Annotated in this window: 56 protein-coding genes (1 of these 56 cut by a window edge); 29 read left to right on the top strand and 27 right to left on the bottom strand. The window is 63.4% G+C overall.

The window, feature by feature from the left end:
• Both ACGYLA_RS16045 and arsC read left to right on the top strand, forming a co-directional pair.
• A protein-coding gene (locus ACGYLA_RS16045; protein ID WP_394433817.1) for a quinone-dependent dihydroorotate dehydrogenase crosses the window boundary here: on the top strand, positions 1-968 show its 3' portion. Its footprint begins 76 nt before the window's first position; only the last 968 of its 1,044 coding nucleotides appear in the window; its start codon lies beyond the left edge, outside the window; it ends in the stop codon at positions 966-968.
• A complete protein-coding gene (arsC, locus tag ACGYLA_RS16040; RefSeq protein ID WP_394433815.1) occupies positions 965-1,306 on the top strand; it encodes an arsenate reductase (glutaredoxin) in 342 nt (113 codons plus the stop codon). The genes ACGYLA_RS16045 and arsC overlap by 4 nt, the downstream gene beginning before the upstream one ends.
• Here arsC and ACGYLA_RS16035 read toward each other — a convergent pair.
• Genes ACGYLA_RS16035 through ACGYLA_RS16025 form a run of 3 tightly spaced genes read right to left on the bottom strand, consistent with a single transcriptional unit; the run spans position 1,303 to position 3,609 of the window.
• Positions 1,303-2,655, bottom strand: coding sequence for an MATE family efflux transporter (locus tag ACGYLA_RS16035; RefSeq protein ID WP_394433839.1), 1,353 nt, complete (start codon positions 2,653-2,655; stop codon positions 1,303-1,305). The two genes, arsC and ACGYLA_RS16035, sit on opposite strands and share 4 nt — an antisense overlap.
• A gap of 22 nt (positions 2,656-2,677) precedes the next feature.
• Complete coding sequence (locus ACGYLA_RS16030; protein ID WP_394433813.1) at positions 2,678-3,190, bottom strand: PaaI family thioesterase; 513 nt, start codon at positions 3,188-3,190, stop codon at positions 2,678-2,680.
• The gene (locus ACGYLA_RS16025; protein WP_394433811.1) at positions 3,187-3,609 is read right to left on the bottom strand and encodes a PaaI family thioesterase; all 423 of its coding nucleotides are present in this window, start codon (positions 3,607-3,609) and stop codon (positions 3,187-3,189) included. The genes ACGYLA_RS16030 and ACGYLA_RS16025 overlap by 4 nt, the downstream gene beginning before the upstream one ends.
• A gap of 118 nt (positions 3,610-3,727) precedes the next feature.
• On the opposite strand from ACGYLA_RS16025, the gene ACGYLA_RS16020 reads away from it, so the two are divergent.
• Positions 3,728-4,108 carry a MerR family DNA-binding transcriptional regulator gene (locus ACGYLA_RS16020; RefSeq protein WP_209218215.1) on the top strand — a complete coding sequence of 127 codons (381 nt, stop codon included), beginning with the start codon at positions 3,728-3,730 and terminating at the stop codon, positions 4,106-4,108.
• 21 nt (positions 4,109-4,129) lie between these two features.
• On the opposite strand, the gene ACGYLA_RS16015 is transcribed toward ACGYLA_RS16020, so the two are convergent.
• A complete protein-coding gene (locus ACGYLA_RS16015) occupies positions 4,130-4,354 on the bottom strand; it encodes a hypothetical protein (protein ID WP_394410299.1) in 225 nt (74 codons plus the stop codon).
• A gap of 99 nt (positions 4,355-4,453) precedes the next feature.
• Positions 4,454-5,215, bottom strand: a complete 762-nt coding sequence (locus ACGYLA_RS16010) for a LuxR C-terminal-related transcriptional regulator (RefSeq protein ID WP_394433809.1) — start codon at positions 5,213-5,215, stop codon at positions 4,454-4,456.
• Between the two features lie 185 nt (positions 5,216-5,400).
• Between ACGYLA_RS16010 and ACGYLA_RS16005 the strand changes: the two genes are divergently transcribed.
• The 7 genes from ACGYLA_RS16005 to ACGYLA_RS15975 all read left to right on the top strand — a co-directional run bounded on the left by ACGYLA_RS16005 (position 5,401) and on the right by ACGYLA_RS15975 (position 13,295).
• Positions 5,401-5,802, top strand: a complete 402-nt coding sequence (locus ACGYLA_RS16005) for a MerR family DNA-binding transcriptional regulator (protein ID WP_067261195.1) — start codon at positions 5,401-5,403, stop codon at positions 5,800-5,802.
• 52 nt (positions 5,803-5,854) lie between these two features.
• Positions 5,855-7,636: an acyl-CoA dehydrogenase C-terminal domain-containing protein gene (locus tag ACGYLA_RS16000; protein ID WP_394433807.1), complete on the top strand. Its 1,782-nt coding sequence runs from the start codon at positions 5,855-5,857 to the stop codon at positions 7,634-7,636.
• A 49-nt stretch (positions 7,637-7,685) separates the two neighbouring features.
• Entirely contained in the window at positions 7,686-7,898 is a 213-nt protein-coding gene (locus ACGYLA_RS15995; protein WP_067261198.1) for a hypothetical protein, read from the top strand.
• A gap of 23 nt (positions 7,899-7,921) precedes the next feature.
• Positions 7,922-9,070 (top strand): acyl-CoA dehydrogenase family protein, encoded by a 1,149-nt coding sequence (locus ACGYLA_RS15990; RefSeq protein WP_394433805.1) that lies wholly within the window; start codon positions 7,922-7,924, stop codon positions 9,068-9,070.
• Positions 9,071-9,204: 134 nt separating this feature from the next.
• Entirely contained in the window at positions 9,205-9,843 is a 639-nt protein-coding gene (locus ACGYLA_RS15985) for a glutathione S-transferase family protein (protein WP_394433803.1), read from the top strand.
• 15 nt (positions 9,844-9,858) lie between these two features.
• Positions 9,859-11,073 carry an acetyl-CoA C-acetyltransferase gene (locus tag ACGYLA_RS15980; RefSeq protein ID WP_209218222.1) on the top strand — a complete coding sequence of 405 codons (1,215 nt, stop codon included), beginning with the start codon at positions 9,859-9,861 and terminating at the stop codon, positions 11,071-11,073.
• Between the two features lie 20 nt (positions 11,074-11,093).
• Positions 11,094-13,295, top strand: a complete 2,202-nt coding sequence (locus ACGYLA_RS15975) for a 3-hydroxyacyl-CoA dehydrogenase NAD-binding domain-containing protein (protein ID WP_394433801.1) — start codon at positions 11,094-11,096, stop codon at positions 13,293-13,295.
• A gap of 249 nt (positions 13,296-13,544) precedes the next feature.
• Here ACGYLA_RS15975 and ACGYLA_RS15970 read toward each other — a convergent pair whose 3' ends face one another.
• From ACGYLA_RS15970 to ACGYLA_RS15960, 3 genes are read right to left on the bottom strand one after another with little or no spacing between them, the layout of a single operon-like run.
• On the bottom strand, positions 13,545-14,186 hold the full coding sequence (locus ACGYLA_RS15970; protein ID WP_394433799.1) for a sulfotransferase family 2 domain-containing protein: 642 nt from the start codon (positions 14,184-14,186) through the stop codon (positions 13,545-13,547).
• Positions 14,183-14,755, bottom strand: coding sequence for a DMT family transporter (locus ACGYLA_RS15965; RefSeq protein ID WP_394433797.1), 573 nt, complete (start codon positions 14,753-14,755; stop codon positions 14,183-14,185). The genes ACGYLA_RS15970 and ACGYLA_RS15965 overlap by 4 nt, the downstream gene beginning before the upstream one ends.
• Positions 14,688-15,110: a hypothetical protein gene (locus ACGYLA_RS15960; RefSeq protein WP_394433795.1), complete on the bottom strand. Its 423-nt coding sequence runs from the start codon at positions 15,108-15,110 to the stop codon at positions 14,688-14,690. The genes ACGYLA_RS15965 and ACGYLA_RS15960 overlap by 68 nt, the downstream gene beginning before the upstream one ends.
• Positions 15,111-15,204: 94 nt before the next feature.
• Between ACGYLA_RS15960 and ACGYLA_RS15955 the strand changes: the two genes are divergently transcribed.
• Complete coding sequence (locus ACGYLA_RS15955; RefSeq protein ID WP_394433793.1) at positions 15,205-16,830, top strand: AMP-binding protein; 1,626 nt, start codon at positions 15,205-15,207, stop codon at positions 16,828-16,830.
• A gap of 84 nt (positions 16,831-16,914) precedes the next feature.
• The gene (locus ACGYLA_RS15950) at positions 16,915-17,928 is read left to right on the top strand and encodes a hypothetical protein (protein WP_394433791.1); all 1,014 of its coding nucleotides are present in this window, start codon (positions 16,915-16,917) and stop codon (positions 17,926-17,928) included.
• 69 nt (positions 17,929-17,997) lie between these two features.
• On the opposite strand, the gene ACGYLA_RS15945 is transcribed toward ACGYLA_RS15950, so the two are convergent.
• The 5 genes from ACGYLA_RS15945 to ACGYLA_RS15925 all read right to left on the bottom strand — a co-directional run bounded on the left by ACGYLA_RS15945 (position 17,998) and on the right by ACGYLA_RS15925 (position 23,122).
• On the bottom strand, positions 17,998-19,431 hold the full coding sequence (locus tag ACGYLA_RS15945; RefSeq protein ID WP_394433789.1) for an SPOR domain-containing protein: 1,434 nt from the start codon (positions 19,429-19,431) through the stop codon (positions 17,998-18,000).
• Between the two features lie 87 nt (positions 19,432-19,518).
• Complete coding sequence (upp, locus tag ACGYLA_RS15940; RefSeq protein ID WP_067263778.1) at positions 19,519-20,160, bottom strand: uracil phosphoribosyltransferase; 642 nt, start codon at positions 20,158-20,160, stop codon at positions 19,519-19,521.
• Between the two features lie 70 nt (positions 20,161-20,230).
• Complete coding sequence (locus ACGYLA_RS15935; protein ID WP_394433787.1) at positions 20,231-21,421, bottom strand: phosphopentomutase; 1,191 nt, start codon at positions 21,419-21,421, stop codon at positions 20,231-20,233.
• A complete protein-coding gene (locus tag ACGYLA_RS15930) occupies positions 21,421-22,725 on the bottom strand; it encodes a thymidine phosphorylase (protein WP_394433785.1) in 1,305 nt (434 codons plus the stop codon). Before ACGYLA_RS15930 ends, ACGYLA_RS15935 begins: the two co-directional genes overlap by 1 nt.
• 4 nt (positions 22,726-22,729) lie before the next feature.
• Positions 22,730-23,122: a cytidine deaminase gene (locus ACGYLA_RS15925; protein WP_394411399.1), complete on the bottom strand. Its 393-nt coding sequence runs from the start codon at positions 23,120-23,122 to the stop codon at positions 22,730-22,732.
• 221 nt (positions 23,123-23,343) lie between these two features.
• On the opposite strand from ACGYLA_RS15925, the gene ACGYLA_RS15920 reads away from it, so the two are divergent.
• Positions 23,344-25,617 carry an NADP-dependent malic enzyme gene (locus tag ACGYLA_RS15920; RefSeq protein WP_394433782.1) on the top strand — a complete coding sequence of 758 codons (2,274 nt, stop codon included), beginning with the start codon at positions 23,344-23,346 and terminating at the stop codon, positions 25,615-25,617.
• Between the two features lie 43 nt (positions 25,618-25,660).
• On the opposite strand, the gene ACGYLA_RS15915 is transcribed toward ACGYLA_RS15920, so the two are convergent.
• On the bottom strand, positions 25,661-26,422 hold the full coding sequence (locus ACGYLA_RS15915; protein WP_209218232.1) for a MipA/OmpV family protein: 762 nt from the start codon (positions 26,420-26,422) through the stop codon (positions 25,661-25,663).
• Positions 26,423-26,612: 190 nt separating this feature from the next.
• Here ACGYLA_RS15915 and ACGYLA_RS15910 point away from each other — a divergent pair, with 190 nt between their 5' ends.
• From ACGYLA_RS15910 to ACGYLA_RS15900, 3 genes are all read left to right on the top strand, one after another.
• A complete protein-coding gene (locus tag ACGYLA_RS15910; RefSeq protein WP_394433780.1) occupies positions 26,613-28,505 on the top strand; it encodes a propionyl-CoA synthetase in 1,893 nt (630 codons plus the stop codon).
• Between the two features lie 225 nt (positions 28,506-28,730).
• On the top strand, positions 28,731-29,825 hold the full coding sequence (locus tag ACGYLA_RS15905; protein WP_394433778.1) for a carboxynorspermidine decarboxylase: 1,095 nt from the start codon (positions 28,731-28,733) through the stop codon (positions 29,823-29,825).
• 20 nt (positions 29,826-29,845) lie between these two features.
• Positions 29,846-31,087, top strand: a complete 1,242-nt coding sequence (locus tag ACGYLA_RS15900; RefSeq protein WP_394433776.1) for a saccharopine dehydrogenase family protein — start codon at positions 29,846-29,848, stop codon at positions 31,085-31,087.
• A gap of 64 nt (positions 31,088-31,151) precedes the next feature.
• Here the strand turns inward: ACGYLA_RS15900 and ACGYLA_RS15895 are convergent, their stop codons facing one another.
• Positions 31,152-31,349 (bottom strand): CsbD family protein, encoded by a 198-nt coding sequence (locus ACGYLA_RS15895; RefSeq protein ID WP_067267282.1) that lies wholly within the window; start codon positions 31,347-31,349, stop codon positions 31,152-31,154.
• 123 nt (positions 31,350-31,472) lie between these two features.
• Positions 31,473-32,234, bottom strand: coding sequence for an NAD kinase (locus tag ACGYLA_RS15890; protein ID WP_067267283.1), 762 nt, complete (start codon positions 32,232-32,234; stop codon positions 31,473-31,475).
• 181 nt (positions 32,235-32,415) lie between these two features.
• Here ACGYLA_RS15890 and glyA point away from each other — a divergent pair, with 181 nt between their 5' ends.
• Both glyA and ACGYLA_RS15880 read left to right on the top strand, forming a co-directional pair.
• Entirely contained in the window at positions 32,416-33,693 is a 1,278-nt protein-coding gene (gene glyA, locus ACGYLA_RS15885) for a serine hydroxymethyltransferase (protein WP_394433774.1), read from the top strand.
• A gap of 276 nt (positions 33,694-33,969) precedes the next feature.
• Entirely contained in the window at positions 33,970-34,368 is a 399-nt protein-coding gene (locus ACGYLA_RS15880) for a cupin domain-containing protein (RefSeq protein ID WP_322328270.1), read from the top strand.
• Between the two features lie 18 nt (positions 34,369-34,386).
• Here the strand turns inward: ACGYLA_RS15880 and ACGYLA_RS15875 are convergent, their stop codons facing one another.
• Positions 34,387-34,761, bottom strand: a complete 375-nt coding sequence (locus tag ACGYLA_RS15875; RefSeq protein ID WP_394433771.1) for a hypothetical protein — start codon at positions 34,759-34,761, stop codon at positions 34,387-34,389.
• Positions 34,762-34,814: 53 nt separating this feature from the next.
• Here ACGYLA_RS15875 and ACGYLA_RS15870 point away from each other — a divergent pair, with 53 nt between their 5' ends.
• Together ACGYLA_RS15870 and carB are read left to right on the top strand one after the other, a co-directional pair.
• On the top strand, positions 34,815-35,600 hold the full coding sequence (locus ACGYLA_RS15870) for an alpha/beta fold hydrolase (RefSeq protein WP_394433769.1): 786 nt from the start codon (positions 34,815-34,817) through the stop codon (positions 35,598-35,600).
• A gap of 156 nt (positions 35,601-35,756) precedes the next feature.
• Positions 35,757-39,116: a carbamoyl-phosphate synthase large subunit gene (carB, locus tag ACGYLA_RS15865; RefSeq protein WP_394433767.1), complete on the top strand. Its 3,360-nt coding sequence runs from the start codon at positions 35,757-35,759 to the stop codon at positions 39,114-39,116.
• Between the two features lie 55 nt (positions 39,117-39,171).
• On the opposite strand, the gene ACGYLA_RS15860 is transcribed toward carB, so the two are convergent.
• The 3 genes from ACGYLA_RS15860 to ACGYLA_RS15850 are packed head-to-tail and all read right to left on the bottom strand — an operon-like array spanning position 39,172 to position 41,962.
• Positions 39,172-39,735, bottom strand: coding sequence for a TadE/TadG family type IV pilus assembly protein (locus tag ACGYLA_RS15860; protein WP_394410372.1), 564 nt, complete (start codon positions 39,733-39,735; stop codon positions 39,172-39,174).
• Positions 39,732-40,262 (bottom strand): TadE/TadG family type IV pilus assembly protein, encoded by a 531-nt coding sequence (locus ACGYLA_RS15855; protein WP_067267295.1) that lies wholly within the window; start codon positions 40,260-40,262, stop codon positions 39,732-39,734. Before ACGYLA_RS15855 ends, ACGYLA_RS15860 begins: the two co-directional genes overlap by 4 nt.
• Positions 40,259-41,962 carry a pilus assembly protein TadG-related protein gene (locus ACGYLA_RS15850; RefSeq protein ID WP_394433765.1) on the bottom strand — a complete coding sequence of 568 codons (1,704 nt, stop codon included), beginning with the start codon at positions 41,960-41,962 and terminating at the stop codon, positions 40,259-40,261. Before ACGYLA_RS15850 ends, ACGYLA_RS15855 begins: the two co-directional genes overlap by 4 nt.
• Positions 41,963-42,378: 416 nt before the next feature.
• Here ACGYLA_RS15850 and ACGYLA_RS15845 point away from each other — a divergent pair, with 416 nt between their 5' ends.
• A complete protein-coding gene (locus tag ACGYLA_RS15845; RefSeq protein ID WP_394433763.1) occupies positions 42,379-43,503 on the top strand; it encodes a beta-ketoacyl-ACP synthase III in 1,125 nt (374 codons plus the stop codon).
• A gap of 77 nt (positions 43,504-43,580) precedes the next feature.
• On the top strand, positions 43,581-44,162 hold the full coding sequence (locus ACGYLA_RS15840) for a thymidine kinase (RefSeq protein WP_394433761.1): 582 nt from the start codon (positions 43,581-43,583) through the stop codon (positions 44,160-44,162).
• On the opposite strand, the gene ACGYLA_RS15835 is transcribed toward ACGYLA_RS15840, so the two are convergent.
• The 5 genes from ACGYLA_RS15835 to ACGYLA_RS15815 form a co-directional block, all read right to left on the bottom strand.
• Positions 44,159-45,109 carry a 2-hydroxyacid dehydrogenase gene (locus ACGYLA_RS15835; RefSeq protein WP_394433759.1) on the bottom strand — a complete coding sequence of 317 codons (951 nt, stop codon included), beginning with the start codon at positions 45,107-45,109 and terminating at the stop codon, positions 44,159-44,161. The two genes, ACGYLA_RS15840 and ACGYLA_RS15835, sit on opposite strands and share 4 nt — an antisense overlap.
• On the bottom strand, positions 45,106-45,444 hold the full coding sequence (locus ACGYLA_RS15830) for a tRNA-binding protein (protein WP_394433757.1): 339 nt from the start codon (positions 45,442-45,444) through the stop codon (positions 45,106-45,108). The genes ACGYLA_RS15835 and ACGYLA_RS15830 overlap by 4 nt, the downstream gene beginning before the upstream one ends.
• Positions 45,437-46,252, bottom strand: coding sequence for a pyrroline-5-carboxylate reductase (proC, locus tag ACGYLA_RS15825; RefSeq protein WP_394433754.1), 816 nt, complete (start codon positions 46,250-46,252; stop codon positions 45,437-45,439). The genes ACGYLA_RS15830 and proC overlap by 8 nt, the downstream gene beginning before the upstream one ends.
• 30 nt (positions 46,253-46,282) lie before the next feature.
• Positions 46,283-46,783: a YbjN domain-containing protein gene (locus ACGYLA_RS15820; RefSeq protein WP_271688136.1), complete on the bottom strand. Its 501-nt coding sequence runs from the start codon at positions 46,781-46,783 to the stop codon at positions 46,283-46,285.
• Positions 46,784-47,084: 301 nt separating this feature from the next.
• Positions 47,085-47,327, bottom strand: a complete 243-nt coding sequence (locus ACGYLA_RS15815) for an accessory factor UbiK family protein (protein WP_067267308.1) — start codon at positions 47,325-47,327, stop codon at positions 47,085-47,087.
• Between the two features lie 94 nt (positions 47,328-47,421).
• Between ACGYLA_RS15815 and lgt the strand changes: the two genes are divergently transcribed.
• The 5 genes from lgt (at position 47,422) to ACGYLA_RS15790 (ending at position 51,514) form a co-directional block, all read left to right on the top strand.
• On the top strand, positions 47,422-48,306 hold the full coding sequence (lgt, locus tag ACGYLA_RS15810; protein WP_322328280.1) for a prolipoprotein diacylglyceryl transferase: 885 nt from the start codon (positions 47,422-47,424) through the stop codon (positions 48,304-48,306).
• Complete coding sequence (locus ACGYLA_RS15805; RefSeq protein WP_394433752.1) at positions 48,303-49,361, top strand: class I SAM-dependent methyltransferase; 1,059 nt, start codon at positions 48,303-48,305, stop codon at positions 49,359-49,361. The genes lgt and ACGYLA_RS15805 overlap by 4 nt, the downstream gene beginning before the upstream one ends.
• Entirely contained in the window at positions 49,358-50,113 is a 756-nt protein-coding gene (gene pgeF, locus ACGYLA_RS15800) for a peptidoglycan editing factor PgeF (RefSeq protein WP_394433750.1), read from the top strand. The genes ACGYLA_RS15805 and pgeF overlap by 4 nt, the downstream gene beginning before the upstream one ends.
• 271 nt (positions 50,114-50,384) lie before the next feature.
• The gene (locus ACGYLA_RS15795; protein WP_394416879.1) at positions 50,385-50,528 is read left to right on the top strand and encodes a hypothetical protein; all 144 of its coding nucleotides are present in this window, start codon (positions 50,385-50,387) and stop codon (positions 50,526-50,528) included.
• 272 nt (positions 50,529-50,800) lie between these two features.
• Entirely contained in the window at positions 50,801-51,514 is a 714-nt protein-coding gene (locus ACGYLA_RS15790) for a Hint domain-containing protein (protein ID WP_394433748.1), read from the top strand.
• Between the two features lie 2 nt (positions 51,515-51,516).
• Here ACGYLA_RS15790 and ACGYLA_RS15785 read toward each other — a convergent pair whose 3' ends face one another.
• Positions 51,517-52,017: an Lrp/AsnC family transcriptional regulator gene (locus ACGYLA_RS15785; protein WP_067267317.1), complete on the bottom strand. Its 501-nt coding sequence runs from the start codon at positions 52,015-52,017 to the stop codon at positions 51,517-51,519.
• A 214-nt stretch (positions 52,018-52,231) separates the two neighbouring features.
• Between ACGYLA_RS15785 and trxB the strand changes: the two genes are divergently transcribed.
• On the top strand, positions 52,232-53,236 hold the full coding sequence (gene trxB, locus ACGYLA_RS15780; RefSeq protein ID WP_271688145.1) for a thioredoxin-disulfide reductase: 1,005 nt from the start codon (positions 52,232-52,234) through the stop codon (positions 53,234-53,236).
• Positions 53,237-53,429: 193 nt separating this feature from the next.
• Entirely contained in the window at positions 53,430-55,142 is a 1,713-nt protein-coding gene (locus tag ACGYLA_RS15775; protein ID WP_394433746.1) for a bifunctional sulfate adenylyltransferase/adenylylsulfate kinase, read from the top strand.
• Positions 55,143-55,201: 59 nt separating this feature from the next.
• On the opposite strand, the gene ACGYLA_RS15770 is transcribed toward ACGYLA_RS15775, so the two are convergent.
• A partial coding sequence (locus ACGYLA_RS15770; protein WP_394433743.1) for a PhzF family phenazine biosynthesis protein occupies positions 55,202-55,468 on the bottom strand: 267 nt, incomplete at its 5' end.

The raw sequence follows: 55,468 nt of genomic DNA, 5'->3' as shown, positions 1-55,468 counted from the left end.
TCCGCGCGCTGCGCGCAGGGCTTGCGCCCGCGCCGGGGCCGCAGACTTCGGCGCGGCTGCACACCACGCTTGCCGGGCTGGACCTGCCGAACCCTCTCGGGTTGGCGGCGGGGTTTGACAAGAATGCCACCGCGATCGCCCCCCTTTCCCGCGCCGGTTTCGGCTTTGTCGAAGTGGGGGCCGCCACGCCCCTGCCCCAGCCCGGCAATCCGCGCCCGCGCCTGTTTCGCCTGACCGAGGATCGCGCCGCGATCAACCGTTTCGGCTTTAACAACGAGGGGATGGAGGCGATCTGCGCCCGGCTTTCGCGCCGCGGCGCGGGGGTGCCGGTGGGGCTGAACCTTGGTGCGAACAAGACCAGCGCGGACCGGGCCGCCGACTTTGCCCGCGTGATGACCGCCGCGCGCAATCACGTCGATTTCGCGACGGTCAATGTCTCCTCCCCCAATACCGAGAAGCTGCGCGACCTTCAGGGTAAAGCGGCGCTCTCGGCCCTGCTCGAAGGGGTGATGGACGTGCGCGGCGCCACGCCGGTTTTCCTGAAAATCGCCCCCGATCTCAGCGAAGCCGAGATTGAGGATGTGGCCGAGGTTGCCCAAAATTCGGGCGTTGCTGCCATCATCGCGACCAATACCACGCTTGACCGGACCGGCCTTGCCAGCGCCCATGCAGGCGAGGCGGGTGGTCTGTCCGGTGCGCCGTTGTTCGACCGCTCGACCCGCGTCTTGGCGCGGCTGGCGGGGCTGACGGATATTCCGCTGATCGGCGTCGGCGGGGTGTCGGACGCGCAGACCGCCTATGCCAAGATCTGCGCCGGGGCCTCTGCCCTGCAACTTTACACCGCGCTGGTCTTCGGCGGTCTCGGACTGGTGCGAGAGATCACCACCGGGCTGGATGCACTCTTGGCCCGCGATGGTTTTGCCAGCGTGGCCGAGGCCGTGGGCAGCAAACGCGAGGATTGGCTATGATCACCCTATGGCATAACCCGCGCTGCTCGAAATCGCGGCAGACGCTGGCGCTGATCGAAGCGGCGGGGGTGGAGGTAACCCTCCGCCGCTACCTCGAAGATGCGCCGACACGGGATGAGGTCATCGCCGCCCGCGACACCCTTGGCTTGCCTGCGATCAAGATGATGCGGACGGGCGAGAAGCTGTTCAAAGAGTTGGGTCTGTCCAAGGACAGCCCCGAAGAGACCCTGATCGATGCCATGGCCGCCCATCCGATCCTGATCGAGCGCCCCATCGCCTTTAGCACTGGCCGCGCCGTGATCGGCCGCCCGCCCGAAGCGGTGCAGGCGCTGCTCTAGCCCGCCGCGCGCTCCAACGCCGGATAGCGCAGCGCCAAGGTGATGCCGCGCACCACGAAGGACACCAGAAGCGATATCCAAAGCCCGTGATTGCCCAGGCTTGGCACCAATGCCAGCGCCGTCACGGCATAGATCAGAAACGACACAAGCATCATATTGCGCATGTCGCGCGACCGCGTGGCGCCGATGAAGATACCGTCGAACATATAGGCCGCACAACCCAGCAGCGGCGCCGCGATCATATACGGCAGATAGACCCGGGCGAGCTCTTGCACCTGCGGGGCCTTGGCCATCATGTCGATGATCGCGCCGCCGCTGACGGCAAAGACCACCGCCAACAGCAGGCTAACCAACAGCGCCCAAGCGGAGGTCAGCACCGCCCCGCGCCGCAGGACATCGCGCTGCCCCGCGCCGTAGGCCCGGCCAATGATCGCCTCGGCGGCGAAGGCGAAACCGTCCAGCCCGTAGGAGGTGATCATCAGGAATTGCAGCAGCACCTGATTGGCCGCCAAGGTCACATCGCCCAAGCCCGACCCCATGAAGAGGAAGGAGACAAAGATCGCCTGCAACAAAAGCGAGCGGATCAGGATATCGGTGTTTACCTGCATCATGCGCGTCCAGCGCGGCCCGTCAAAGACCTGCGCCCAATCGCGCCACGCCACCCCTGCGAAAGCCGCGCGGCAGAACCACAGGCCCAAGGCCGCCCCGCTCCACTCTGCAAGGAAGGTGGCGATGGCGACGCCTTCGACACCCCAACCGAGGCCCAGCACAAACCACAGGTCCAGCAGAATGTTCAGCCCGTTCATCCAGACCTGCAACACAAGCACGGCGCGGCTGCGCTCCTGCGCGATGAGCCAGCCGGTGATCGCATAGATCGAGATCGCGGCGGGGGCAGACCAGATGCGGATCGCCATATACTGCCGCGCCAGCCCCTCGACCTCGGGCGATCCGGGGGAGATTTGGAAGGCGCCCCAGAAAAGTGGAAACTGCAGCGCCATCAGCGCCAGCCCGGCCCCCGCGCCGATCATCAGCCCGCGCGTCAACAGCGCTGCGACCTCGCTCTCTTCGTCATTGCCCGCCGCCTGCGCGGTAAGGCCCACGGTGCCCATCCGCAGAAAGCCGAAAATCCAGTAAAGCGCCGAGAGGATGATCGCCCCCAAGCCCACCGCGCCGATGGGGGCGGCGGCGCCCATCTGCCCCACCACGCCGGTATCGACCGCGCCGAGGATCGGCACGGTGGCGTTGGAGATGACAATGGGAACCGCGATCTTGAGCACGCGGCGGTGGGTCACCACATCGCGCGCCGCCAGCGTGCCACGCTCAACCGCGCGCACCTCTGCGTCGGTCAGCGGCTCGGTCTCTGATTGCGGCTCAGCCACGCCGTTGCGGCATCAGGAAATGGCCCGTGGCCTGCGCAAAAATACGGCTGCGGTTGTCCTGCCATGCCTCGACATGGACACTGGCGTAGCGCCGGCCCGAGCGGTTGATCCGCGCCCGCGCATAGGCATCGCGCGGCAGGCCCGACCGCAGGTAATCCACGGTGAAATCGATCGTCTTGGGCAGCCGGGGCAGATGGTCGGCATCCAGATTGTCCAGATCAAGCGCGCCGCTTTCCATATCTTCCCAGATCAGCCCCCAGCTGAGGGTGATGATCGCGGTCGCCTCAAGAAAGGCCGCCGTGGCCCCGCCATGCAGGGCAGGCAGGATCGGGTTGCCGATCAATTGTTCGGAAAAAGGCATGATGCCGGTCAACTCATCGCCACGACGCTCGAACTCGATGCCCAGAAAGCGGATATAGGGCACACCTTCGACCATGGCGCGCAGCACCCCGTCGCGGCGTTGCTTGATGACCTGAACCGGCTCCGGCTTGCGATGCTTGGTCATTTATGGCCCTCCACGGTGAAAGTGCCGGTCGCTGTGGCGACAAGGTTGTCGGCGTCCTCATCCGTCGTCGTGGCCCGCACGAAGGCGACCGAACGGGTGACGTGATAGCAGGTCGCGCGGGTGATGATCGTCTGCCCCGGTGTGGCGGCGCGCAGATATTCGATCCTGAGATCCATCGTAGCGGTGGCCGCGGGGTTGCTCGGGTGGCTCATCACCGCAGCCCCGCAGCAGGTGTCCATCAGGGCCGAGACCGCGCCACCGCTGATCACACCGGTCTTTGGGTCGCCGATCAGCTTGTCGTCATAGGGCATGGTAATCACAGCCGAACCATCGCCCAACTCCTGCAACTCCATCCCCAATGCCATGGAATGGGGCAGCGCCTGAATGAACTGTCGCGCCAGCTTTAATTTGTCGGACATGCAACCCAACCCTCTGCCTCTGGTTTTGTCCTTTATCAGGGCGAGATAGCCAAAGGGCAAGACCGCCTGTTGCGCATCCCCGCGCCTGACCATAGTTTGCCGGAAGGGAGAAGATGCTTTGGACGATGAACGCCTGACATTCAAAGAGATGTGCGCGGCATTTGACGTGACGCCACGCACGTTGCGCTATTACGAGTATATCGAATTGCTGCAACCGCACCGTGAGGGGCGCTCGCGTTTCTATGGCCCGCGCGAACGGGCGCGGATGAAGCTGATCCTGCGCGGCCGCAAGTTCGGCTTCGCGCTGGAGGACATCCGCCAGTGGCTGCTGATCTACGAGAAAGAGGGCACCGAGGCGCAGATGCGCACTTGGGTCACCATGGCCGATGGGCAGTTGGAAGAACTGGCCGAGCAGCGCCGCCAGTTGGACGAAGCCATGGCGGAATTGCAAAAGCTGCGCGACGACACCGCCGCGGCCATCGCCTCGGACAAGAGCTGAGCGGCTGGCTGAGCGGCGGGCTCAGCGGCTGTTGCGCTGCGCCAACTGCCCGATGAGCATCTGCAAATCCGCCGTGATGCGGATGAGATCGGACACCACATCCGCGCTCGCGTCTCCGGCCAAATCGAATGCGCCGTTTTCGATGGTCTCGGACGCGCCTTTCAGCTCTGCAACCACGCGCGCGCGCGTTTCTGCCACGGAACCGCTTTCAGCCCCGCTACCTGTCTGCTCTTGTTTTTCTGACATGCCTGGTGCCTCTTTAGGTCGAGCGCCCGCACCTACAGCCCCCACGACGTGGGGTCATGTCACGCAGTCACGCGACAGCGACGCGAGGTCAACCTTGCCCTAGGGCGCGCCCTCTTTCGGGCGGCGCAGCAGCCCCGCGCCGAGCCCGCGAATGGCCGCGGTGGTGCGGTCGTTCACGTCAAGCTTGGAGAAGATGCGCCGCACGATCGTATCGACCGTATGAGGCGAAATCCCAAGTATTTCGGCGATGACGCCATTGCTCTTGCCAGTAGCGATCCACTCCAGCACCTCGACCTCGCGCGGGGACAAGCCGAAATCCCGCGGCGATTGGCTTTCGGCCAAGACGCAATAGCGCAGATGCGCGATCTGGGCGGCGCTGAGAAGTTTGTACAACGCCTCCGGCGACAGACGCGCCTGTTTGGCGGCAAACCCCAGTCCTACCACGGCGGAATCCCTGCCCGGGCCATGCACCCTAAGCGAAATGCCATCATTCGGATAGCGCCGCATCAACCCTTTCATATAGTGATCTTCCGCAGTGGTGAGCCGCACGGTGCGGGCCACATCCGACCAGTAGATCGGCATCACCTGCTGCCGGGCTAGCGCCTCCACCGGGCTTTCGCGCAGCTTCTCTATGTCCAGAAACTGCGAATGCCACTGCGGCCCCTCTGCGCCATTGCTGTCGAACTGATAGAGGATCGCAGGCGCGCCGGGGCTGTCCCCGTGATAGCTGACCAGATCAATTCCAAGACCTTGATAATAGGCAAGGCCGCAAGCCAGAAGACGCGCCGCGGAGGTGGCGTTTTGCGCACAGTGAACCAATCCGTCCAACGTCTCCGGCCCGCTTTGATCGAGGTTTGCCATCTCCCACCCGTTCTAATGCCCTGCGCCATGGCGGCGGCGCACGCCCATCATCCTTTCAAACCTAAAGGAAATTACCCTGCGCATAAAGTGACGCAACGTATCACTTACGTCAACGTCAACTCCCATTGTATCAGAAATGCCAGCCCCCAACTGAAGTCATGAAACGACGATTGGAGAGTGATGAGATGACCGCCGACACGCTGACCATTCGCCAGATGTGCGACGCTTTCGAAGTAACCCCCCGCACCCTGCGGTTCTACGAAGCGAAAGAGCTGCTCTTCCCATTGCGCGAGGGCCAGAAACGCCTATTCACTAAAAGCGATCGCGCCCGGCTCAAGCTGATCCTGCGCGGCAAGCGCTTTGGCTTCAGCCTCGAAGAAATCCGCCAGTTGCTCGACCTTTATCATATGGGCGACCAGCAGCAGACGCAGATCGCTGCCGCCTATGAGATCGCCCGCGCCCGTCTGGCCGACCTCGAGTCGCGCCGCGAAGAGCTGAACGAGGCCATCGAAGACCTCAAGGACCAGTTGAAATGGGGGGAAAAGATGATCGCCTCCATGAACCAACCCCGCCGCGCCGCCGAATAACCCCGGCGACGCCGCCCCTCACATCCATAAAAAGACGACCCGGAGAGCAAAGATGCCCAGTTACACAGCCCCCACCAAAGACCTGCAATTCGTTCTGCACGACGTGCTGAAGGTGACCGAAAGCAAGACCCCCGGCTATGATGAGTTGGAGCCTGATTTCACCTCCGCCATCCTCGAAGAGGCGGGCAAGCTCACCTCCGAAGTACTCGCCCCGCTGAACGTCGTGGGCGACAAGGAAGGCTGCCGTTTGGAAAACGGCGTCGTCTACACGCCCAAAGGGTTTAAGGAAGCCTTTGAAAAGGTGAAAGAAGGCGGCTGGCCCGGCCTCGACATGCCCGAACAATACGGTGGGCAGAACATGCCCTATGTCCTCGGCACCGCCGTGGGCGAGATGTTCTCCGCCGCGAACCAAGCTTTCACCATGTATCAAGGTCTGACCCACGGCGCCGCCTCGGCGATCCTAGCCCATGGCACCGACGCGCAGAAAGACACCTACCTGCCCAAGATGGTCTCCTGCGAATGGACCGGCACCATGAACCTGACCGAGCCGCATTGCGGCACCGATCTGGGCCTAATGCGCACCAAGGCGGCCCCGCAGGACGATGGCAGCTACAAGATCTCTGGCCAGAAGATCTTCATCTCCTCGGGTGAGCATGACATGGCCGACAACATCATCCACCTCGTGCTGGCCAAAATCGAAGGCGGGCCTGAGGGCATCAAGGGCGTGTCGCTCTTCATCGTGCCGAAGTTCATGGTCAACGAAGATGGGTCTTTGGGGGAGCGTAACGGCGTCTCCGTCGGCTCCATCGAAGAAAAAATGGGCATCCACGGCAACTCGACCTGCGTGATGAACTACGACGGCGCCACCGGCTATCTGCTGGGGACCGAACACAAGGGCATGCGCGCCATGTTCACCATGATGAACGAAGCCCGCGTTGGCGTCGGCATGCAGGGTCTGGCTCAGGCCGAGGTGGCCTATCAAAACGCGCTGGAATACGCCAAGGACCGCCTGCAAGGCCGTGCCGTTACCGGTGCCGTCGCCCCCGAAAAGCCCGCCGACCCGCTGATCGTGCATCCCGACATCCGCCGTTCGCTGATGGACCAGAAAAGCTTTGTCGAAGCCGCCCGTGCCTTCATCCTCTGGGGGGCCACGATGATCGACGCGGCGCACCGCGCCGAGGACAAGGACGCCGACGGCCTCGTCTCGCTGCTCACCCCGGTCATCAAGGGCTTCCTGACCGACCAAGGATACGACATGACCGTGAAGGCGCAGCAGGTCTACGGCGGCCACGGCTATATCGAGGAATGGGGCATGTCCCAATTCACCCGCGACGCCCGCATCGCCCAGATCTACGAAGGCGCCAATGGCGTGCAGGCGCTTGACCTCGTGGGCCGCAAACTGGCGCAGGACGGCGGCAAGCACGTCATGGCCTTCTTCGACCTCGTGAAGGGCTTCATCAAGGACAACGCGGGCCAAGACGCCGAATTTGACGCGGCCTTCCTTGAACCCCTGAAGGCGGCCAGCAAGGACCTGCAATCGGCGGGCATGTACTTCATGCAGAACGGCATGAAGAACCCAAACAACGCGCTCGCCGGGTCCAATGACTTCATGCATATGTTCGGTCATGTCTGCCTCGGCCTGATGTGGGCCAAGATGGGTCTGGCGGCGAAAGAAGCATTGAAGAACGGCAGCGGCGACGCCACCTTCTACGAGACCAAGTTGGCCACCGGCCGCTACTATATGGCGCGCCAACTGCCCGCCACGGCCCTGCACCTGACCCGCATCCAATCGGGCGCGGATACGGTCATGGCGCTGGAGGCCGCAAACTTCTAAAACGGGGGGTGGGGGCAAGCCCCCACCCTGCCCAACACCCGGAGAGACCATGCCCAAACGCTTCCGCCTGACCCGCCGCTTCCCCGTCGCCATGACCGAAGAAGGCTACCGCAGGCTGAAGAAGTTCAGCACGGATGCAGGTCTTGATGAGGGGGAAGCGCTGTCGTTCCTGTTCGAGAATTTCAACTCGGTCATGAACGAAGAAAACCTGATCGCGCGGCTGCGCCTGTTCAACGCCGAACTGGACGCCCGCAAACGCTGAACCCTTGGGGAGGGGGCCAGAAGATGCAGACCAAAACATCCAGCTGGATGACCGACGAACACCAGATGATCGCCGATATGACGGCGCAGTTCATCAATACCGAATGGGCGCCCAAGTTCGAGAAATGGCGCAAACAAGGCCAGATGGACCGTGACACATGGGCCCAAGCCGGTGAACTGGGCCTGCTCTGCCCCTCGGTGCCCGAGGAATACGGCGGCGCTGGTGGCGACTTCGGCCATGAGGCCGCGATCCTCATCGAAGGCTCCCGCGCCAACCTCGCCTCCTGGGGCCACGGCATCCACTCCGGCATCGTGGCGCATTACATCCTCGCCTATGGCACCGAGGACCAGAAACAACGCTGGCTGCCTAAGATGGTCTCGGGCGAGCTGGTCGGCGCATTGGCGATGACTGAACCCTCGACCGGCTCGGACGTGCAGCGCATCAAGACCAAGGCGATCCGCGAGGGCAACGCTTACAAACTCTCGGGCCAGAAGACCTTCATCACCAACGGCCAGCACGCCAACCTGATCATCGTGGCCGCCAAGACCGACCCCAAGGAAGGCTCCAAGGGCGTCAGCCTCGTCGTCGTGGAAACCGACAAGGCCGAAGGTTTCCAGCGCGGCCGCAACCTCGACAAGATCGGCCTGCATGCCGCCGACACCTCCGAGCTCTTCTTCGACAATGTCGAGATCCCACCCGAAAACATCCTCGGCCAGGACGAGGGCCAGGGCTTCTACCAGATGATGCAGCAACTGCCGCAGGAACGCTTGATCATCGGCTGCGGCGCGGTGGGCGCGATGGAAGGCGCCGTGGCGCGCACCATCCAATACTGCAAGGAACGCGAAGCCTTCGGCGGCCCGCTGACCCAGTTCCAGAACACCCGCTTCCAACTCGCCGAGGTCAAAACCAAGACCGCGGTGGCCCGCGCCTTCCTCGACGAATGCATTAGCGAACACCTGCGCGGCGAACTCAGCGTCGACAAGGCAGCGATGCAGAAATACTGGCTCACCGACACCCAAGGCGAGGTGCTGGATGTCTGCTTGCAGATGCACGGCGGCTACGGCTTCATGCAGGAATATGCCGTGGGCGAAATGTGGGCCGATGCGCGGGTGCAGCGCATTTACGGCGGCACCAATGAGATCATGAAGGAACTGATCGCGCGCAACCTCTAGCCGTGCGCGGGTTTAAACACCGGCGCAGAGGTATTTGAAAAAGGATGAAGATAAGGCGCCCCCTGCCCCCTTCATCCTTTCACAAATACCTTCCGACATTTCAGCGGGCGTCGACAGAAGAGGAGGAATGACAGGTGACCATACAGCTTTATTGCTTTGGCGAATCGGGCAACGCCTACAAGGCGGCGCTTGCGCTCGAATTGTCCGGGCTCGACTGGGAGCCGGTGAAGGTGGACTTCTTCGGCGGCGAGATGCGCCAGCCCGACTACCGCGCGCAGATCAACAACATGGGTGAGGCGCCGGTGATGATCGACGGCGATCTGCGGCTCACCCAATCGGGCGTGATTCAAGATTACGTTGCGGAAAAGTCGGGCAAATTCGGCGGGCGCGACGCGACGGAACGGCGCGAAATCCTGCGGTGGGTGCTATGGGATAACCACAAGCTTAGCTCCGTTGCCGGGATGACCCGTTTTCTGATGAACTTCCTGCCCGAAGACAAGCGCCCCGCCGAGGTCATCGCCTTCAACCAGGGCCGGCTTAAGGCCGCCTACGGCGTGCTGAACGACCATCTCGACGGCCGCGATTGGATCGCGGGCGACGACATCACCAACGCGGACCTCAGCTGCTGCGGGTATCTTTATTACCCCGAGCCTTTCGGTTTCGACCGCAGCGACTGGCCCCATATCGACGCGTGGCTTACGCGTCTGAGCGAAACACCGGGCTGGAAAGCCCCCTATGATTTGATGCCCGGCAGCCCTGCTGACCGCGCCTGACCCGGAGGACATGACATGACCCAAGACGTATACATCTACGACGCCCTGCGCACCCCGCGCGGCAAGGGCCGCAAGGACGGCGCCCTGCACGAGGTGACCTCGCTGCGGCTCTCGGCCCAGACCTTGAACGCCGTCAAGGAGCGCAACAACCTCGAAGGCCATGCCGTCGAGGACGTGATCTGGGGCAACGTCACCCAGGTGATGGAACAGGGCGGCTGCCTGGCCCGCTCGGCGGTGCTGGCCTCGGACCTTGATGAGCGCATCCCGGGTCTGGCCATCAACCGCTTCTGCGCGTCGGGCATGGAGGCCGTGAACCTCGCTGCGAACCAAGTCAAAGGCGGCGCGGGCAACGGCTATATCGCCGGCGGTGTGGAGATGATGGGCCGCGTGGCCATGGGCAGCGACGGGGCGGCCATCGCCGTGGACCCGACGCTGGCGATGGAGAAATACTTCGTGCCGCAGGGCATCTCGGCGGACATCATCGCCACCGAGTTCGGCTTTTCGCGCGACGAGGCCGACCAACTGGCCATGCAGTCCCAGCAGCGCGCCGCGCGGGCCTGGGAAGAGGGCCGCTTCGACAAATCCGTCATCACCGTGCGTGACCAGAACGGCCTCGCGATCCTCGACCGCGACGAATACATGCGCCCGCAGACCGACATGCAGAGCCTTGGCGGCCTGAACCCCGCCTTCCAGCAGATGGGCGAGGTCATGCCCGGTTTCGACAAGGTCGCGCTGATGAAATACCCGCATCTTGAGCGGATCAACCACATCCACCACGCGGGCAACTCGTCGGGCATCGTCGACGGCGCCGCCGCGGTGTTGATCGGTAACAAGGAGTTCGGCGAGCAGCATGGGCTGAAGCCCCGCGCCCGCATCCGCGCCACCGCCAAGATCGGCACCGATCCCACCATCATGCTGACCGGCCCGGTGCCGGTGACCGAGAAGATCCTCAAGGACAACGGCATGACGATCGGCGACATCGATCTGTTCGAGGTCAATGAGGCCTTCGCCGCCGTGGTGCTGCGCTTCATGCAGGCCTTCGACGTGGACGACAGCAAAGTGAACGTGAACGGCGGCGGCATCGCCATGGGCCACCCCCTGGGCGCCACCGGCGCCATGATCATCGGCATCCTGCTTGATGAGATGGAGCGCGCCGACAAGGAAGTGGGGCTGGCCACGCTCTGCATCGCGTCGGGCATGGGCGCCGCCACCATCATCGAGCGCGTGTGAGCCGCGAAGGGAGCAAGAGAATGACCGATTTCACAATGAACAAGGATGCCGAAGGCATCGCCACCATCACCTGGGACGTGCCGGGCAAGAGCATGAACGTCATGTCCTTCGAGGGTCTGCGCGATCTGGAAAAGCACATCGACGACGCGCTGGCCGATGATGCCGTCAAGGGCATCGTCATCACCTCCGGCAAGGAAGGCTCCTTTGCCGGGGGCATGGACCTGAACCTGCTAGCCAAGATGAAGGAAGACGCGGGCGACGATCCGGCCAAGGGGCTTTTCGAGGGCACGATGCAGATGCACGCCTTGCTGCGCAAGATCGAGCGCGCGGGCATGGACCCCAAGACCAACAAGGGCGGCAAGCCCGTGGCCTGCGTGATCCCCGGCACCGCCGCGGGCATCGGTCTGGAACTGCCGCTGGCCACGCATCGCACCTTTGCCGCCGACAACCCCAAGGCGCGCATCGGCCTGCCGGAGATCCTCGTGGGCATCTTCCCGGGTGCGGGCGGCACCACGCGGATGGTGCGCAAGCTCGGCGCCATGGCGGCCTCGCCCTTCCTTCTGGAAGGCAAGATGGTCGCCCCCGCCGCCGCGCAGAAGGCCGGGATCATCGATGAGGTCAGCGAAGACCCGATGGCCGCGGCGCGCGACTGGGTACTGAACGCCAAGGACGCCGATCTGGTGAAACCCTGGGATGCCAAGGGCTACAAGATGCCCGGCGGCGCGCCCTACCACCCGGCAGGCTTCATGACCTTCGTCGGCGCCAACGCGATGGTTAACGGCAAGACCCAAGGTGTCTATCCGGCGGCCAAGGGGCTTTTGTCGGCGGTCTACGAAGGTGCGCTGGTGCCCTTCGACACAGCGCTCAAGGTCGAGGCGCGTTGGTTCACCAACGTGCTGATGAACCCGTCGTCGGGCAACATGATCCGCTCGCTCTTCCTTAACAAGGAGGCGCTGGAGAAAGGCGCCGTGCGTCCCGAAGGCGTGCCGGACCAGCGCGTGAAGAAACTGGGCGTGCTGGGGGCGGGCATGATGGGTGCCGGCATCACGCTGGTTTCGGCGCAGGCCGGGATCGAGGTGGTGCTGATCGACCAGACGCAGGAGGCCGCGGACCGCGGCAAGGCCTATACCGAGGGCTATTTCGACAAGGGCATCGCCCGTAAGAAAGCCACGCCCGAGAAGAAGGCCAAGGCGCTCGATCTGATCACCGCCACCACCGATCTCGAGGCGCTGAAGGGGTGTGATTTGATCATCGAGGCGGTCTTCGAAGACCCCAAGGTGAAGGCCGAGATGACCCAAAAGGTCGAAGCCGTGATCCCCGAGGATTGTATCTTTGCCTCCAACACCTCGACCCTGCCGATCACCGATCTGGCCAAAGCGTCGAGCCGCGCGGAGCAGTTCATCGGCATTCACTTCTTCTCGCCGGTCGAGAAGATGCTGCTGGTGGAGATCATCAAGGGGCAAGAGACCGGTGACCGGGCCGTGGCCAAGGCGCTCGATTACGTGCGCCAGATCCGCAAGACCCCGATCGTGGTCAACGACGCGCGTTTCTTTTACGCCAACCGTTGTATCATTCCTTACATCAACGAGGGTGTGCGCATGGTGCAGGAGGGTGTCGAGCCTGCGCTGATCGAGAATGCCGCGAAGCTGGTTGGGATGCCGCTCGGCCCGCTCCAGTTGATGGACGAGACCTCGATCGATCTGGGCGCCAAGATTGCCCGGGCGACCAAGGCGGCGATGGGTGATGAATACCCCAACGACGACATCGACCCGCTGGTGTTCTGGATGGAAGAGGAAGGCCGTCTGGGCCGCAAGGCCAACGCCGGTTTCTACAGCTATGATGCCAAGGGCAAACGCGAGGGTCTGTGGCAGGGCATGGGGGACAAGTACCCCGTCGCCGATGAGCAACCCGAAATGATCGAGGTGCAGCACCGCTTGCTGTTCTCGCAGACCTTGGAAGCCGTGCGTGCGCTGGAGGAAGGTGTCTTGATGGATATCCGGGAGGGCGACGTCGGCGCGATCCTCGGCTGGGGCTTTGCGCCGTGGTCGGGTGGCCCGCTGAGCTGGCTCGACATGATCGGCGCGCCCTACGCGGCGGAGCGTTGTGACGAGTTGACCGAGAAATACGGTGAGCGTTTTGCCTGTCCGGACCTGCTGCGCGATATGGCGCAGAAGAACCAGAGTTTCTACGGACGGTTCAACCCGGACGCCAAGGCGGCGTAAGGGAGAGAGGGGGCGCTTCGGCGCCCCTTTTTATTGGTAGGAGGGTCATCGCCTGCCCGCGGGTCGGCGATGCGACGTGGCTTTATACCACTTTATGGTGCAGCCATGATGTGCGCCCGCGAGGGCGCGCCCTGCCTCATCAAATCGCCTACCCGGTCGCACCGGAGGTGCGCCCTAACTGTACCTGCATGCCTCTGGCGTGACGGGGCGGGCAGGCGATGGCCCGGCGCCTACGGCTTGATTCCGGGCCTAGTGTTCTTCGTAACCGTAGCCAAACCGCGCGATGTCCTCGGCGCAGATCTCCGACACCAAATCGCGCAACTCGGGTGTATAGGCCGCCACCCCTTCCGAAGCATTCACCCGCGGCAATTCCAACTCGAAACCGAGATGTTCAAACAACGGCGTCGCATCCGCTGCGAAATGCTCCAGCCGGATATAGAGATCACAGCGCTCCCGCCCCGCCGCATCCCGCATATACCGCCGCGCGGGCCATGCCCGCAGGCTGGCTTGCGTCTGCGGTTGCCGCAGGAACCCAGCGAAATCCGTCGCCTTCGCCAGCGCCACCGCCGGATGCTCGAACCCCTGCCCCCGCAGCCAGCGATAGTAGCTCGCTACCCGGTCCCACGGGTTGCGCACCAGCGTGAAGCAGAACAGATCGTCCAATTCCTCAGCGCGCACCAGCCCATCGATGTCCGCCAGTGTCGAGTGCTTCCACAGCCGCCCCGCGGTCTCGACCCCCTGCACCCGCCGCCGCCGCTTCCGCGCTTTCGGCGTATCGCCCAGCATCACGTCGTCTTTCATCGCGCGCGCCTCCAGCGCCAGCGCCAGTGAGGTGCCCCCGGTCTTGGGGATATGAACGAAGACGTAACGCCGACCGCGACTGATGATCACTCCACCGCCTCCGGCGCGCGCAGGGTCGAAGGCTCATCGCTGCGCAGGGCGATCACCGCCCCGGCCAGTGCGATCAGCGCCATGCCCGCGAATGCCAAGGGCGGCACCTCTTGGTCCCAGAGGATATAGGCCCAGAAACTGGCGAAGATCAGCAGCGAGTACTCGAAAATCGCCACATGCCCGGCCTCTCCCAGTTGGTAGCCGCGCACCAGAAAACCGATGCCGATGAGCGAGCCCACCGCCTGCACCGCGATCCAGAACCACATCGCGCCGTCGAGCGGCCCCCATGTGCGGCTGACGAAACCTTCGGCCCCCGCCATCTCCGCCCCCGGCAGAACCAAGACACCGATGCCGCCCATGACAGCCAACATGCCGAAGAAGCCCGCGGTCATCACCATCGTGCTCTCCCCCTCGCACCACGCCCGCGTCGCCACGGCGCCGATTGCGTAGAGCGCCCCGGCCAACAGCGGGAGGAAGGCCACGGGGTCAAGATCGCTCGGGTCAGGGCGGATCACCATCAAGGCCCCGGCAAAGCCCACGGCCACGGCTCCCCACCGCCACGGTCCCACGCGCTTGCCCTGAAACAGGGCCGAGATCATCAGCACGAAAAGAGGCGAGGTGAAGAGCCCGGCAACCACCACTCCGATGGGCAGAAAGGCCAGACAGCCGAAATAGATCAACATCGGCCTGAAACAGGCTGCGCGCCGCCACAGCCCAGAAGCGCCGGGGGCGCAGAATGCCGAAACCGAAGGCCGCCAGCACCATCAGAATGGCCACCGCCAAAAGCCCGCGCACGAAGTGAAACTGCCAGAGCGACCCGCGCTCGGTAATGAAGGGGACGAAGTTGTCGGTCAGCCCCAAAGCCGCCATACCGCTCACCGCGCAAAGCGCCGCCAGCCCCGATTTCACTGCTGTGTCCTGCATCTGCCCTCCTTTTCCTTCCTGCCCTCTTTTCAAAGTCACGCCCGGGCAGCAATACTCAACCCCAAATCGCAGCCAATGCCTTGGGAGGGGTCGCATGGGGTGGATGTCGGACGAACGCGGGCTTGAGAAATGCGCGGCGAACTTTGTGGCACTGACGCCGCTGTCGCATCTGCGCCGGGCGGCTGAGGTCTTTGCCGGAGAGACGGCGGTGATCCACGGCGACCACCGCGTCACCTATGCCCAGTACCATGACCGCTGCACCCGGCTCGCCGCCCTGCTGGCCGAGATCGGCGTGACGCCGGGCGACGTGGTCGCCACCCTCATCCCCAACCTCCCCGCACAGGCCGAGGCGCATTTCGGCGTGCCCGCCTGCGGGGCCGTGCTCAACACCATCAACATTCGCCTCGATCCCGACACGGTGGCCTATATCCTCGACCACGGCGGCGCCAAGGTGCTGCTGGTCGATACCGAGTTCCTGCCGCTGGCCGAAGAGGCCTGCGCGCAGATAGAAGGCACCTGCCCCGCGATCATCGAAGTGCCCGACCCTGCCGCCGGTTTCCCTGCCAGCGGGCGGCACCCGCAATACGAAGACCTTCTGGCCGAAGCCAATCCGAATTTTCACTGGATCATGCCCGAAGATGAATGGGAGAGCCTCGCGCTCAACTACACCTCCGGCACCACCGGGCGGCCCAAGGGCGTGGTCTACCACCACCGCGGCGCCTACCTGATGACCATGGGCACGGTAATCTCATGGCAGATGGTGCTGCGCCCGGTCTTCATGCAGATCGTGCCGCTGTTTCATTGCAACGGCTGGAACCACACTTGGATGATGCCGCTTCTGGGCGGCACGCTGGTCTGCTGCCGCGACATCACCGCGGCGGCGATCTATGACGCCATCGCCGATCACGGCGTCACCCATTTCGGCGGCGCGCCCATCGTGTTGAACATGCTGGTCAACGCGGGCGAAGAAGACCGCCGCGCCTTCGATCACCGCGTCGAGGTTTTCACCGCGGGCGCGCCCCCGGCCCCCGCGACCCTGTCGAAGATCGAAAAGCTGGGGTTCAACGTCACGCAGGTCTATGGGCTGACCGAGACCTTTGGCCATGTCACCGAATGTCTCTGGCAAGGCGCATGGGAAGGGCTGCCAGAGCCTGAGCGCGCCGGGATCAAAGCGCGCCAAGGTGTCGCCATGCCGATGATGGAAGAGATCACCGTGATGGACGCCGAGATGGCCCAAACCCCGCGCGACGGCGCGGCGCAGGGCGAGATCATGATCCGCGGCAATGCGGTGATGAAAGGCTACCTCAAGAACCCCGAGGCCACGGCTGAAGCCTTTGCGGGCGGCTACTTCCACTCCGGCGACATCGCGGTGCAGCATCCCGACGGCTACATCCAGATCGCAGACCGCGCCAAGGACATCATCATCTCGGGCGGAGAGAATATTTCGAGCGTCGAAGTCGAGGGCGTATTGATGGGCCACGGCGCGGTCAACCTCGCCGCCGTGGTGGCGCAACCGGATGAGAAATGGGGCGAAGTGCCCTGCGCCTTTGTCGAGCTGAAACCGGGGGCAGAGGCCAGCGAAGAGGCGCTGATCGCCTTCGCCCGCGCGCGCCTTGCCGGGTTCAAAACGCCCAAGCGCGTGGTCTTTGGCGAACTGCCCAAAACCTCCACCGGGAAGATCCAGAAGTTCGAATTGCGCAAACAGGCAGCGGCCCTCTAAGGCGGGGCATTATGTCACCTGCCATTGCTGATCCCGCAGCGCGTGGTAGAGTGGCGAAAACTGACAGGCCCGCAGCAGAACCCCATGACCGCCTTGACAAAATACGCCCGGCTCGAAGCGACGGGCCTTTGGCGCGCCACGCCCGATGCGCAGCGGCGCGAGGTGATCGTCTCTATCGGTGACGCGACGCTGGTGATCAGCGATCTCAAGGATCAGGCGCTGACCCATTGGTCGCTGGCCGCCGTCGACAGGGCCAACCCCGGCCAGACCCCCGCGCTCTATCATCCCGACGGCGATCCGGGCGAAACGCTGGAACTGCCCGACAATGAAACCGAGATGATCGAGGCCATCGAAAAGCTGCGCCGCGCGATCAACCGCAGCCGCCCCAAGCCGGGGCGTTTGCGGTCGGTCGGCATGCTGGCCTCCGTCGCAGTGGTGGCGGCGCTGGCGGTCTTTTGGATGCCCGGCGCCCTGCGCGATCATGCGATCAAAGTGGTGCCAGAGGTTAAACGTGTCTCTTTGGGCACGGCGCTGCTCAAGCGGCTTGAACGCGTCTCTGGCCCCGCCTGCGAAAGCCCCGGCGGCAGCGCCGCGCTGGCGCGGCTCACCAAACGGTTGGAGGTCGGGCGCGTGGCGATCCTGCCCGATATGACCCGCGCCAGCCTGCATCTGCCGGGCCGTCTCATCGTGCTCGACCGCGCGGTGCTGGAGGATTACGAAGAGCCCGATGTCGCCGCGGGCTATGTGCTGACCGAGGATGTGGCGCGCCGGGAACATGACCCGCTGCGCGCCCTTCTGGAGGCCGTGGGCCTGCGCGAGAATTTCCGCCTGCTGACCACCGGCGATATCTCTTCCGCGGCGCTGGATGCCTATGCCGAGCAACTGCTGATGCGCCCCGCCGCGACCCCGCAGGTCGAGGCTCAACTGGCGCGATTTGCCAAGGCCGAGCTGCGCAGCAAACCCTATGCCTTTGCCCGTGACATCACCGGCGAAAGCACCCTGCCCCTGATCGAAGGTGACCCGATGAACGGCAAGCTGACCGCGCCGCTGATGTCGGATGCCGATTGGCTGAGATTGCAAAGCATCTGCGGCGGCTGACGGATTGGCCCAAGAAAAAGGCCAGCCCGGGGAAACCTCGGCTGGCCTTTCTCCTTCATTGCAAAACGCTTAGCGCCGCAGATAGGCGTCCCGGTATCCTGCCCGGCGCAATTGGCCAAGCGCCGCTTGGGCAGAGCCGCCCGCGATGGGGCCCGCCTGAACGCTGTGATAGGTCTTGCCGCCACGGCTCTGTTTGCCGATGCGGGCGGGCAGGCCCAAGGCCGCAATCTGCCGCGCCGCGCGCTGCGCATTGGCGGGGCTGCCGAAGACACCGACCTGCACATAGCCCGCTTTGGTGCTGGGCTGGGCTGTCGGGGCCGAGCGGCTGGAATAGACGGGGGCCTTCTTGATCGGGCGGGCATCCCGATGGATCGGCGCGGCGTTGCGGTAGCGCAGCACCCGTTTCACCAATTGGCCATCGCGCTCGACGATCTTGACCCGCCCCAGCTTGCGGCGCTGTGTCTCGATATCGAGATAAGGATAGATCAGCGGCACTTTGGCGGTCACGTCTTCGCCGGTGGCCTTGTTGACCAAACGGCGCGGCAGGGTCTGGGTCCAGACCAACAGCATGTCGGCGCGGCCTTCCAAGGTCTGCTCCGCCCGGTGCGGGTTCAGACGGTCGTCCTCCCAGACCTTCCGATACCCTTTCGGGACTTTCACATTGGTCGTGTTCACCCGATTGATCGCCACATGTTTCGGCACGATCCGCGTCTGCGTGCCCACGGCGCGGGCGGGCTTGGCGCTGACCACCGGAGCGGCGACGGCGGCAGGGGCCACGATCCGCGCGGGTGCAGCGGCAACGCCGGGCATCATACTCGCGCTGCGGTAGGGCTGCGGTGCGGTGCCGCGCTGCGGGCTGGAAGGGGCAAGACGCCCTGTCACAATCGGCTCCGCCTGCGGACCACAGCGCACGCTATACCCATCCCCGCGCCGCATATAGCGCTGCGACAGGGGCGACGCGCCGGGGCAAGCGGTGACGAAGCCAGCCGGTGCCGGGGCGGCCAGCGCGACGGGTTTGCTGGGCACCACGGGCACGGGCCGCGGCGCGGTCTCGCGCACGACTTTGGGGGCAGCGCTCCGCGCCGGGGCTGGCGCGACACGGCGCACCACTTTTTGCGGCGCGGGCCGGGCCACGGGGGCTTTCGGCTTCGCCTTGGGCGCAGGCGCTTCGGCGACACGGGCGGGGGGCCTCTTGGCCGGGGCGGGGTCGACTTTGGTCTGCGCCGCCTCAACCTTTGCCTCTGCCACTTTCACGCCGTTTGTGGGCTGGAAACCGCAGATTTGCTGGCGCGCACGGCTCATGCGGGGCACCCATGACACATTGCCGTCAATGCCCGCGCGGATGAACACACATCCCGCGCTGTCGACATATTGCTTGCCCTTGTAAGAGGACGGCGGAAACTCTGCCGGTTGGCTGCGGCTGTCCTGCGCTTGGGTCTGCGATCCGCCGACACCCAAGGCTGCGACGATCATCGCCATGGCAATACTTCTGGTAAGTGTCATCTAATGCCCCCACACTATCTGGTAGAACGATGCATCAGCGCGCGGCCTGAGTAAAGCACCGCGCGCCGATTAGCGAAACTTACCCGATCACTTGGTGCCGAACATCCGGTCTCCTGCGTCGCCCAAACCGGGGATGATATAGCCCTTTTCGTTGAGGGACTCGTCCAGCGAGGCCGTGACGATGCGCACGTCCGGATGCGCCGCTTTCATCGTGGCGACCCCCTCGGGCGAGGCCAACAGGCAGAGGAAGATGATATTGGTGGCGCCTGCCTCTTTCAGCAGATTGATCGCCGCGACCGAGGAGTTGCCGGTGGCCAGCATCGGGTCCACGGCGATGACCAGACGGTCTTCCATCGCCTCGGGCACTTTGAAGTAATACTGCACCGGCTGGAGGGTCTCTTCGTCACGGTAGAGACCGACAAAGCCGACCCGCGCCGAGGGGATCAATTCGAGCACCCCGTCCATCAGCCCGTTGCCCGCCCGCAGGATCGAGATCAGCGCCAGTTTCTTGCCGTCAAGCGTTGGCGCGTCCATCTCTTGCATCGGGGTCTCGACCCGCTTGGTCGTCATCGGCAGGCCGCGCGTCACCTCATAGGCCAAAAGCTGGCTGATCTCGCGCAGCAACTGCCGGAAGACGGCGGTCGAGGTGGCTTTGTCGCGCATGATGGTCAGCTTGTGCTGCACCAGCGGATGGTCGACGATCGTCAGGTGATTGGGGGTATCGGTCATGCGGCAGGCTCCTTTATTTGCCCTGCTTCTAGCCGCACAAGCGCCCCGCTCGCAAGCAAAGGCTGCGCGGCTACTGCGGCACCTCTACCCCCAGATGCCCGGCGACGAGGGCTGCGACATCGGTAAAGCCGATATGCCCCAACGCCTCTGCCCCGGTCCCGGCGACCAGCACCGGCACCCTTTCGCGGGTGTGATCGCTGCCCGCCCATGTCGGATCATTGCCATGGTCCGCCGTGACCACCAGCATGTCGCCCTCGCGCAGCGCCGCGATCACCTTGCCGATCTCGGCGTCGAACCACTCCAACGCGCGGGCATAGCCCGACACATCGCGGCGGTGCCCGTAAAGACTGTCGAACTCCACGAAATTGGCGAAGGTCAGGCTGCCCTCTTCGGCTTCACCCACCAGATCATGCAGATGATCCATCAGCTTGGCATCCGGCCCTTTGCGCAGCTCGTCGATGCCCTGCATGGTAAAGATGTCGCCGATCTTGCCCACCGCATAGACCCGCCCTCCGGCGTTCTGCACCCAGTTGGTCAGCACCGGTTTGGGCGGCGTGATGGCATAGTCGCGCCGGTTCGCGCTGCGCTCAAAGGCGCCCACTTCCCCGGTGAAGGGCCGCGCGATGACACGGCCCACCTTCATCTCATGCAGCCGCGGCGCGATGTCTTGGCAAAGCTTCAACAGGCGGTCGAGGCCAAAGGTCTCTTCATGCGCGGCGATCTGGAACACGCTGTCGGCAGAGGTATAACAGATCGGCCAGCCGCTTTCGCAATGCTCCGCCCCCAGCCGTTCGATGATCGCCGTGCCAGAGGCGTGGCAATTGCCCAAAATGCCATCGGTGCCCGCCAACTGCGCGACTTCTGCGGTCAGGGCGGCGGGAAAGGCAGGCGTCTCATCCGGGAAGTAATGCCATGCCCAAGGCACCGGCAGCCCGGCCAATTCCCAATGGCCCGAGGGGGTGTCTTTGCCCTGCGAAACCTCCGTCGCAGCCCCCCAGCGGCCTTCGGGCGCAGCACCCAGCCCCGGCGCCTCCATCCCGCTGGCCAGCTTCAGCGCGGCCCCCATACCCAACCGGTCGAGATTGGGCAGGGCCAGCGGCCCGCTCCGCCCCTCTTCGGCCTTCCCCGCGGCACAGGCCTGCGCGATATGACCCAGCGTATTGGCCCCGGTATCGGGCAGATCACCGTTAAAGAAATCCCCCGCGTCCGGCGCACCGCCGATGCCCACGGAATCGATCACGACCAAGAATGCACGTCCCATCAGCCGATCCTTTCCAAAATCAAATCCGGCGCTTCAACCGCCTTGTCCCCTAGCGTGATCGCCGCCAGAACCGCCGCCTCTGCCGCATCCGCAGCCGCCTCTCCCGCAGCGTGGATCGTGGCCAAAGGCGCGCCCGCGCGGACCTCATCGCCCAAGCGCCGCACCTGCGACAGGCCCACCGCCGGGTCGATCTGGTCCGCCTCGACCACCCGGCCCCCGCCGAGATTGACCACCGCCATGCCGAGTGCCGCGCCGTCGATCGCGCTCAAGTAGCCGCCGCGCGGCGCGGGAACCGTTCGGATCACCGGGGCTTTGGGCAGAATGCGCTCCCAGTTTTCGGCGAAATCGGCAGGTGCGCCCATGGCGCTGAGCATCCGGGTGAAACGCTCCAACGCGCGGCCATCGCGGACCGCCGCGCGCAGGGCTTCGGCCCCCGCCTCAGCCGTCGCGGCCAGACCGCCATTGGCAAGAAGCCCGCCACCCAATTCAGCCGTCACATCAAGGATCGGCCCCGTCACCGCCCCGGTCAGCACCCGCATCACCTCGGCCACTTCCAGCGCGTTGCCAAGGCTCGGTACCAGCGGCTGGTTCATGTCACTTATGACCGCCGTCGTCGGGCAACCCGCCGCCGTGGCGGTGCCGCTCAGCGCTTCGGCCAAGGCCCGCGCCTGCGCGAGCTCCTTCATGAAAGCGCCCGAGCCGACCTTCACGTCCAGCACCAGCCCATCCAGCCCAGCGGCGAGCTTTTTCGACAGGATCGACGCGGTGATCAGGTCGAGCGAATCCACGGTCGAGGTCACATCCCGCACCGCATAAAGCCGCCGATCCGCCGGGGCTATGTCGCCGCTGGCGCTGACGATGGCGCAACCCACGTCCCGCACCACGTCGCGAAACCGCGCCTCTTCCAACTGCGTGCTGACGCCGGGGATCGCCTCAAGCTTGTCGAGCGTGCCGCCCGTATGCCCCAGCCCCCGGCCCGAGATCATCGGCACATAGGCCCCGCAGGCGGCCAGTGCGGGGGCGAGGATCAATGAGACGCAATCGCCCACCCCGCCGGTGGAGTGTTTGTCGAGCACGGGGCCGTCCAACGACCAGTCCAACACCTGCCCCGAATCGCGCATCGCAAGGGTCAGGGCCACGCGACCCGGCTGGTCCAAACCATTCAGGCAGATGCCCATGGCGAAGGCTCCGGCCTGCGCGTCACTGACACGGCCATCGGCCAGCGCCCCGGCCATCCAGGTCAGCGCCTCTGCGTCCAATGCCTCACCATGGCGCAGCCGCGCTAGAATGTCCCGGGCGCTCATGCGGTTAACCCTGCATATGGGCGGCGCCAAAGGCCCCCGGCAGCAAGTCGCCCATGGTGGTCTGCTGTTCCTTGCCCGCCACGGTGGCCATGGTCACGGATACATCCCCGCCCGAGAATTCCGCCAATTTCTGGCGGCAGCCGCCGCAGGGCGTCACGGGCATCTCGCTGCCCGCCACGACATAGACCTCGGCGATCTCACGCTCGCCCGCCGCCACCATGGCGGCAATCGCACCCGCCTCGGCGCAGGTGCCCTGCGGGTAGGCGACGTTTTCGACATTGCAGCCACTGAACACCGCCCCCGAGGCGGTGCGGATCGCCGCGCCGACCTTGAAATTTGAATAGGGCGCATGGGCGTTTTCCCGCACCAACACAGCCGCGTCGCGCAAATCAGTCATTAAGCTCTCCCTTTTCTCGGACTATAGAAAATTGCCCCGCCCTGTGCGATGCAAAACCACATGTCGCCTCAATCGCCTCTTAAAGGCCCGCGCAAAATGACCTGCAAGGGCGACGCTGGGGCAAAGCCAACCGGCACCTAGACCGCCCCCGCCAAAAGCCGCTTTGCTTGCGCGCGAAAATTAGTTTAACGCTAAACCATTATTCGGGAGAAGCATAAACGATGTCCGACACCCCCAACCTGCGCCAAGCTGCATTGGATTACCACGAACACCCCCGGCCCGGGAAACTGGAGATCCGCGCGACCAAACCGCTGGCCAATGGCCGCGATCTGGCGCGGGCCTATTCACCGGGCGTGGCCGAGGCCTGCATCGAGATCAAAAACGACCCCGACACCGCCGCGCGCTATACTTCGCGCGGCAATCTGGTGGCCGTGGTCAGCAATGGCACGGCAGTGCTGGGCCTGGGCAATATCGGCGCGCTGGCCTCGAAACCGGTGATGGAGGGCAAGGCCGTGCTCTTCAAGAAATTCGCCAATATTGACTGTTTCGACATCGAGCTTGATCAATCCGACCCCGAGAAACTGGCCGAGATCGTCTGCGCGATGGAGCCGAGCTTTGGCGCGATCAACCTCGAAGACATCAAGGCGCCCGACTGTTTCGTAGTCGAGAAGATCTGCCGCGAGCGCATGAACATCCCCGTTTTCCATGATGACCAGCACGGCACCGCCATCGTCGTCGGCGCTGCGGTCAAGAACGCGCTGCATGTGGCGGGAAAGCGTTTCGAGGACATCAAGATCGTCTCGACGGGGGGCGGGGCTGCGGGCATTGCCTGCCTCAATATGCTGCTGAAACTCGGCGTGAAGCGTGAGAACGTCTGGCTCTGCGACATCAACGGGCTGGTCTATGAGGGCCGGACCGAGGATATGAACCCCAGCAAGGCCGAATATGCGCAGAAATCCGACCTGCGCACGCTGGACGATGTGATCGACGGGGCCGACCTCTTCCTCGGCCTCTCCGGTCCCGGTGTGCTCTCGCCCGAGATGGTGGCGAAGATGGCCAAACGCCCGATCATCTTCGCGCTGGCGAACCCCACGCCGGAAATCCTGCCCGATGTGGCCCGCGCCGTGGCACCGGACGCGATCATCGCCACAGGGCGCAGCGATTTTCCCAATCAGGTCAACAACGTGCTCTGCTTCCCCTTCATCTTCCGGGGCGCGCTGGACGTGGGTGCGACCACGATCAACGACGAGATGAAGATCGCCTGTATCGACGGCATCGCCGCCCTCGCCCGCGCCACCACGAGCGCGGAGGCGGCAGCGGCCTATCAGGGCGAACAGCTGACCTTTGGCGCAGAATATCTGATCCCGAAACCTTTTGATCCGCGCCTCATCGGCGTCGTCTCCTCCGCCGTGGCCAAGGCCGCGATGGAGACGGGCGTGGCCGCGCGGCCCATCGAAGACCTCGACGCCTATAAACGCAAACTCGACGGGTCGGTGTTCAAATCCGCGCTGATCATGCGCCCGGTCTTCGAATCCGCCCGCTCCTCCCCCCGCCGTCTGGTCTTTGCCGAGGGGGAGGACGAACGCGTGCTGCGCGCCGCGCAAGCGATCATCGAAGAGACGGTGGAACGGCCCATCCTCATTGGCCGCCCCGAGGTGATCGAACGGCGCATCGAAAAGGCGGGTCTGAACCTGCAACTGGGCCAAAACGTCGATCTGGTGAACCCCGAGAATGACCCCCGCTACCGCGACTATTGGGAGACCTACCACAGCCTGATGTGCCGCCGCGGCGTCAGCCCCGACATCGCGCGCGCCATCATGCGCACCAACACCACCGCCATTGGCGCGGTCATGGTGCACCGCGGTGAGGCCGACAGCCTGATCTGCGGCACCTTTGGCGAGTTTGGCTGGCACCTCAATTACGTCAACCAAGTGCTGGGCCGCGACGGTTTCCGCCCGCATGGCGCGCTGTCGATGATGATCCTCGAAGACGGGCCGCTTTTTATCGCGGATACCCAAGTGAACCTGCACCCCACCCCCGAACAGATCGCCGAGATCGCCATCGGGGCCGCCCGTCACGTCCGCCGCTTTGGCATCGAGCCGAAAGTGGCGCTCTGCTCACAAAGCCAGTTCGGCAATCAGGGCGAAGGGTCGGGTAAACGTCTGCGCGCGGCGCTGGAGATCCTCGACGCGGGCAACCATGATTTCGTCTACGAAGGTGAGATGAACATCGACACCGCGCTTGATGCCGAACTGCGCGCGCGGCTGCTGCCCTGCAACCGGATGGAAGGGGCCGCCAATGTGCTGGTCTTTGCCCATGCCGATGCTGCCTCGGGCGTGCGCAACATCCTGAAAATGAAGGGCGACGGGCTTGAGGTCGGGCCGATCCTGATGGGGATGGGCAACCGGGCGCATATCGTGTCGCCCTCGATCACCGCGCGCGGTCTGCTGAACGTGGGCGCCATCGCGGGCACGCCGGTCGCGCATTACGGCTAAGGCAAGAGAAAGCGCCGCCCCCCAAAGGGCGGCGCAACGCCGTTTAGAACCGCCAAGTAAAGGCGCGGCTGACGCCAATGCGCATGGTCCACTGATCCTCTGACCCGGCCTGTGTGATCGGGCTGTCGGCAGCGTCATTCAGCAGGCGTTGATAGGCCACGGCCCCTTCCAGCGCCCAAGCGTCATCCAAACGATAGGTCGCCTCAACCTCGACACCAGCGCCGAGCAGACCGCCACCGGCTTCATACGCGGCGAAGTTCGTGGTGGCGGTGTCGACGCCGTAATAGGTGTCAGCATAGGTGTCGTTGCCAAGGCTGAAACGCGGGCCTGCGGTGATGGTCCAACGCTCATCGGGGCGGAAGATCACATCGGCGCCGATGTCGCCAGTCACGCCTTCATGGCCGCCAAAGCCACGGCGCACCTTGCCGAAGACCTGCCAGTTCACCTCGCGGTAGACCACGCCAAAGCCCAGTTCGACCGCCGCGTCGATATCCTCAAGCCCCGCAAGTTCCGCGTGATCGGAACTGTCACGTTCGCCCAGATAGCGGAACGCGCCGGTGAAGCCGAAACCGGTCTTGGGCGCTTCGCCGATGTTGGTGCCGATCTTGCGCCCGCCCCATTCCAGCGAACCGAAGGTAAAGGCCAGATCCGGCGTCGCGCGATAGCTGCTGGCGCCCGGATAATCCGGCGCCGCCCCGACACCGCCGCGGAGGGCGAAGTTGATGCTACGGTCCTGCGCCGCCGCAGGCAGCGCGGCAACGATGGCAAGGCAGGATGCAAGAGGCAGGGAAAGGGCGAGACGCATAATGGCAGGCTCCGGAAAAACAGTGAATTTCCGCCCAATCTAGCATGACGCGGCGCGACTGACAGGAACAATAGCGTTCCGCTTGCCGAAATCTTTCTAAGCGGCCAGAGTGACTGGAAATAATTGCGCGACACTGCACCTATACCCGGCCCGCGGGTTTGCCGCACAGCGCAACAGGAGGAGGAACACCATGGGATATCGCGACACCTACGACCGCTGGAAAGCCGACCCGGAAGCCTATTGGCTAGAGCAAGCCGAAGCGATCGACTGGGACATCGCGCCGACGCGCGCGCTGTTTGACCGGGGCGACCATATCTATGAATGGTTCGCGGATGCCAGTGTGAACACCTGCTACAACGCCGTCGACCGCCATGTCGACCAAGGCAACGGCAAACGCGTAGCGATCATCCATGACAGCCCGATCACCGGCAGCAAATCCACCCTTACCTATGGGGAGTTGCAGGCCCATGTCGCCTCGCTCGCCGGGGCGCTGGTGGCCCAAGGCGTGGAAAAAGGCGACCGCGTGGTGATCTATATGCCCATGGTCCCCGAAGCGGTTGAGGCGATGCTGGCCTGCGCGCGGATCGGCGCGATCCATTCCGTGGTCTTCGGCGGTTTCGCCTCTAGCGAATTGGCGGTGCGGATCGACGATTGCAAACCCAAGGCGATCATCGCCGCCTCCTGCGGGGTGGAGCCGTCGCGGGTGGTGGATTACAAACCGCTGCTTGACGGAGCCATCGAACAGGCCAGCCACAAGCCTGACACCTGCATCATCCTGCAACGCGGCCAGAAACCCTGCGAATTGAACCCCGAGCGGGACATCGATTGGTACGCCGCCCAAGACGGCGTGCGCCCGGCGCCCTGCGTGCCCGTGGAGGGGAACCACCCGGCCTATATCCTCTATACCTCCGGCACCACCGGCGCGCCCAAGGGCGTGGTGCGGCCCACGGCGGGGCATCTGGTGGCGCTGAACTGGACCATGAAAAACGTCTATAACGTCGAACCGGGAGAAGTCTTTTGGGCCGCCTCGGACGTGGGCTGGGTCGTGGGGCACAGCTATATCTGCTACGCGCCGCTGATCGCCGGGAACACCACCGTCGTGTTCGAAGGCAAGCCCGTGGGCACGCCCGATGCGGGCACCTTCTGGCGGGTGATTGAGGAACATGGCGTGGCGAGCTTCTTTACCGCCCCCACCGCCATTCGCGCCGTTAAACGCGAAGACCCCGAGGGCGAGGAGACCAAAAAATACGACCTGTCGAGCCTGCGTGCGCTCTATCTCGCGGGGGAGCGGGCGGACCCCGATACCGTCGAATGGGCGCAGGAGAAATTGGGCAAGCCGGTCTACGATCACTGGTGGCAGACCGAGACCGGCTATACCATCGTCGGCAACCCGGCGGGGCTTGAGGCGCTGCCGGTCAAGGTCGGCTCCCCAACCGTGCCGATGCCGGGCTATGACGTGCAGATTTTGGATGAGCGCGGTGACCCGCTGCCTGCCGGAGAGTTGGGCGCGATTGCCATCAAACTCCCCCTGCCCCCCGGCACCCTGCCGGGGCTCTGGAACGCCGAAGACCGCTTTCGCAAATCCTACCTCAGTACCTTCCCCGGCTATTATGAGACCGGCGATGCGGGCCGGATCGACGAGGACGGCTATGTCTGGATCATGGCGCGCACCGATGACGTGATCAACGTCGCGGGCCACCGCCTCTCGACCGGCGCGATGGAAGAGGTCTTGGCCGGTCACCCCGACGTGGCGGAATGCGCCGTTGTGGGGGTGAGCGATGAGCTCAAAGGGCAGATGCCGGTCGGGTTTCTCTGCCTGACCAAGGGTGTCGACCGCCCGCATGAGGAAATCGTCGCCGAATGCGTCACCCGGATGCGCGAGCAGATCGGCCCCGTCGCCGCCTTCAAACAGGCCGTGGTGGTGGACCGCCTGCCCAAGACCCGCTCGGGCAAGATCCTGCGCGCGACGATGGTGAAGATCGCCGATGGGGAGGATTTCAAGACCCCCGCCGCCATCGACGACCCGGCGATCTTGGACGAAATCCGCACGGCGCTGAAGGGCATCGGCTACCCGCAGGGCTAACCAAAAATCACATGGCGGTGGACCTTTGCCTGTCCGGCGCTACAGTTACCCCCACAGAAACGCGCGCGCAGCCCAGCCCGCGCGTTTTTTACAATTGCGTTGCTTGCGCAAAATATGCGAAGCGCCCCCGGAAATGCCCCCCGGCGGGGCCAACCACGACAGCACATTCAGTGGGTCTTTTCCCTCCCGGAGCTTGCCCTCCGGCCGCGCAGAAAGGTTTTCGACGTGCAGACACCCTATTACCTGATCGACAAGGCCAATCTCCGCGACAATATGGAAACGATCGCCCGCCTCCGCGCGCTTTCCGGTGCGCGCTGCCTGCTGGCGCTGAAGTGCTTCGCCACATGGTCGGTCTTTGACTTCATGTCCGAGTATATGGACGGTTCGACCTCCTCGTCGCTCTACGAAGTGCGACTGGGGGCCGAGAAATTCCCCGGTGAGACCCATGCCTATTCGGTCGCCTATGCCGGGCATGAGATCGACGAGGTGTTGGGCCATGCCGACAAGATCATCTTCAACTCCATCGGCCAGCTCGACAAGTTCGATGCGCAATCCGCGGGCCATATCCGCGGGCTGCGGGTGAACCCCGGCGTTTCCACCTCGGACTTTGATCTCGCCGACCCCGCCCGCCCCTTCAGCCGTCTGGGCGAGCATGATCCGGCAGCGATCGACGCGGTCGCCGACCGGATCAGCGGGTTGATGTTTCACAACAACTGCGAGAATGACGACTTCGCCCGTTTCGATGAGATGCTGACCCTGATCGAAGACCGCTTCGGCGCGGTGCTGCATAAGATGGAGTGGATCAGCCTTGGCGGCGGCATCCACTTCACCGGCGAGGGCTATCCGCTCGACGATCTGGCGCTGCGGCTCAAGGCCTTTGCCGACCGCTTTGGCGTGCAGGTCTACCTGGAGCCCGGGGAGGCCGCGATTACCGGCGCGGCGACGCTGGAGGTCACCGTGCTCGACACGATGTTCAACGGTAAGAACCTTGCCATCGTCGACAGTTCCATCGAGGCGCATATGCTCGATCTGCTGATCTACCGTGAGCCTGCGAAGGTGAGCCCCGACAGCGGTGACCACGAATGGATGATCTGCGGCAAGTCCTGCCTTGCGGGCGATATCTTTGGCGAGTTTCGCTTTGATGCGCCGCTGAAAGCGGGCGACCGGCTCTCGTTCCAGGACGCTGCCGGTTACACGATGGTCAAGAAAAGCTGGTTCAACGGCGTCAAGATGCCCGGCATCGCGGTGCGCGAGTTGGACGGAACCACCCGAATGGTGCGCGATTTCGACTATGACGATTTCGCCGCCGCCCTGTCGTGACAAGGAAAGAGGTCAACACTATGAAACGCAATGTTCTTATCATCGGCGCGGGCGGCGTCGCACAGGTCGTGGCGCATAAATGCGCGCAGAATAATGACCGTTTGGGTGACTTGCATATCGCCAGCCGCACCTTCTCCAAATGCGAGGCGATCATCGCAAGCGTGCATGAGAAAAACGCGATGAAGCAGGATGGCGTCTTCAAGGCGCATGCCGTCGACGGGATGGACACCGATGCCGTGGCCGCCCTGATCAAGGAGACCGGCTGCCAAATCGTGATTAACGTGGGCTCGCCTTTCGTGAACATGACCGTGCTGCAGGCCTGCATCGACACCGGTGCTGCCTATATCGACACGGCGATCCACGAAGACCCGACCAAGATCTGCGAGACCCCACCGTGGTACGGCAACTACGAGTGGAAGCGCCGCGAGGCCTGCGCCGAAGCGGGCGTGACCGCGATCCTCGGCGCCGGTTTCGATCCCGGCATGGTCAACGCCTTCGCCCGTTTCGCGGTGGATGAATTCATGGATGAGGTCAAATCCATCGACATCGTCGATATCAACGCGGGCAACCACGGCAAGTATTTCTCGACCAACTTTGACCCCGAGATCAACTTCCGCGAGTTCACCGGCACGGTCTACAGCTGGCAGGAAGGCGCGTGGCAAGAGAACAAGATGTTCGAAGTGGGCCGCGAATGGGACCTGCCCGTGGTGGGCAAGCAGAAGGCCTATCTGTCGGGCCATGACGAGGTGCATTCGCTGTCCGCAAACTACCCGCAGGCCGACGTGCGCTTCTGGATGGGCTTTGGCGATCACTACATCAACGTTTTCACCGTGCTGCAGAACCTCGGGCTGCTCTCCGAACAGCCTGTAACCACCGCCGAGGGGCTGGAGGTCGTGCCGCTGAAAGTGGTGAAAGCCGTGCTGCCCGACCCGTCGAGCCTTGCGCCCAACTACACCGGCAAGACCTGCATTGGCGATCTGGTGAAAGGCGTGAAGGACGGCGAAGAGGTTGAGGTCTTTGTCTATAACGTCGCCGATCACAAGGACGCCTATAACGAAGTGGGCAGCCAAGGCATTTCCTACACCGCGGGCGTGCCGCCGGTGGCCTTTGCGATGCTGATCGCCGATGGCACCTATGACACCGCCACCATGGTCAATGTCGAAGAGTTGGACCCCAAGCCCCTCTTCAGTCTGCTCGACGACATCGGCCTGCCCACTCGCGTCAAAGACGACAAGGGTGACCGCGCGTGGCACGAGGCTTGAGCCTCTCTTGAAACGCAAAAGGCGACCCTCAAAGGGTCGCCTTTTCTAATTCTGCCGACGAAACTCAGTATTTCGCGGCGAAGTCATCGACTTGACGCTCTGCCTCGTCTTTGGCGATGCCATAGCGTTCTTGAATCTTACCCACCAGTTGCTCGCGATTGCCACGGGCTTCGGCGATTTCGTCGTCCGTCAGATCGCCCCATTGCGATTTCACCGCGCCGGTCATCTGGTTCCAATTGCCTTCGATACGGTCCCAATTCATCTTAGGTCTCCTTTCTTCGGCTGTTAAGACGCGGGAGGATCCCGCTCTTGCAGGCTCAACGCTGGCGCGAAGTTAGGGTTCCGGCGGGCGCGAGGTGCGGCGGAAAGGCGCCGCCCTTCCCGGTCAGTTGAACTGCTCCGAGATCAACCGCTCTTCCAACCCATGGCCGGGATCGAAGAGGATCCGGTGGCTCACACTGGGGTCCGAGGAAACTTCAACCGTCGTGACATCGCGGTGCGACTGGCCGTCGGCATCGGCCATCACGGGGCGTTTTTGCGGTTCTTGCACATCGAAACGCACCGTGGCCCGTTTCGGCAACAAGGCCCCACGCCAGCGGCGCGGGCGGAAAGCGGCGATCGGGGTCAGGGCCAATACATCCGAACCGATGGGCAGGATCGGTCCATGGGCGGAGTAGTTATAGGCGGTGGAGCCCGCAGGGGTCGCCACCAGCGCCCCGTCGCAGACCAGTTCCTCCATCCGCTGGCGCCCGTCGATCGTGATGCGCAGCTTGGCCGCCTGCGGCCCCGCGCGCAGCAAAGACACCTCGTTGATCGCCAGCGCGGTCGAAATCGTCCCGTCGATATGGGTGGCGCGCATGACCAAAGGGTTAATCACCGCCTCTTCCGCCGCCGCCAACCGCGCTTGCAGGTCGCCCTCTCGGTAGGCGTTCATCAAAAAGCCGATGGTGCCCCGGTTCATCCCATAGACCGGCGCGTCCATGTCTTGGGTGCTGTGCAGCGTGTGCAGCATGAACCCGTCGCCCCCAAGCGCCACGATCACCTCGGCCTGACGCAGTGGCACATCGCCATAACGCCCGATCAAAGCGGCCCGGGCCGTCTGTGCCACGCTGGCCCGGCTGGCCACAAAAGCGATCTTTAAAGACATGTCAGCAGGCTCATTCCGGCGAAGTTTCCGATCATCGGCGTTTGGGGCCAAAACAATCACATTATTCCGCGCGCCACCAGTGTTGACGCACATATCTTGCAACCTGTCGGTTTACAGCCTTCACCTCAGGCCGCGTTTCCGATAGGCAACACGCGAAACCAGCTCCAATGAGGATCCCCTGATGTCCGATTTCTTCACCAAATCTCTCGCTGATTCCGACCCCGCCCTCGCCGCTGCGATCGATGCCGAACTGGGCCGCCAGCGCGACGAGATCGAGTTGATCGCCAGCGAGAACATCGTTTCGGCTGCGGTGCTTGAGGCGCAGGGCAGCATCATGACCAACAAATACGCCGAAGGCTATCCGGGGCGGCGCTACTATGGCGGCTGTGAGCATGTCGACGTGGCCGAGAACCTTGCCATCGAACGCGCCTGCGCGCTGTTCGATTGCCAGTTCGCCAATGTGCAGCCGAACTCCGGCAGCCAAGCGAACCAAGGTGTCTTCACAGCGCTGTTGCAACCGGGCGACACCATTCTGGGGATGAGCCTTGATGCCGGCGGCCACCTGACCCACGGGGCCAAGCCGAACCAGTCGGGCAAATGGTTCAACGCGGTGCAATACGGTGTGCGCAAGCAAGACAACCTGCTGGACTACGATCAAGTCGCCGAACTGGCGGCTGAGCATAAGCCCAAGATGATCATCGCCGGCGGCTCCGCCATCCCGCGTCAGATCGACTTTGCCAAGATGCGCGAGATTGCCGATAGCGTGGCTGCCTATCTGCTCGTCGACATGGCGCATTTCGCGGGCCTTGTGGCTGCGGGTGAGCATCCCTCCCCCTTCCCCCATGCGCATGTGGCGACGACCACGACCCACAAGACCCTGCGCGGCCCGCGCGGCGGCATGATCCTGACCAATGACGAGGCGATTTCGAAAAAGATCAACTCCGCCATCTTCCCCGGCATTCAGGGCGGCCCCCTGATGCATGTGATCGCGGCCAAGGCCGTGGCCTTTGGCGAAGCGCAGCAGCCGGAGTTCAAAGCCTATGCCAAACAGGTCATCGCCAATGCGCAGGCGCTGTCGGATCAGTTGATCAAAGGCGGCCTCGACACCGTGACCCATGGCACCGATACCCATGTTGTGCTGGTCGATCTGCGCCCCAAAGGCGTGAAGGGCAACGACACCGAGAAGGCTCTGGGCCGCGCGCATATCACTTGCAACAAGAACGGCGTGCCGTTTGATCCGGAAAAGCCGATGGTGACAAGCGGCATCCGTCTCGGCTCCCCTGCGGGCACGACACGCGGCTTTGGTGAGGCCGAGTTCCGCCAGATCGCCGATTGGATCATCGAAGTGGTCGATGGGCTGGCGGCCAATGGTGCCGATGGCAATGCCGAGGTCGAGGCCAAGGTGAAAGCCGAGGTCGAAGCGCTGTGCCAGCGTTTCCCGATGTATCCGAACCTGTAAGCGATTTGGTCCTCGCAGCGATGCGGGGGCCACTTTACCCTCCGGCTGGGCGGTGCCCGTCCGCGGGTGGGCATCGCAACCTGCGTTCCTACCGCTTTATTTCTCAACCATGATCTGCGGCCAAGGTGATGTGCCCGGCAGCAAAAGCGCCCGCCCAGGGGGCGGTCGGGCGCTGCCCGGCGGGGCAAAGCGCCTTGATTCCGGGCGATCATCGCCAGGCGCCCCCCTTGCCGATCCCCCCTCCCCGCGCCACATTCTTCTGCAAAGGAGAACCGCATGATCATTCACCCCAAGGGCAGCCGCCCCTCTGAACCCGGCCCTGACGATTACTTCACCGGAGAGGTCGAGATGACCCCGCTGATCTCGGCCCCGGCGCCTGCCCGCCTGCGCGGCGTGACGGTGACCTTTCAGCCCGGCGCGCGCACGGCGTGGCATGTCCACCCTCTGGGCCAAACCCTGATCGTCACCGAAGGCACAGGCCGCGCCCAGACCGAAGGCAGCCCGGTGCAGACGTTGAACAAGGGCGATGTCGTCTGGTTCGGCCCCGGTGAGAAACACTGGCACGGGGCCGCGCCCGACAGCGCCATGACCCACATCGCGCTGCAAGAGGCACAGGTCGGTGAGGCGGTCGAATGGATGGAAAAGGTGTCGGACGCGGATTACGACCCGGCCTGAGCCCATCGGCGCGGCGGCTTACACGTAGCCGCGCCACCAAAGCCAGATCACGAAACCCACCAAAACCACCAAAATATTGAAAGCCACCCCGGCCAGCCGGTCAAGGATGATGCCGCGCCGTCGGGCTTTGGGGTCGATCTCTTTCAAATGCGCCGTAACCCGGTTGAAGGCGGCCCAAACCGGGGCATCCTCCAACTGGCGGGCGATATGGGGATTGGCGACCAAATGCTCGGTCTTGCTGAGCAACACCCCGTCACTGCGAATGCCGCGCGGCAGTTCCGGCCCGGCGCGGTGAAACGCCTCACGCAGATCGCGGGCCTTGATGCGCAGACGGTCCTCGAACAGGGGGCGCAGCGCCTCGGCGCGGGTGTCGAAATTTTGGCGGTCAATCATGGGCGCATCTAATCGCTCTGGTCCCCGGGCTGCAATGCCCGTAATTTGCCTGCATGTTGAATTACTCCGAATATGGCGAAGCCACCGCCGACCGCCCGACCCTGCTTATCGTCCATGGCCTCTATGGCTCTGGCCGCAACTGGGGCGTGATCGCCAAACGCCTCGCGGACACGCGTCATGTCGTCACCGTCGACATGCGCAACCACGGCAGCAGCCCACATCACGACACCCACAGCTATCCCGAAATGGCGCAGGATCTGGCCGAGGTGATCATGCATCTGGGCGGCCCGGTGGACATCTGCGGCCACTCGATGGGCGGCAAGGCGGTGATGATGCTGGCGCTGACCCGGCCCGAGCTGCTGCGCCGCGTGATCGTCGCCGACATCGCGCCCGTCACCTATGGCCACACGCAGCAAATGTTCATCGACGCCATGCGCGGCGTGGACCTAAGCGGGGTCGAGCGCCGCTCTGACGCCGAGGCGCAATTGGCCGAGGCGGGAGTGGAGCGCGCGTTGCAGAGCTTTTTCACCCAATCGCTCGACCTGCCCGGCAAGCGCTGGCGGCTGAACCTCGACGCGCTTGAGGCGGAGATGCCCAAGATCATCGGCTGGCCCGAGGATGTGACCGGCCAGTTCGCGGGGCCGACCCTGTTTCTGTCGGGCGGTGCCTCGGACTATGTGCAGCCCGAACATCGCGATCCGATCAAGGCGTTGTTTCCACAAGCGCGCTTTGCCAAAATTCCCGGCGCGGGGCATTGGCTGCACGCAGAGAAACCGCGCGAGTTCGAAGCCACCCTGCGCATCTTTCTAAACGCCGAAGGGGCCGCGCCCGCGGGCTGACCCCTTCCGCCCCGGCGGATCGCCCCTGCATAGCGCCCGCAAAGGTTGAACAGACGGCCCCGCCCTTATTTCTGGGGCCGTCAAAGCCATTCCCCCCTTGCAGCCCGTGCCGCCATCCCTATAAGGCAGGACAATTTGCAAAATTAGGGGGCCGCCATGCCGAAACGTACCGACATCCAGTCGATCATGATCATTGGTGCGGGGCCGATTGTCATCGGACAAGCCTGCGAGTTCGACTATTCCGGCGCCCAAGCCTGTAAAGCGCTGAAAGAGGAAGGCTACCGCGTCATCCTCGTCAACTCCAACCCGGCCACGATCATGACCGATCCCGGGCTCGCCGACGCCACCTATATCGAGCCCATCACGCCCGAAATCGTCGCCAAAATCATCGAAAAAGAACGCCCTGACGCGCTGCTGCCCACCATGGGCGGCCAGACGGGCCTCAACACCTCGCTCGCGCTCGAAGAAATGGGCGTGTTGGAGAAATTCGGCGTCGAGATGATCGGCGCCAAGCGCGAGGCCATCGAGATGGCCGAAGACCGCAAGCTGTTCCGTGAAGCGATGGACCGTCTGGGCATCGAAAACCCCAAGGCCACCATCGTCACCGCCCCCATGCGCGAAGACGGCAAGAAGGACCTCGCCGCGGGCGTGAACCTTGCACTGGAAGCACTGGAATACGTCGGCCTTCCGGCGATCATCCGCCCCGCCTTCACCATGGGCGGCACCGGCGGCGGTGTGGCCTATAACCGCGAGGATTATGAATTCTACTGTCGTTCGGGCATGGATGCCTCGCCGATGGGCCAGATCCTCGTCGATGAATCGCTGCTCGGCTGGAAGGAGTACGAGATGGAGGTGGTGCGCGACACCGCCGATAACGCGATCATCGTCTGCTCCATCGAGAACATTGATCCGATGGGCGTGCACACCGGCGACAGCATCACCGTGGCCCCTGCGTTGACGCTGACGGACAAAGAATACCAGATCATGCGCAACCACTCCATCGCGGTGCTGCGCGAGATCGGGGTGGAGACCGGTGGCTCCAACGTGCAATGGGCCGTGAACCCCGCCGATGGCCGCATGGTGGTGATCGAGATGAACCCGCGCGTCAGCCGCTCCTCGGCGCTGGCGTCCAAGGCCACGGGTTTCCCCATCGCCAAGATCGCCGCGAAACTCGCCGTGGGCTTCACGCTGGATGAGCTCGACAACGACATCACCGGCGTCACCCCCGCCTCCTTCGAGCCGACCATCGACTATGTGGTCACCAAGATCCCGAAATTCGCCTTCGAGAAATTCCCCGGGGCCGAGCCCAACCTGACCACCGCGATGAAATCGGTGGGTGAGACCATGGCCATTGGCCGCACCATCCACGAGAGCCTGCAAAAGGCGCTGGCCTCGATGGAATCGGGCCTTACAGGCTTTGACGAAGTCGAAATCGCCGGTCTCAACAGCGACCTGCCCGGCGATGCGCCCGAGAATATGGCGGCGCTTATCAAAGCCGTATCGGCGCCTACCCCCGACCGGATGCGCACCATCGCGCAGGCGATGCGCCACGGCATGTCCGACGACGATCTGCACGCGCACACCATGTTCGACCCATGGTTCCTCGCCCGTATCCGCGAGATCATCGAGGCCGAGGAAGGCGTTCGCGCAAACGGCTTGCCAAGCGACGCCGATACTTTCCGCGAGTTGAAAATGATGGGCTTCACCGACGCCCGCCTCGCCATGCTGACCGACAGCCGCGAGGCACAGGTCCGCGACGCGCGGCTGGCGCTTGGCGTCAAGGCCGTGTTCAAACGCATCGACACCTGCGCCGCCGAGTTCGAGGCGCAGACACCCTACATGTACTCCACCTATGAGACCCCGCTGATGGGCGAGGCGGAATGCGAGGCGCGGCCTTCGGACCGCAAGAAGGTCGTCATCCTCGGCGGTGGCCCGAACCGGATCGGTCAGGGCATCGAGTTCGACTATTGCTGCTGTCACGCCTGCTACGCGCTGACGGATGCGGGCTATGAGACCATCATGGTCAACTGCAACCCCGAGACGGTTTCGACTGACTATGACACCTCGGACCGCCTGTATTTCGAGCCGCTTACCTTTGAGCATGTCATGGAAATCCTGCGCGTCGAGCAGGAGAACGGCACGCTACACGGCGTCATCGTCCAGTTCGGCGGCCAGACCCCCTTGAAGCTTGCCAATGGTTTGCAAGAAGCGGGCATCCCGATCCTCGGCACCACGCCCGACATGATCGATCTGGCCGAAGACCGTGAGCGTTTCCAGCAGCTTGTGCTGAACCTCGGCCTGAAACAGCCGCGCAATGGCATCGCCCATTCCGATGCAGAGGCGATGGAGATCGCCAAGGAAATCGGCTTCCCGCTGGTGATCCGCCCCTCCTATGTTCTGGGCGGTCGCGCGATGGAGATCGTCCGCGATCAGGCCAGCCTTGAGCGCTACATCACCAATGCCGTGGTGGTCTCGGGCGACAGCCCGGTGCTGCTCGACAGCTACCTGTCGGGCGCGGTGGAGCTTGACGTCGACGCGCTCTGCGATGGCGAGAATGTCCATGTGGCCGGCATCATGCAGCACATCGAAGAGGCGGGCGTCCACTCCGGCGACAGCGCCTGTTCGCTGCCGCCCTACTCCCTCCCGCGTGAGGTGATCGAAGAGGTCGAAGAGCAGACCCGCGCGCTGGCCAAGGCGCTCAACGTTGTGGGCCTGATGAACATCCAGTTCGCGGTGAAGGACGGAGAGATTTACCTCATCGAGGTGAACCCCCGCGCCTCGCGCACCGTGCCCTTCGTGGCCAAGGCGACCGACAGCGCCATCGCCTCTATCGCCGCGCGGATCATGGCCGGTGAGCCGCTGTCGAACTTCCCGCAGCGCCCCGCCTACCCCGATCAGGCCGCCTATGAAGACACGCTGCCCTTGGGCGATCCGATGACGCTGGCCGACCCCGATATGCCGTGGTTCTCGGTCAAAGAGGCCGTGCTGCCCTTCGCCCGGTTCCCCGGCGTCGACACGCTGCTGGGGCCAGAAATGCGCTCCACCGGTGAGGTCATGGGCTGGGACCGCGACTTCCCCCGCGCCTTCCTCAAGGCGCAGATGGGCGCGGGCAACCCGCTGCCGCGCAAGGGCTGCGCTTTCCTGTCGGTCAAGGATGCGGATAAGGGTCAGAATATGCTGGATGCCGCGAAAATCCTGCTGGACCAAGGTTTTACCCTCATCGGCACCCGTGGCACGGCGGAATGGCTCACCGCCAATGGCCATGCCTGCGATGTGGTGAACAAGGTCTACGAGGGGCGCCCCGACATCACCGATATGATGAAAAACGGCGAGGTGCATCTGGTGATGAACACCACCGAAGGCGCGCAGGCGGTCGAAGACAGCAAGTCGATCCGCTCCATCGCGCTTTATGACAAGATCCCCTATTTCACCACCGCCGCAGGCGCCCATGCCGCCGCATTGGCGATCAAGGCGCAGGCCGAGGATGCGATCGGCGTGAAAGCGCTTCAGGGATAAGAAAAAGGGGCTGCCCATCGGGCGGCCCCTTTCGCATTTGGGCATCGGTGCCCGCCTAGCTGATGATGCACCGGATCCAGCAAAGCTGAGGCGCGAAACGCATCCTTGTGGCATGCGAGACGTTGACCTCCGTGCCCTCCAAGCCGATCTGCGCAATCGGCTCGTGCATGAAAGAAGTCTCCACCAGCACCAGACGGTCACCATTGGCCATCAGCGGCACCCGTTCACGCGAAAGCCCCGCGATAAAGTCGATGTCGAGCAGGCTGTCCAGCCCGATGCCTTGCGAGAAATCCACCGCCAAAATCCGGCGGTCCAGACTGTCGCAATTCAGAATGCACCGCACCTGCGTGACGCGCAGAGAGACTTCGTAGCCGGTGAGTTGCTCCGCCACCGATTGCAGGCCCAAGAGATCAGCGGCGTTGATCGGCGTCGTCTGGCGCGACAGGCTGTCGGCGATGACGGCGGTGGCATCGGTCGCCATCCCGCGGACCCGAAAGGCATCGGTAAAGGTCAGCATCGCCATGATCGACCAGACCAACAACGGCAGCAGAACCAGAAAGGCAATCGTCTGGCTGCCCTCTTCCGACCGGACGAAACCTTTGAATACGCCCCCCCTCATCCGCGCGGCTCCGTCACGAAAGCGGTGGTGACCCGCACGCCATATGTGCCATCCGACCCTTCGGGCAATTTCCGGCCCAAGCCTGTCCCCGGCAAAAGCGGATCGAACAAACGACAGACCCGCATCATCATCAGGTTGTTCTGCTGACCGGGCAGAAAGCCATTTGCCGGGTCGAAATCCTCATCCCGGTCGACACAGGGGGCAGCCCCGCTCAGATCAGCCCAATCGGCAATCGGCATGGCGCGCATCTCGATCCGGATATTCTCGATGCAGCCCGCATCGAAAACCGACCGCTCACAAATCAGCGCCTTCATCGCGTCATAGCCTGGCACAGAACCGGTGGCCAAACGCACGTCCCGCACGGCCAAATTCGTGGCCCGGCGCAGCATGATCTCACGCGCGCTCCACAGGCCCGTCTCAAGCGCGAGGAAGAAAAAGTAAAAGACGAGCGGCAAGAGGATGACGAACTCAATGGTGACCCCGCCCGCCTCGGACCGGCGAAAGCGGTCTTTGACGAAGCGGATCATTTGGTCAGCCTCAACATAGAGATGGACGCCGCGATCATGTCGAAGGCGGTTTGGATTTCGAGACCCTGAACGTCGAAGTAATGGGCCTCGGAAGAGGCGCAGTCTTTCAGAAGGCTGAGGGAGTTGGTGCTGTCGACATCCATGCCGATGGAATAGACCACGACGCCAGCCGTGTTCGCGACGCCGCAGATTTGGCGCAGGCGGCGGTCTTTCTCGTTCGCGCTGATGGTGTCGTGCATGTTGTTCCAAAAACTGTTCGCGCGGGAACTCCAAGTCTGCGATCCGCCCCACCAGCTCGTCGTCCGCCGCCGGCCATAGAGGTTATAGCCGTAGTAATAAGGGGACATCTCGGCCCAAACCTCGGGCCAGTCGAGCCGTTCTTCCTGCCCTTGATCCCTATAGTCCCGTAGACTGGGGTGGTTGAGCAGCGTATAATCATCCCACCTACGATCAGAGCCCCAAGGGTGGGTCGCATAAAAGTAGTCTTCAGGATAGGAATTATCCCCGTCGTATTCGTTGGAGCGTTCGGCAGAATCCACTGTATAGAACACCACCGACCCGTAGTCGGTGCGGATCACATCCGACTCGCCGGAAGCATACTCAGGCTCAAGACGGTATTCCGGAAAGTTCTCACCATCCGTCATCAGCACCAGAACCTTCATGCTGTTATCAGCCCCGTGCGGGTGCGGGCGGCCTTGAAACTCCTGCGGGACCAGACCGGCGTCGATCAAGCCGCTCACCGGCCCCTGTGCGGAGGGGTCAAGCAAGGCCAGCCCCCACTTCGCACCAACGTCGATCGACGTCGACCCTTCGGCGGTCAAAGCGAGGATTTGCGATCTCAGCGCCGCGACCGAGTCTGACAAAGGAGTAATTTCAAAGCCTGCGTCTTTACGGCAAACCCATTGGCCCCTTTCCTGGTTGGAACTCGACATGCTCTGGAACTGGAAGTGCCCTGTCCGTTGCATCTGTTGTTGGGGGTCGATCGCCAAGGAACCATAGTCATTCCCATCGAAATCCACGCAGTGGGAATAGCTATGCTCGGTGGTTGTCGAATATTGGCCCAGCAGAGCTTCTCCCGCATTTACCTTGGTCGAATAGGGAATGATCGAAATCGATACGCGTCCCTCTTCGGTATCGCTTAGGATCGTATCGACAAAGTCGATGGCCGCATTCTTCAGCAGGGTCAGCTTGATCCCGCTACGGTCGCTGGTCCTCTCCCCCATCGACCCAGACACATCCAGCACCAGCGAAATCTCAATGTCCTCAACCCGCTCAGTCGCCTCAGAGCTGATCGTCATCCCGAGTGAATCGATGTCGAAAAACCGAAAGAAATAGGTGTTCAGCCCGGCGGGGAGCGAGGCTTCGACGGTGCGCCCCACCAGAATGCCGCCGATCTTTTCTTCGCTCGAGTCGATCACCACCTCGGACGGATCGAGCCCCGCCGATGTCAGGTAGCTGCGCACGACCTCTTCAGGGTCGAGGTCTTGCGACAAGCTCGCCGCGGCGAGCACGGCATTGTCGAGATGGGTCTGAAAGGTGGTCCGCGTCCGCTCGTGGTTGGCCAGGTCCACGGCCAGCCCGCCAAAGATCGTGATCCCGAAAAACACGACCAACATGAGGACCAGCATGCCGCCGCCCTCGTCCTTGCGAAAACGCTTTGCCCGCTCGCAAAGCATTCGACTGATAATACTGCGCCTCATGACACCTCTCTTTTTCGGAGGTTGAATCCGTAAGCAAATTCTGTGCTTTAGGCTGCGGCATCCGCGGATGGTGGACCTGTAAATCACGCGCCGGAGGTGCCGCTGCCTCAAAAAAACCCTGACTGTTCTCGTTCAATTAATGATTGCTAATGCTCAATCACTGCGCGCTTCCGGTTGCATAGTCAAGCCAGCGCGCGGGGGACGGGGCGATCAAAATTCGCAACTGTAGCGGCATTCACACGTCTGCCCCGTCAAAGCCGTGGCAAGTCCTGTGCGGTTTCGCTAGAGTATGGAACCTGCACCTTGCTGCCCCCTGCATCAAAGTGCACCGACATGACAACGGCCCTTGCAATTCGTCCGGGGCTGCTCAGCTTTATCAGACCAGCCATGCCGTTGGAGAGAAAGGGATCACAGCGATGTATCAAGCCGCCATCACCGGTACGGGCGTTTTCACGCCGAAGCAAACCATCACCAACGCCGAACTGGTCGAAGCCTTCAACGCCTATGCCGACCTCTACAACGCCGAGAATGCCGAGGCGATCGAAGCGGGCACCCTAGAGGCCAAGGCGCATTCTTCGGAAGAGTTCATCGTCAAAGCCAGCGGCATTGAACAGCGCTATGTCATGGATAAATCCGGCGTGCTGGACCCCAATGTGATGCACCCCCTGCTGCGCCAGCGCGCGGATGAGGAGCCTTCCCTCATGGCCGAAATGGCCATTGATGCCGCGCAGAAGGCGCTCGCCGCCGCTGGAAAGAGTGCCGAGGATGTGGACGCGGTGATCTGCGCCGCCTCCAACCTCGAGCGGGCCTATCCTGCCGTGGCCATCGAGATTCAGGAGCTTCTCGGCGTGAAGGGCTTTGCCTTCGATATGAACGTCGCCTGTTCTTCGGCGACTTTCGGCATTCAGGCGGCGGCGGACATGATCCGCTCCGGCTCTATCCGCTCCGCCCTCGTGGTGAACCCCGAGATTTGCTCAGCCCACCTCGAATGGCGTGACCGCGATTGCCACTTCATCTTTGGTGACGTGGCCACCGCCACGCTGCTGGAACGGGCCGAAGATGTCGAAGGCCCCCGTTTCGACGTTATCTCGACCCGCTGCGCAACAGAATATTCCAACAACATCCGCAACAACAACGGCTTCCTCCGCCGCTCCCGCCCCGATGGGCTGAGCGACCGGCGCGATATGCAGTTCATGCAGAATGGGCGCAAAGTGTTTAAGGAAGTGTTACCCATGGTGGCCGACCATATCGGCGGGCATATGGCCGACAACGGGTTGGAGTCCGCCGACCTCAAGCGCATCTGGCTGCATCAGGCCAATAAGTCGATGAACGATTTCATCGGGCGCAAAGTGCTGGGGCGGGAGCCTGAGCCGGGCGAACAGCCCAACATTCTGCAAGACTACGCCAACACCTCCTCCGCCGGGTCGATCATCGCTTTCGCCAAGAACTCCGACGATCTGGAAGACGGCGAGACCGGGCTGATCTGCTCCTTCGGGGCGGGCTATTCCGTCGGCTCCGTCATCGTCAAAAAGCGCGGCTGACGCGCAGCGCCCGGCCCTAAGATCAGGGCGGGGTTTGCATCTTGATCCGCTTTCATGGGCGGCGTAACACCCTGCCCATGGCAAAGCTCTACTTCAATTACTCCACCATGAACGCCGGTAAATCCACGGTGCTGCTTCAAGCGGCCCATAACTATGCGGAACGCGGCATGGTGCCCTTTTTGCTGACCGCGCAGTTCGACAACCGCGCGGGCGAAGGGCGCATCGCCTCCCGTATCGGCATCGGGCAAGAGGCCGATACTTTCGCCCCGGGCGAAGACCTTTTGGTCAAGATCGAAGCCCGGTTGGAGCAAGGCCCCTGCGCCTGTATCTTTGTCGATGAGGCGCAGTTTCTAGAGGTTGAGCAGGTCTGGCAACTGGCCCGAGCGGTGGATGATCTGGGCGTGCCGATCATGTGTTTTGGCCTTCGCGTCGATTTCCGGGGTGAACTTTTCCCCGGCTCCGCCACCCTGCTGGCGCTGGCCGATGAGATGCGCGAAGTGCGCACCATTTGCCATTGCGGCAAGAAAGCCACGATGGTCGTGCGCCGCGACGCCGAAGGGCAAGCGATGCGGGACGGCGCGCAGGTGCAGATCGGCGGGAACGAGACCTATGTCTCGCTCTGCCGCAAACACTGGCGCGCCGCTGTGGGCGACGGTTAAACCCGGTTTGGCGGGGTCTCTCCGTCAATGAAGGCTTGCAGATTGGCCACCGCCATCAGACCCATATCGACACGGACTTCATGCGCCGCCGTGCCGAGATGCGGCAGCAGCACAACATTGTCGAGATCGCGCAGCGCCTGCGGCACTTTGGGCTCGAACTCATAGACATCCAGACCCGCACCGCCAATGCGCCCGGCTTGCAGGGCTTCGATCAACGCAGCCTCCTGCACCACATCGCCGCGGGCTATGTTGATCAGATGGGCATGGGGCTGCATCGCGCCGAGAACGGTTTCATCGATCAGATGCCGGGTCTCGCCGCCGCCGGGCACGGCGATGACGAGCACAGCCACGGCTTCGGCCAGCGCGGTCAGGCTTTCGACACGGGAGGCGGGAAAATCGAGGTCTTTCTCACTGCGGTTGAAATAGCTGACCTGCATTTGAAACCCATAGTGGCAGCGCCGCGCGATGGCCTGCCCGATCCGGCCCATGCCGACGATGCCGACCCGTTTGCCGGTCAAATGCAGCCCCAACATCTGCGTTGGGTGCCAACCGGCCCATGCGCCGGAGCGCACTAGCCGCTCCCCTTCGGCAGCGCGGCGGGCGGACATCAGCATGAGCGTCATGGCGACATCCGCCGTGGCATCGGTGACGGCGCCGGGCGTGTTGGTCACCTCCACCCCCGCCGCGCGGGCCGCTGCCGCGTCGATGTGGTTATAGCCAACGCCAAAATTGGCGAGGATCTTGCAGCGCGGCTCGGGCACATCGGCGAAAACCTCGGCCGAGAAAGCATCCCCCAGGGTCGGCATCACCCCGTCATAGTCGTGCAGCACGGCACGCATTTCTTCGCCCGAAAGCGGCGCGGTTTCCTCCCGCACCGTCACTTCGCAGCCCTTCAACGCTTCGGTGACTTCTTTGGGCAAGGGTCTGGCAATCAATATCTTTTTCAATGCATCCGCCCTCCTTCGGGCACTTTTTGATCGGGCGACAAAAGCACGATCTCTCCGTCCTTGTCGGGCAGGCCGAGCACCAGCACCTCAGACATGAAAGGCCCGATCTGGCGCGCGGGGAAGTTAACCACGGCCACAACCTGCCGCCCCACCAGCGTCTCCGGCGTATAATGCGCGGTGATCTGGGCCGAGGTCTTACGCTCGCCGATCTCCTCGCCGAAATCTACCCAGAGTTTAATCGCTGGTTTCCGCGCTTCGGGAAAGGCTTCGGCCCGGGTCACGGTCCCGACGCGAATGTCGACCTTCAGGAACTCGTCGAAAGTGATCTCAGCCATTTGCGAGTTCCCGCGATCTGTCCGCCGCGGCGGCCACTGCGCGCTCGAGAAGGGGCGGGAAGCCTTCGGCCTCATCCATCAAAACCTCAAGCGCCGCTTGGGTCGTGCCATTGGGGCTGGTGACGTTGACGCGCAACTGCGCCGGTTCCTCTTCAGCCTGCATCGCCAGCGCCCCTGCCCCGGCGACCGTCGCCTTGGCCAATTGCATCGCCAATTCCTTGGGCAGGCCTTGGGCCACACCGGCGGCGGCCATGCATTCGATCATGTGAAAGACATAGGCCGGCCCCGAGCCGCTGACCCCGGTAACCGCGTCGATCTGCGCCTCTTCGGTCAGGCGGACGACCTCACCCACCGCGCTCAGCAGCGTTTCGGCTTCATCCAAGGACCGGCTGCCCGCCCTGGCGTTGCCGACGATGGCGGTGATCCCTTTGGATATGGCGGCAGGCGTGTTGGGCATGGCCCGCACAATGGGCGTGTCCCCGCCGAGGACGCTTTCGAAATAGCCGATGGTCGTGCCCGCCGCGACGCTGACGAACAGCGTCTCACCATTGCCCATCGCCTGAAGCGTCGGCAGCGCGTCCGCCATCATCTGCGGTTTGACCGCCACCAGCACCACCGCTGGCGCGGCAGGCAGGTCGGCGTTCAGGTTTACGCCGGTGCCTTGCAGCCAATCGGACGGTTTCGGGTCCACGACCCAGACCGTGCTTGCCGGCAGCCCCTTCGCCAGCCAGCCCTCCAACATGGCCGATCCCATTTTGCCACAGCCCAGCAAAACCAGACCGTCGCGTGCCACTCTCCCGTCTTTCATCCTATCCCCCGAAGTTGTTCGGGGACTTTGTTACGCCCGGCCGTAAGCCTCTGCAATGGCGACGTCCATCGCGGCCTTTGGGGATTGATCGCCCCAGACGAGCAATTGCAGCGCAGGATAGTAGCGTTCCGCGCTCATGACGGCGGCACCGATCATCGTGTCGATCTGCTCTGGCCCCGCGACCTGTCCGCCCGCCAAAACCAGCCCGTAGCGGTAGACCATCAACTGCTGATCGGCCCAGAAGCTGAAGGCCCCCGCCCAGCATTGATCGTTGACGAGGTTTAACAATTCGTAAAGTTCCGGCAGTTTTTCAGCCGGAGGCTCCATCTCGAAGGTGCAGATCAGCCGCAGCGTTTCGTCGTAAGCTGACCATGCCAGCGTGATCGAATAGGTCCGCCACTGCCCCTCGACCGCCATAGCGATCTGGTCATCCGCCACGCGGTCGAATTCCCAATCGTGATGGGCCGCGAGATTTTCAACGATATCAATGGGGTGGATTTCTTCTTCAAGGTAATGCTCGGACAGGGCCATTTCGCCACCTCTCAATCTGTTCCACGGGGCGGGACTTGGCCCACCATGCATGGAAGCCTGCACAAATAGGCGTGTAGGTTCACATCACCTATACAAGATATGGTGCTTGCAGCGGAACAGTCTGGCAAGTTTTTTCTTGGGGATAACCACAATTGATAGGGGATAACCGCAATAACTTGTGGGTAAATCGCGGAAATCGTCTATAAATTGGAGGGAGAGAGCGTGAGGGGCCGCAAGCGGCCTCTGTCCACGCGGGGGATCGCCGCCCCGGCCCGGGGCGGCTGATCGAATTCTATCGGGCTCAGTCTTTGGCTTCGAGCTTGTCGAGCCGCGCTTTCAGCGCTTCGTTCTCTTCGCGTGCCTTCTGCGCCATGGCGCGCACCGCGTCGAACTCCTCACGGGTGACGAAATCACGATCGGCGAGCCAGCGGTCGAGCATTCCCTTGAAGGCGGTCTCGGCCTCATCCTTCGCGCCTTGGGCGACGCCCATCGCGTTTGTCATCATCTGTGAAACATCGTCGAAAAACTTGTTGCGGGTCTGCATGTCTGGCCTCCGGAGGTTTGTTAGCCTCTATATGGGGCGCGACGCCCTTGCTCGCAAGGTTGACTTCCCCGCGCGGCCTTGCTCAATCAGCAGCATGATAGCCATGCTCCCCTTCCCCGATATCGCGCCGGAAATCTTTTCGGTGACCCTGTTTGGTTCCACCTTCGCGCTGCGCTGGTATGCGCTGGCCTATATCGTGGGCATCCTGCTGGGCTGGCGCATTGCCACTGCGGCGGTCAAACGGCCCCAGCTGTGGAAGAACGACACGCCAGTCATGAAGCCCGGTCAGGTCGAGGACCTGCTCTTTTGGGTCATTCTGGGCGTGATCCTTGGCGGGCGTTTGGGCTATGTGCTGTTTTACCAACCGGCCTATTACCTGTCGAACCCCGCCGCGATCTTGCAGCTTTGGGAGGGCGGCATGTCCTTCCATGGCGGGGCGCTTGGGGTCATTCTGGCGGGGCTTTTCTATACATGGCGGCACCGGATTCCGGTGATTTCGACCGGGGATATGGTCTGTCTGGGGCTGGCGCCGGGGCTGTTTCTGGGGCGGCTCGCGAATTTCATCAATGCCGAACTGTGGGGCCGCCCGACCGATCTGCCTTGGGGCGTGGCCTTCCCCGGTGAGGCGGCGCAGTTCTGCCCCGATGTGGCGGGCATCTGCGCGCGCCACCCCTCGCAGCTCTATGAGGCGCTGCTGGAGGGGCTGCTCTTGGGCGGCGTGCTGCTGTGGATGGCGTGGAAACGCGGCGCGCTCAAAATGCCGGGGCTGATCGGCGGCACTTTCCTTGCAGGCTATGGCGCGGCGCGGTTCGCGGTGGAATTCCTGCGCCAGCCCGACGCGCAATTCGTCACCCCCGGCAACCCGCTGGGGCTGGCGTGGCATATCGGCGGCTGGGGGCTGACCATGGGGCAAATCCTATCGCTGCCGATGATTGCCGTGGGCGTCTTCCTCATCATCCGAGCGCGGCGGCAGGCATGAGCCTGAAGGACCATCTGCTCACAGGAATCGCGCTGGAAGGGCCGATGCGGCTGGACGCTTATATGCAGTCCTGCCTGCTGCATCCCGACTGGGGGTACTATACCACCCGCGCGCCTTTCGGCCCGGAGGGGGATTTCATCACCGCCCCCGAGATTAGCCAGATGTTTGGCGAGTTGATCGGCCTGTCACTGGCGCAAAGCTGGCTGGATCAGGGCGCGCCCTCCCCCTTCACACTGGCCGAGCTTGGGCCGGGCCGGGGGACATTGATCGCCGATATCCTGCGCGCCACGGCGCGAGTGCCGGGGTTTCAGGACGCGGCGCAGGTCACGCTGGTCGAAGCCTCTCCTTCTTTACGCGATGTGCAGCGCGAGACGTTGCGAGGAGCCGAGGTCACTTGGGCCGAGAGTGCCGCTGACCTGCCAGATGCGCCGCTGTTCCTGATCGCCAATGAGTTTTTCGACGCGCTGCCAATCCGGCAATTCCTCCGCCAAGGCGCAGGCTGGGCCGAGCGCCGGGTGGGCGCGGCAGAGGGGGCGCTGACCTTTGGCCTCGGCCCCGTGACCCCACAGCCCGCCCTTGCCCATCGGCTGGAAGATACGAAGGACGGCGACCTTGTTGAGCTTTGCGCCCCGGCGGCGGAGATCATGCAAGAGATCGGCAAACGCATCGCGGCCCATGGCGGGGCGGGGCTGATCATCGACTATGGCGATTGGCGCGCCTTGGGCGACACGCTGCAAGCGCTGGAGAACCACAGCCCCGCCGATCCCCTCGCCAATCCCGGGCAGGCCGACCTGACCGCCCATGTCGATTTCGAGGCGCTGGCCCGCGCCTGCCCCTGCCCCCATAGCCGCGTGGTCATCCAAGGCGTTTTTCTGGAGCGGTTGGGCATCACCCCCCGCGCGCAGAAACTGGCCGAGGCGCTGACCGGCGACGCGCTCAGCAACCATATTGCCGCACATCGACGGTTGACGCACCCGTCGGAAATGGGAAACCTGTTCAAAGTGATGGGGCTCTACCAAAAAGGTCAGACCCCGCCCCCGGGAACAGAAGTATGACGCTCGAAATTCTGACATCCGATGCGCTTGCGCCTTTGCGGCACGGGTTTTTCACCCGCCGTGGCGGCGCGTCTTCGGGGGTGTTTTCCGGGCTGAACTGCGGCAGCGGCAGTTCAGACCAGTCCGAGATCGTGCGCATTAACCGCGCCCGCGCCGCCGAGGCGATGGGCCTGCCGGCCGACCATCTTGTCGGCGTGCATCAGGTACATTCCGCCACTGTCGTCACGGTGACGGAGCCGCACGACGACAAACCCCGCGCCGATGCCTTGGTCACCAAAACCCCCGGCATCGCCCTGTCGATCCTGACCGCTGACTGTCAGCCCGTGCTTTTTGCCGATGCCCAGGCCGGTGTGGTGGGCGCGGCCCATGCAGGCTGGCGCGGCGCGCTTGACGGGATACTCGAAGCGACCGTCGATGCGATGGTCGATCTCGGCGCCACCCGCGAAAAGATCACCGCGGTGATCGGCCCCTCCATCAGCCAGCGCGCCTATGAGGTCGGGCCGGAGTTTCTCGACAACTTCATGAGCGCCGACCCAGAGTTTGCCCGTTACTTTGCCCAAGGCGAAGGTGACCGTCTGCATTTCGACTTGCCGGGCTTTGGCCTGAACCGTCTGCGGGCTGCGGGTGTGGGCCATGCGGAATGGACGCGGCATTGCACCTACGCCGATGCCGCGCGATTCTATTCCTACCGGCGCACGACCCACGCCAAAGAAGCGGACTATGGCCGCTTGCTCTCGGCGATCACCCTCTGAACGGGGCGAGATTGCGGCAAAGCCTGCCCGCTTCGCGCCGCATTGCCGTCGCGAAATCTGGCACAATCAACCCTTTGCGGCCCCATTGTTTCTCGCACCCCCTGCAAACCACCGAAAATTAACACTTTTCGAAGTATGGCAAAGGCGCCCAAAACCGCCCTTCCAAGCCGTCAATTTCCCACAAGTTTCTCGCCCACGGTCAAAAACCGGCCCGATTGCACTGCGATAGTGGATGCAACGATGCCCGCGTGACCCGAAGAGGAACAGAGCCATGAAAAAGAACCCGCGCTTCATCAAATCCGTTGTCGAGACGGCGGCCAAGACCGACACCGTCATGCCTTGGGCCCGCGGTGCGCGCCGCGCCGCTTTCATCGCCAAACGCAGCAACAACGCCCCGGTCCGCAAGACCGCCTGAGAGGTTTCCCCCGGTACCGGCGCCACGCGCTCGGTATAGCAGACCGCCCCTCGTGACGTTGATTCGTTGCGAGGGGCGTTTTCATGCGAATATGGCGATCACGCACCCGGCTCGGAAACAGCCCCCCACATTCAGCCAAGATTGGCGCGCAAAGCGCAGCGCTCATGCCGGATATTTTGACAAATCCCGCAGAACATGGCGCAGTATCCGTCAGCCCGCGCCGGTGCATGCCGCCCTCGGCAGCGCTGTGCCGGGCCGACAAAGGGTTTTGCATGACTGAGACCGCCACCAAAGCCGAAGGCCCGCCGCCCGCGCCGATGCGCAGCTATGAAGTCGCCGCGCTCCGCGCCGACGGGTCGCTCTATATCGGCCAAGACACCGCCCCCGCCGCGCCACTTCTCGAAGCCGCTTTCGCGGCCTTCGCCCGCGGGACGCCAATCCAAACGGTGCAGGGCGACATCGCCATCGAAGACCTCCAGCCCGGCGACATGATCCACACGAGTGCCGGAGACCCGGCGCAGTTGATCTGGATCGGGTCGAGCCGTTTCATCCCGGCGGACAGTGGGCGGCTGCCCCTCATCCGCATCATGCCCGACAGTTTCGGCGAGGGGCGCCCGAATTCTTTCATCACCCTCGGCCCCGCCGCACGGGTGCTCCAGACGCCGCCCCACCTGCGGGCCGGGGCGGAGGGCAGCCGCCTGCTCACACCGCTGTGCGAATTCGTGGATGGGGTCAATGTGATCGAGGTCACCCCGCCAACCCCGGTACGCCTGTTTCATATCTGCCTGTCGCGCCATGCGGTGATCAAGGCAGGCGGGCTAGAGATGGAGACCTTTCACCCCGGCGCTCAAGCGCTGCGTGACGCAACACCCGGCCTGCGGGATCGCTTTCTATCCATGTTTCCGCAGATCGCGCATGGGCGTGATTTCGGCCCCCTCGCCCATCCCCGCGCGCCCGCGGCGGCAGAAGGCCGCGCCGATAGCTGACCTTAAGGCGCGGTCGACAGCCGCGCTTCCAACACGTCGAAGGGCACGCCGGGCTCGTCCTTGGCCCCGCGGATCACGAGGCTGGTCTTCACGCTTTCCACATTGGGCGTGGTCAGCAATTGCCCGGTCAGGAAGCTTTGAAAGCTCGACAGATCTGGTGCCACGCATTTCAGGATGAAATCGACCTCACCGTTGAGCATATGGCACTCGCGCACCAGCGGCCAACCACGGCATTTCTCTTCAAACGCGCTCAGATCAGCCTCGGCCTGACTGGCCAGCCCGACCATGGCGAAGACCTGCACCTCAAAGCCCAGTTCACGCGCATCGACATCCGCATGATAGCCTTTGATATAGCCCTGCTCTTCCAAGGTGCGCACGCGGCGCAAACAGGGCGGCGCAGAGATGCCGACACGTTTGGCCAGTTCGACATTCGTCATCCGGCCATCAGATTGCAACTCGGCCAAGATCATCCGGTCTATCGGATCAAGTCGTGTACCCGCCATAACATCCTCAGTGAATTTTCGATTCTTATAGCAGCCTGCGTGGTGCGCGCAATAAAGTTTCACACAAGCGCAATATTCTTTATCACGGCCCTTGAGGCCAGCCGCCCGTCCGTTCACGCAAGCGTAATGACGGGGCGGTGACGGCAGGGGTTTAACGGCTTCGCGGCTATCGCTATATGAGGCGGGCAATATCAATGACAGCCCGGGGGGCCAGATGGCCGAGACACGTAAAACCAAGGTACTGATCATCGGCTCCGGCCCTGCGGGCTATACCGCCGGGGTCTACGCAAGCCGCGCCATGCTGGAGCCGATCCTCGTGCAGGGGATCGAGCCGGGCGGCCAGCTGACCACCACCACCGAGGTCGAGAACTGGCCCGGCGACAGCGAGGTGCAGGGCCCCGACCTGATGATCCGCATGCAGGACCACGCCAAGGCCATGGGGACTGAGATCATCGGCGACATCATCACCGACCTCGACCTGTCGAGCCGCCCGTTCCACGCCAAGGGCGACAGCGGCACGACTTACGTCGCCGATTCCGTGATCCTCGCCACCGGCGCCCGCGCGAAGTGGCTGGGGCTGGAGAGCGAAGAGAAGTTCAAGGGCTTCGGCGTCTCGGCCTGCGCTACCTGCGATGGGTTCTTCTATCGTGGTCAGGAGATCGTGGTCATCGGCGGCGGCAACACTGCCGTGGAAGAGGCGCTGTTCCTGACTAACTTCGCTTCCAAGGTCACGCTGATCCACCGCCGGGACGAGTTGCGCGCCGAGAAGATCCTGATCGACCGGTTGATGAAGAACCCCAAGATCGAGCCGCTGTGGTTCCATGAGCTGCACGAGGTCTACGGCACCGACAACCCGCTCGGCGTCGAAGGCGTGAAGGTCAAACACACCAAAACCGGCGAGATCACCGACATTCCCGCCAAGGGCGTCTTCGTGGCCATCGGCCATGCGCCCGCCAACGAATTGGTCAAGGACACGCTAGAGACCCATATGGGCGGCTACGTGGTGACCAAACCCGACAGCACCGAGACCTCCATCCCCGGTGTCTTTGCCGCGGGCGATCTGACCGACCACAAGTACCGCCAAGCGGTGACCAGCGCCGGCATGGGCTGCATGGCAGCACTCGAAGCCGAGCGTTTCCTTGCCGAAGTGGGCGATGACGACGGCAAAGATACCTCCCTCCCGCTCGGCTATGGGGCCGAGGTGAAGGAAGACGTTTAACTCAGGCGAAGGCGCGGCGGAGATAATTCCGGTTTCCGCCGCCCCTCAGCACCCGAATTGCAGGCCATCCTCGGATCATGGGATTTCGGCCTTTAACGGGGCGACACCCCTTAGTTCTATAGACTTTTCACATCTTTTACAGCTATGGCAGCCGGGACCAAAGCCGCCTGTTCCCTGAAAAAAAGTGATAGTCATGATGCCCAGCAACCTCACGCCGATCCCCGAACTCTACGTCTCTTACGAGTCGTCGCAAAAGCTGAAGGTGGAGGCGGGCAATCTGGTGAGCCTCGACCTCACCCCGCGCCAGATCTGCGATCTGGAACTCTTGATGAACGGCGGCTTCAACCCGCTGAAAGGGTTCTTGGGCGAAGAGGACTACGACAGCGTGGTCGAGAATATGCGTCTGGCGGATGGCTCCCTCTGGCCGATGCCCATCACCCTCGACGTGACCGAGGCTTTCGTCGAGAAGCTCGAAGTGGGGCAGGACATCGCCCTGCGCGACCAAGAGGGCGTGATCCTTGCGACCATGACCGTGACCGACCGCTGGACCCCGAACAAATCGCGCGAGGCCGAGAAGGTCTTTGGCGCTGATGACGAGGCGCATCCGGCGGTGAATTACCTGCACAACCAAGCGGGCAACGTCTATCTGGGCGGTCCGGTGACCGGCATCCAGCAACCGGTGCACTACGACTTCCGCGCCCGCCGCGACACGCCCAACGAGCTGCGCGCCTATTTCCGCAAACTGGGCTGGCGCCGCGTCGTGGCCTTCCAAACCCGCAACCCGCTGCACCGCGCGCATCAGGAACTCACCTTCCGCGCCGCGCGTGAGGCGCAGGCCAACCTGCTGATCCACCCCGTTGTCGGCATGACGAAGCCCGGCGACGTGGATCACTTCACCCGCGTGCGCTGCTATGAGGCGGTGCTCGACAAATACCCCGCCGCCACGACCTCCATGTCGCTCTTGAACCTCGCCATGCGCATGGCTGGCCCGCGTGAGGCCGTCTGGCACGGGCTGATCCGCAAGAACCACGGCTGCACCCATTTCATCGTGGGCCGCGACCACGCTGGCCCCGGCAAGAACTCCGCCGGCGAAGATTTCTATGGCCCCTATGACGCGCAGGAATTGTTCCGCGCCCATCAGGAGGAAATGGGCATCGAAATGGTCGATTTCAAACATATGGTCTGGGTGCAGGAACGTGCCCAATATGAGGCCATGGATGAGATCGAGGACAAAGACAGCGTCACCATCCTGAACATCTCGGGCACCGAGCTGCGCCGCCGCCTGAGGGAAGGTCTGGAGATCCCTGAGTGGTTCTCCTTCCCCGAGGTCGTCAAGGAGCTGCGCCGCACCTCCCCGCCGCGGTCCAAACAGGGGTTCACCGTCTTCTTCACCGGTTTCTCCGGCTCTGGCAAATCCACCATCGCCAACGCGCTGATGGTCAAGCTGATGGAGATGGGCGGCCGCCCGGTGACGCTGCTGGACGGTGACATCGTGCGCAAGAACCTCAGTTCTGAGTTGGGCTTCTCGAAAGAGCACCGCGATCTGAACATCCGCCGCATCGGCTATGTCGCATCAGAGATCACCAAGAACGGCGGCATCGCCATCTGCGCACCGATTGCGCCCTATGCCGCCACCCGCCGCGCGGTGCGTGAGGATGTCGAGAACTTCGGCGCCTTCGTCGAGGTGCACGTCGCAACCTCCATCGAAGAGTGCGAACGCCGCGACCGCAAGGGGCTCTACAAGCTGGCGCGAGAGGGCAAGATCAAGGAATTCACCGGCATTTCCGACCCCTACGATGTGCCGCAGAACGCCGAACTGGTGCTGGAGACCGAGAATGTCGAGGTCGACAACTGCGCGCATCAGGTGTTGCTGAAGCTCGAAAACATGGGGCTGATCGCGGAGTAAACCGATCAGTTTTTGCCAAGAACAACGCAGCCCCTCGGGGCTGCGTTTCGCGTTTGGGGTCAGGCCACCTCGGGCATGAAAACTTGGCCCGACATTACCACGCGCCCCTGCCCCGCCACGCGGACACCGGTGGTCGCATCGCGGGGGCCAAGCACCTCGACCTCCGCCCGTCCGGGGCGGCCCATGAGGTGCCCCTGCTCGGCCACGAAGGCCGGGCTCTCGATCAATCCGCGCGCCCAGAGGTAGGCCGCCATGGCACCCGTCGCCGATCCGGTGAAAGGGTCTTCGGCGGGGCTGGGCGGGGCCAGCAGCAGCCGCGCATAGGT

It is taken from the genome of Sulfitobacter sp. 1A13679, assembly GCF_043557115.1.
GTDB classification, from domain to species: Bacteria; Pseudomonadota; Alphaproteobacteria; order Rhodobacterales; family Rhodobacteraceae; genus Sulfitobacter; species Sulfitobacter faviae.
This window is presented reverse-complemented; position numbering and strand designations above follow the sequence as displayed.

Bases quoted from the DNA above. Each gene is read 5' to 3' on its own strand.
- ACGYLA_RS15850 (WP_394433765.1), bottom strand. From the start codon at position 41,962: ATGAGGCGCAGTATTATCAGTCGAATGCTTTGCGAGCGGGCAAAGCGT.
- ACGYLA_RS15955 (WP_394433793.1), top strand. From the start codon at position 15,205: ATGGGGTGGATGTCGGACGAACGCGGGCTTGAGAAATGCGCGGCGAAC.
- ACGYLA_RS15860 (WP_394410372.1), bottom strand. From the start codon at position 39,735: ATGAGGGGGGGCGTATTCAAAGGTTTCGTCCGGTCGGAAGAGGGCAGC.
- ACGYLA_RS15990 (WP_394433805.1), top strand. From the start codon at position 7,922: ATGCAGACCAAAACATCCAGCTGGATGACCGACGAACACCAGATGATC.
- ACGYLA_RS16025 (WP_394433811.1), bottom strand. From the start codon at position 3,609: ATGTCCGACAAATTAAAGCTGGCGCGACAGTTCATTCAGGCGCTGCCC.
- proC (WP_394433754.1), bottom strand. From the start codon at position 46,252: ATGAAAGACGGGAGAGTGGCACGCGACGGTCTGGTTTTGCTGGGCTGT.
- ACGYLA_RS15945 (WP_394433789.1), bottom strand. From the start codon at position 19,431: ATGACACTTACCAGAAGTATTGCCATGGCGATGATCGTCGCAGCCTTG.
- ACGYLA_RS15920 (WP_394433782.1), top strand. From the start codon at position 23,344: ATGTCCGACACCCCCAACCTGCGCCAAGCTGCATTGGATTACCACGAA.
- ACGYLA_RS15925 (WP_394411399.1), bottom strand. From the start codon at position 23,122: ATGACTGATTTGCGCGACGCGGCTGTGTTGGTGCGGGAAAACGCCCAT.
- ACGYLA_RS15930 (WP_394433785.1), bottom strand. From the start codon at position 22,725: ATGAGCGCCCGGGACATTCTAGCGCGGCTGCGCCATGGTGAGGCATTG.
- ACGYLA_RS16000 (WP_394433807.1), top strand. From the start codon at position 5,855: ATGCCCAGTTACACAGCCCCCACCAAAGACCTGCAATTCGTTCTGCAC.
- arsC (WP_394433815.1), top strand. From the start codon at position 965: ATGATCACCCTATGGCATAACCCGCGCTGCTCGAAATCGCGGCAGACG.
- ACGYLA_RS15805 (WP_394433752.1), top strand. From the start codon at position 48,303: ATGAGCCTGAAGGACCATCTGCTCACAGGAATCGCGCTGGAAGGGCCG.
- ACGYLA_RS15900 (WP_394433776.1), top strand. From the start codon at position 29,846: ATGAAACGCAATGTTCTTATCATCGGCGCGGGCGGCGTCGCACAGGTC.
- ACGYLA_RS16010 (WP_394433809.1), bottom strand. From the start codon at position 5,215: ATGGCAAACCTCGATCAAAGCGGGCCGGAGACGTTGGACGGATTGGTT.
- pgeF (WP_394433750.1), top strand. From the start codon at position 49,358: ATGACGCTCGAAATTCTGACATCCGATGCGCTTGCGCCTTTGCGGCAC.
- ACGYLA_RS15845 (WP_394433763.1), top strand. From the start codon at position 42,379: ATGTATCAAGCCGCCATCACCGGTACGGGCGTTTTCACGCCGAAGCAA.
- ACGYLA_RS15995 (WP_067261198.1), top strand. From the start codon at position 7,686: ATGCCCAAACGCTTCCGCCTGACCCGCCGCTTCCCCGTCGCCATGACC.
- ACGYLA_RS15870 (WP_394433769.1), top strand. From the start codon at position 34,815: ATGTTGAATTACTCCGAATATGGCGAAGCCACCGCCGACCGCCCGACC.
- ACGYLA_RS15790 (WP_394433748.1), top strand. From the start codon at position 50,801: ATGACTGAGACCGCCACCAAAGCCGAAGGCCCGCCGCCCGCGCCGATG.
- carB (WP_394433767.1), top strand. From the start codon at position 35,757: ATGCCGAAACGTACCGACATCCAGTCGATCATGATCATTGGTGCGGGG.
- ACGYLA_RS15910 (WP_394433780.1), top strand. From the start codon at position 26,613: ATGGGATATCGCGACACCTACGACCGCTGGAAAGCCGACCCGGAAGCC.
- ACGYLA_RS15915 (WP_209218232.1), bottom strand. From the start codon at position 26,422: ATGCGTCTCGCCCTTTCCCTGCCTCTTGCATCCTGCCTTGCCATCGTT.
- ACGYLA_RS15785 (WP_067267317.1), bottom strand. From the start codon at position 52,017: ATGGCGGGTACACGACTTGATCCGATAGACCGGATGATCTTGGCCGAG.
- lgt (WP_322328280.1), top strand. From the start codon at position 47,422: ATGATAGCCATGCTCCCCTTCCCCGATATCGCGCCGGAAATCTTTTCG.
- ACGYLA_RS15975 (WP_394433801.1), top strand. From the start codon at position 11,094: ATGACCGATTTCACAATGAACAAGGATGCCGAAGGCATCGCCACCATC.
- ACGYLA_RS15820 (WP_271688136.1), bottom strand. From the start codon at position 46,783: ATGGCCCTGTCCGAGCATTACCTTGAAGAAGAAATCCACCCCATTGAT.
- ACGYLA_RS15775 (WP_394433746.1), top strand. From the start codon at position 53,430: ATGATGCCCAGCAACCTCACGCCGATCCCCGAACTCTACGTCTCTTAC.
- ACGYLA_RS15815 (WP_067267308.1), bottom strand. From the start codon at position 47,327: ATGCAGACCCGCAACAAGTTTTTCGACGATGTTTCACAGATGATGACA.
- ACGYLA_RS15855 (WP_067267295.1), bottom strand. From the start codon at position 40,262: ATGATCCGCTTCGTCAAAGACCGCTTTCGCCGGTCCGAGGCGGGCGGG.
- ACGYLA_RS16005 (WP_067261195.1), top strand. From the start codon at position 5,401: ATGACCGCCGACACGCTGACCATTCGCCAGATGTGCGACGCTTTCGAA.
- ACGYLA_RS15840 (WP_394433761.1), top strand. From the start codon at position 43,581: ATGGCAAAGCTCTACTTCAATTACTCCACCATGAACGCCGGTAAATCC.
- ACGYLA_RS16015 (WP_394410299.1), bottom strand. From the start codon at position 4,354: ATGTCAGAAAAACAAGAGCAGACAGGTAGCGGGGCTGAAAGCGGTTCC.
- ACGYLA_RS15950 (WP_394433791.1), top strand. From the start codon at position 16,915: ATGACCGCCTTGACAAAATACGCCCGGCTCGAAGCGACGGGCCTTTGG.
- ACGYLA_RS15980 (WP_209218222.1), top strand. From the start codon at position 9,859: ATGACCCAAGACGTATACATCTACGACGCCCTGCGCACCCCGCGCGGC.
- ACGYLA_RS16030 (WP_394433813.1), bottom strand. From the start codon at position 3,190: ATGACCAAGCATCGCAAGCCGGAGCCGGTTCAGGTCATCAAGCAACGC.
- ACGYLA_RS15895 (WP_067267282.1), bottom strand. From the start codon at position 31,349: ATGAATTGGGACCGTATCGAAGGCAATTGGAACCAGATGACCGGCGCG.
- glyA (WP_394433774.1), top strand. From the start codon at position 32,416: ATGTCCGATTTCTTCACCAAATCTCTCGCTGATTCCGACCCCGCCCTC.
- ACGYLA_RS15880 (WP_322328270.1), top strand. From the start codon at position 33,970: ATGATCATTCACCCCAAGGGCAGCCGCCCCTCTGAACCCGGCCCTGAC.
- ACGYLA_RS15935 (WP_394433787.1), bottom strand. From the start codon at position 21,421: ATGGGACGTGCATTCTTGGTCGTGATCGATTCCGTGGGCATCGGCGGT.
- ACGYLA_RS15960 (WP_394433795.1), bottom strand. From the start codon at position 15,110: ATGCAGGACACAGCAGTGAAATCGGGGCTGGCGGCGCTTTGCGCGGTG.
- upp (WP_067263778.1), bottom strand. From the start codon at position 20,160: ATGACCGATACCCCCAATCACCTGACGATCGTCGACCATCCGCTGGTG.
- ACGYLA_RS15875 (WP_394433771.1), bottom strand. From the start codon at position 34,761: ATGATTGACCGCCAAAATTTCGACACCCGCGCCGAGGCGCTGCGCCCC.
- ACGYLA_RS15890 (WP_067267283.1), bottom strand. From the start codon at position 32,234: ATGTCTTTAAAGATCGCTTTTGTGGCCAGCCGGGCCAGCGTGGCACAG.
- ACGYLA_RS15830 (WP_394433757.1), bottom strand. From the start codon at position 45,444: ATGGCTGAGATCACTTTCGACGAGTTCCTGAAGGTCGACATTCGCGTC.
- ACGYLA_RS15795 (WP_394416879.1), top strand. From the start codon at position 50,385: ATGAAAAAGAACCCGCGCTTCATCAAATCCGTTGTCGAGACGGCGGCC.
- trxB (WP_271688145.1), top strand. From the start codon at position 52,232: ATGGCCGAGACACGTAAAACCAAGGTACTGATCATCGGCTCCGGCCCT.